At 62.2% G+C, this 54,368-nt stretch carries 62 protein-coding genes (1 of these 62 cut by a window edge); 30 read left to right on the forward strand and 32 right to left on the reverse strand.

Annotation, left to right across the window (positions count from 1 at the left end; all coding sequences use genetic code 11):
* The 3 genes from CHB75_RS14925 to CHB75_RS14935 form a co-directional block, all read right to left on the reverse strand.
* Nucleotides 1-248: the start of a multidrug effflux MFS transporter gene (locus tag CHB75_RS14925; RefSeq protein ID WP_217898795.1), read on the reverse strand. It extends 1,015 nt beyond the left edge of the window; the window shows 248 of its 1,263 coding nt (coding positions 1-248); its start codon is at nucleotides 246-248; its stop codon lies off the left edge, out of view.
* Between the two features lie 283 nt (nucleotides 249-531).
* Nucleotides 532-684 carry a hypothetical protein gene (locus CHB75_RS21715; RefSeq protein WP_176439152.1) on the reverse strand — a complete coding sequence of 51 codons (153 nt, stop codon included), beginning with the start codon at nucleotides 682-684 and terminating at the stop codon, nucleotides 532-534.
* Between the two features lie 188 nt (nucleotides 685-872).
* Nucleotides 873-1,367 carry a DUF1097 domain-containing protein gene (locus CHB75_RS14935; protein WP_089271882.1) on the reverse strand — a complete coding sequence of 165 codons (495 nt, stop codon included), beginning with the start codon at nucleotides 1,365-1,367 and terminating at the stop codon, nucleotides 873-875.
* A gap of 511 nt (nucleotides 1,368-1,878) precedes the next feature.
* On the opposite strand from CHB75_RS14935, the gene CHB75_RS14940 reads away from it, so the two are divergent.
* Together CHB75_RS14940 and CHB75_RS14945 are read left to right on the forward strand one after the other, a co-directional pair.
* A complete protein-coding gene (locus CHB75_RS14940) occupies nucleotides 1,879-2,118 on the forward strand; it encodes an HP1242/YdcH family protein (protein ID WP_089271884.1) in 240 nt (79 codons plus the stop codon).
* Between the two features lie 75 nt (nucleotides 2,119-2,193).
* Nucleotides 2,194-3,021, forward strand: coding sequence for a DUF2189 domain-containing protein (locus CHB75_RS14945; protein WP_089271886.1), 828 nt, complete (start codon nucleotides 2,194-2,196; stop codon nucleotides 3,019-3,021).
* A gap of 176 nt (nucleotides 3,022-3,197) precedes the next feature.
* On the opposite strand, the gene CHB75_RS14950 is transcribed toward CHB75_RS14945, so the two are convergent.
* A complete protein-coding gene (locus CHB75_RS14950) occupies nucleotides 3,198-3,851 on the reverse strand; it encodes a peroxiredoxin (RefSeq protein WP_089271888.1) in 654 nt (217 codons plus the stop codon).
* A 152-nt stretch (nucleotides 3,852-4,003) separates the two neighbouring features.
* Between CHB75_RS14950 and CHB75_RS14955 the strand changes: the two genes are divergently transcribed.
* A complete protein-coding gene (locus CHB75_RS14955; protein ID WP_089271890.1) occupies nucleotides 4,004-5,443 on the forward strand; it encodes an aldehyde dehydrogenase family protein in 1,440 nt (479 codons plus the stop codon).
* Between the two features lie 160 nt (nucleotides 5,444-5,603).
* Here the strand turns inward: CHB75_RS14955 and CHB75_RS14960 are convergent, their stop codons facing one another.
* From CHB75_RS14960 to CHB75_RS15000, 9 genes are all read right to left on the reverse strand, one after another.
* Complete coding sequence (locus CHB75_RS14960; RefSeq protein WP_425439506.1) at nucleotides 5,604-6,251, reverse strand: RluA family pseudouridine synthase; 648 nt, start codon at nucleotides 6,249-6,251, stop codon at nucleotides 5,604-5,606.
* A gap of 68 nt (nucleotides 6,252-6,319) precedes the next feature.
* On the reverse strand, nucleotides 6,320-8,767 hold the full coding sequence (locus CHB75_RS14965) for a GcvT family protein (protein ID WP_089271892.1): 2,448 nt from the start codon (nucleotides 8,765-8,767) through the stop codon (nucleotides 6,320-6,322).
* A 43-nt stretch (nucleotides 8,768-8,810) separates the two neighbouring features.
* Nucleotides 8,811-9,704: a homocysteine S-methyltransferase family protein gene (locus CHB75_RS14970; protein ID WP_089271894.1), complete on the reverse strand. Its 894-nt coding sequence runs from the start codon at nucleotides 9,702-9,704 to the stop codon at nucleotides 8,811-8,813.
* A gap of 124 nt (nucleotides 9,705-9,828) precedes the next feature.
* Nucleotides 9,829-12,285 (reverse strand): GcvT family protein, encoded by a 2,457-nt coding sequence (locus CHB75_RS14975; protein WP_089271896.1) that lies wholly within the window; start codon nucleotides 12,283-12,285, stop codon nucleotides 9,829-9,831.
* An 11-nt stretch (nucleotides 12,286-12,296) separates the two neighbouring features.
* Nucleotides 12,297-12,920, reverse strand: a complete 624-nt coding sequence (locus CHB75_RS14980) for a LysE family translocator (RefSeq protein ID WP_089271898.1) — start codon at nucleotides 12,918-12,920, stop codon at nucleotides 12,297-12,299.
* A gap of 3 nt (nucleotides 12,921-12,923) precedes the next feature.
* Nucleotides 12,924-13,295, reverse strand: a complete 372-nt coding sequence (locus CHB75_RS14985; protein WP_089271900.1) for a GFA family protein — start codon at nucleotides 13,293-13,295, stop codon at nucleotides 12,924-12,926.
* Nucleotide 13,296: 1 nt separating this feature from the next.
* Nucleotides 13,297-13,917: a LysE family translocator gene (locus tag CHB75_RS14990; protein WP_089271902.1), complete on the reverse strand. Its 621-nt coding sequence runs from the start codon at nucleotides 13,915-13,917 to the stop codon at nucleotides 13,297-13,299.
* A gap of 10 nt (nucleotides 13,918-13,927) precedes the next feature.
* Complete coding sequence (locus CHB75_RS14995) at nucleotides 13,928-14,500, reverse strand: helix-turn-helix domain-containing protein (protein ID WP_089272019.1); 573 nt, start codon at nucleotides 14,498-14,500, stop codon at nucleotides 13,928-13,930.
* Between the two features lie 173 nt (nucleotides 14,501-14,673).
* Entirely contained in the window at nucleotides 14,674-15,138 is a 465-nt protein-coding gene (locus CHB75_RS15000; protein ID WP_089271904.1) for a GAF domain-containing protein, read from the reverse strand.
* A gap of 366 nt (nucleotides 15,139-15,504) precedes the next feature.
* On the opposite strand from CHB75_RS15000, the gene CHB75_RS15005 reads away from it, so the two are divergent.
* The 3 genes from CHB75_RS15005 to CHB75_RS15015 all read left to right on the forward strand — a co-directional run bounded on the left by CHB75_RS15005 (nucleotide 15,505) and on the right by CHB75_RS15015 (nucleotide 18,269).
* Entirely contained in the window at nucleotides 15,505-15,843 is a 339-nt protein-coding gene (locus tag CHB75_RS15005) for an STAS domain-containing protein (RefSeq protein ID WP_089271906.1), read from the forward strand.
* 55 nt (nucleotides 15,844-15,898) lie between these two features.
* Entirely contained in the window at nucleotides 15,899-16,339 is a 441-nt protein-coding gene (locus tag CHB75_RS15010) for an ATP-binding protein (RefSeq protein WP_176439153.1), read from the forward strand.
* 352 nt (nucleotides 16,340-16,691) lie between these two features.
* Nucleotides 16,692-18,269, forward strand: a complete 1,578-nt coding sequence (locus tag CHB75_RS15015) for a gamma-glutamyltransferase family protein (RefSeq protein WP_089271910.1) — start codon at nucleotides 16,692-16,694, stop codon at nucleotides 18,267-18,269.
* A gap of 189 nt (nucleotides 18,270-18,458) precedes the next feature.
* Here the strand turns inward: CHB75_RS15015 and CHB75_RS15020 are convergent, their stop codons facing one another.
* From CHB75_RS15020 to CHB75_RS15030, 3 genes are all read right to left on the reverse strand, one after another.
* Nucleotides 18,459-19,829: a glutamate--cysteine ligase gene (locus CHB75_RS15020; RefSeq protein ID WP_089271912.1), complete on the reverse strand. Its 1,371-nt coding sequence runs from the start codon at nucleotides 19,827-19,829 to the stop codon at nucleotides 18,459-18,461.
* Between the two features lie 62 nt (nucleotides 19,830-19,891).
* Nucleotides 19,892-20,416, reverse strand: a complete 525-nt coding sequence (locus CHB75_RS15025) for a hypothetical protein (protein ID WP_089271914.1) — start codon at nucleotides 20,414-20,416, stop codon at nucleotides 19,892-19,894.
* Nucleotides 20,413-21,147, reverse strand: coding sequence for a 16S rRNA (uracil(1498)-N(3))-methyltransferase (locus CHB75_RS15030; RefSeq protein WP_089272021.1), 735 nt, complete (start codon nucleotides 21,145-21,147; stop codon nucleotides 20,413-20,415). Before CHB75_RS15030 ends, CHB75_RS15025 begins: the two co-directional genes overlap by 4 nt.
* A 12-nt stretch (nucleotides 21,148-21,159) precedes the next feature.
* On the opposite strand from CHB75_RS15030, the gene ubiA reads away from it, so the two are divergent.
* From ubiA to CHB75_RS15050, 4 genes are all read left to right on the forward strand, one after another.
* Nucleotides 21,160-22,131: a 4-hydroxybenzoate octaprenyltransferase gene (gene ubiA, locus CHB75_RS15035; RefSeq protein WP_089271916.1), complete on the forward strand. Its 972-nt coding sequence runs from the start codon at nucleotides 21,160-21,162 to the stop codon at nucleotides 22,129-22,131.
* A gap of 59 nt (nucleotides 22,132-22,190) precedes the next feature.
* The gene (locus CHB75_RS15040; protein ID WP_089271918.1) at nucleotides 22,191-24,158 is read left to right on the forward strand and encodes an OmpA family protein; all 1,968 of its coding nucleotides are present in this window, start codon (nucleotides 22,191-22,193) and stop codon (nucleotides 24,156-24,158) included.
* On the forward strand, nucleotides 24,145-24,471 hold the full coding sequence (locus CHB75_RS15045; protein ID WP_089271920.1) for a hypothetical protein: 327 nt from the start codon (nucleotides 24,145-24,147) through the stop codon (nucleotides 24,469-24,471). Before CHB75_RS15040 ends, CHB75_RS15045 begins: the two co-directional genes overlap by 14 nt.
* Before the next feature lie 176 nt (nucleotides 24,472-24,647).
* The gene (locus CHB75_RS15050; RefSeq protein WP_089271922.1) at nucleotides 24,648-25,835 is read left to right on the forward strand and encodes a TIGR03862 family flavoprotein; all 1,188 of its coding nucleotides are present in this window, start codon (nucleotides 24,648-24,650) and stop codon (nucleotides 25,833-25,835) included.
* Here the strand turns inward: CHB75_RS15050 and holA are convergent, their stop codons facing one another.
* The 4 genes from holA to CHB75_RS15070 all read right to left on the reverse strand — a co-directional run bounded on the left by holA (nucleotide 25,836) and on the right by CHB75_RS15070 (nucleotide 30,639).
* Nucleotides 25,836-26,864: a DNA polymerase III subunit delta gene (gene holA, locus CHB75_RS15055; protein WP_089271924.1), complete on the reverse strand. Its 1,029-nt coding sequence runs from the start codon at nucleotides 26,862-26,864 to the stop codon at nucleotides 25,836-25,838.
* Nucleotides 26,861-27,349: an LPS assembly lipoprotein LptE gene (lptE, locus tag CHB75_RS15060; RefSeq protein WP_089271926.1), complete on the reverse strand. Its 489-nt coding sequence runs from the start codon at nucleotides 27,347-27,349 to the stop codon at nucleotides 26,861-26,863. The genes holA and lptE overlap by 4 nt, the downstream gene beginning before the upstream one ends.
* Entirely contained in the window at nucleotides 27,339-29,897 is a 2,559-nt protein-coding gene (gene leuS, locus CHB75_RS15065) for a leucine--tRNA ligase (protein ID WP_089271928.1), read from the reverse strand. Before leuS ends, lptE begins: the two co-directional genes overlap by 11 nt.
* A 229-nt stretch (nucleotides 29,898-30,126) precedes the next feature.
* Nucleotides 30,127-30,639, reverse strand: a complete 513-nt coding sequence (locus tag CHB75_RS15070; RefSeq protein WP_245840995.1) for a DUF3576 domain-containing protein — start codon at nucleotides 30,637-30,639, stop codon at nucleotides 30,127-30,129.
* 283 nt (nucleotides 30,640-30,922) lie between these two features.
* On the opposite strand from CHB75_RS15070, the gene CHB75_RS15075 reads away from it, so the two are divergent.
* From CHB75_RS15075 to CHB75_RS15085, 3 genes are all read left to right on the forward strand, one after another.
* Complete coding sequence (locus tag CHB75_RS15075; protein ID WP_089271930.1) at nucleotides 30,923-31,933, forward strand: porin; 1,011 nt, start codon at nucleotides 30,923-30,925, stop codon at nucleotides 31,931-31,933.
* Between the two features lie 100 nt (nucleotides 31,934-32,033).
* Complete coding sequence (locus tag CHB75_RS15080) at nucleotides 32,034-33,506, forward strand: tetratricopeptide repeat-containing sulfotransferase family protein (RefSeq protein WP_089271932.1); 1,473 nt, start codon at nucleotides 32,034-32,036, stop codon at nucleotides 33,504-33,506.
* A complete protein-coding gene (locus CHB75_RS15085) occupies nucleotides 33,497-34,150 on the forward strand; it encodes a YggS family pyridoxal phosphate-dependent enzyme (protein WP_089271934.1) in 654 nt (217 codons plus the stop codon). The genes CHB75_RS15080 and CHB75_RS15085 overlap by 10 nt, the downstream gene beginning before the upstream one ends.
* Nucleotides 34,151-34,247: 97 nt before the next feature.
* Here the strand turns inward: CHB75_RS15085 and CHB75_RS15090 are convergent, their stop codons facing one another.
* The 5 genes from CHB75_RS15090 to CHB75_RS15110 all read right to left on the reverse strand — a co-directional run bounded on the left by CHB75_RS15090 (nucleotide 34,248) and on the right by CHB75_RS15110 (nucleotide 36,875).
* Entirely contained in the window at nucleotides 34,248-34,814 is a 567-nt protein-coding gene (locus CHB75_RS15090; protein WP_089271936.1) for a F0F1 ATP synthase subunit B, read from the reverse strand.
* A gap of 4 nt (nucleotides 34,815-34,818) precedes the next feature.
* On the reverse strand, nucleotides 34,819-35,391 hold the full coding sequence (locus tag CHB75_RS15095; RefSeq protein WP_089271938.1) for a F0F1 ATP synthase subunit B': 573 nt from the start codon (nucleotides 35,389-35,391) through the stop codon (nucleotides 34,819-34,821).
* 87 nt (nucleotides 35,392-35,478) lie between these two features.
* Nucleotides 35,479-35,703, reverse strand: coding sequence for a F0F1 ATP synthase subunit C (locus tag CHB75_RS15100; RefSeq protein ID WP_089271940.1), 225 nt, complete (start codon nucleotides 35,701-35,703; stop codon nucleotides 35,479-35,481).
* Nucleotides 35,704-35,782: 79 nt separating this feature from the next.
* A complete protein-coding gene (locus tag CHB75_RS15105; protein WP_089271942.1) occupies nucleotides 35,783-36,541 on the reverse strand; it encodes a F0F1 ATP synthase subunit A in 759 nt (252 codons plus the stop codon).
* On the reverse strand, nucleotides 36,531-36,875 hold the full coding sequence (locus CHB75_RS15110) for an AtpZ/AtpI family protein (RefSeq protein WP_089271944.1): 345 nt from the start codon (nucleotides 36,873-36,875) through the stop codon (nucleotides 36,531-36,533). Before CHB75_RS15110 ends, CHB75_RS15105 begins: the two co-directional genes overlap by 11 nt.
* Before the next feature lie 287 nt (nucleotides 36,876-37,162).
* On the opposite strand from CHB75_RS15110, the gene CHB75_RS15115 reads away from it, so the two are divergent.
* Nucleotides 37,163-37,513, forward strand: coding sequence for an ArsR/SmtB family transcription factor (locus tag CHB75_RS15115; protein ID WP_089271946.1), 351 nt, complete (start codon nucleotides 37,163-37,165; stop codon nucleotides 37,511-37,513).
* Nucleotide 37,514: 1 nt separating this feature from the next.
* On the opposite strand, the gene CHB75_RS15120 is transcribed toward CHB75_RS15115, so the two are convergent.
* Nucleotides 37,515-38,408: a DMT family transporter gene (locus CHB75_RS15120; RefSeq protein ID WP_089272025.1), complete on the reverse strand. Its 894-nt coding sequence runs from the start codon at nucleotides 38,406-38,408 to the stop codon at nucleotides 37,515-37,517.
* Nucleotides 38,405-39,301: a LysR family transcriptional regulator gene (locus CHB75_RS15125; RefSeq protein ID WP_089271948.1), complete on the reverse strand. Its 897-nt coding sequence runs from the start codon at nucleotides 39,299-39,301 to the stop codon at nucleotides 38,405-38,407. Before CHB75_RS15125 ends, CHB75_RS15120 begins: the two co-directional genes overlap by 4 nt.
* A gap of 130 nt (nucleotides 39,302-39,431) precedes the next feature.
* On the opposite strand from CHB75_RS15125, the gene CHB75_RS15130 reads away from it, so the two are divergent.
* On the forward strand, nucleotides 39,432-40,013 hold the full coding sequence (locus tag CHB75_RS15130) for an FMN-dependent NADH-azoreductase (RefSeq protein WP_089271950.1): 582 nt from the start codon (nucleotides 39,432-39,434) through the stop codon (nucleotides 40,011-40,013).
* 167 nt (nucleotides 40,014-40,180) lie between these two features.
* Here the strand turns inward: CHB75_RS15130 and CHB75_RS15135 are convergent, their stop codons facing one another.
* On the reverse strand, nucleotides 40,181-40,603 hold the full coding sequence (locus tag CHB75_RS15135) for a hypothetical protein (protein WP_141135123.1): 423 nt from the start codon (nucleotides 40,601-40,603) through the stop codon (nucleotides 40,181-40,183).
* A gap of 88 nt (nucleotides 40,604-40,691) precedes the next feature.
* Nucleotides 40,692-41,045: a hypothetical protein gene (locus CHB75_RS15140; protein WP_141135124.1), complete on the reverse strand. Its 354-nt coding sequence runs from the start codon at nucleotides 41,043-41,045 to the stop codon at nucleotides 40,692-40,694.
* A 387-nt stretch (nucleotides 41,046-41,432) separates the two neighbouring features.
* On the opposite strand from CHB75_RS15140, the gene ffh reads away from it, so the two are divergent.
* Genes ffh through rpsP form a run of 7 tightly spaced genes read left to right on the forward strand, consistent with a single transcriptional unit; the run spans nucleotide 41,433 to nucleotide 45,533 of the window.
* Nucleotides 41,433-42,926: a signal recognition particle protein gene (gene ffh, locus CHB75_RS15145; protein ID WP_089271956.1), complete on the forward strand. Its 1,494-nt coding sequence runs from the start codon at nucleotides 41,433-41,435 to the stop codon at nucleotides 42,924-42,926.
* A complete protein-coding gene (locus tag CHB75_RS15150) occupies nucleotides 42,923-43,141 on the forward strand; it encodes a hypothetical protein (RefSeq protein ID WP_089271958.1) in 219 nt (72 codons plus the stop codon). Before ffh ends, CHB75_RS15150 begins: the two co-directional genes overlap by 4 nt.
* Nucleotides 43,138-43,665 (forward strand): GNAT family N-acetyltransferase, encoded by a 528-nt coding sequence (locus CHB75_RS15155; protein ID WP_089271960.1) that lies wholly within the window; start codon nucleotides 43,138-43,140, stop codon nucleotides 43,663-43,665. Before CHB75_RS15150 ends, CHB75_RS15155 begins: the two co-directional genes overlap by 4 nt.
* On the forward strand, nucleotides 43,662-44,186 hold the full coding sequence (locus CHB75_RS15160; protein WP_089271962.1) for a GNAT family N-acetyltransferase: 525 nt from the start codon (nucleotides 43,662-43,664) through the stop codon (nucleotides 44,184-44,186). Before CHB75_RS15155 ends, CHB75_RS15160 begins: the two co-directional genes overlap by 4 nt.
* Nucleotides 44,183-44,782 (forward strand): GNAT family N-acetyltransferase, encoded by a 600-nt coding sequence (locus CHB75_RS15165; protein ID WP_089271964.1) that lies wholly within the window; start codon nucleotides 44,183-44,185, stop codon nucleotides 44,780-44,782. Before CHB75_RS15160 ends, CHB75_RS15165 begins: the two co-directional genes overlap by 4 nt.
* Nucleotides 44,775-45,086 (forward strand): chorismate mutase, encoded by a 312-nt coding sequence (locus CHB75_RS15170; protein ID WP_176439154.1) that lies wholly within the window; start codon nucleotides 44,775-44,777, stop codon nucleotides 45,084-45,086. Before CHB75_RS15165 ends, CHB75_RS15170 begins: the two co-directional genes overlap by 8 nt.
* Before the next feature lie 48 nt (nucleotides 45,087-45,134).
* Complete coding sequence (rpsP, locus tag CHB75_RS15175; RefSeq protein ID WP_176439155.1) at nucleotides 45,135-45,533, forward strand: 30S ribosomal protein S16; 399 nt, start codon at nucleotides 45,135-45,137, stop codon at nucleotides 45,531-45,533.
* 110 nt (nucleotides 45,534-45,643) lie between these two features.
* Here the strand turns inward: rpsP and CHB75_RS15180 are convergent, their stop codons facing one another.
* The gene (locus CHB75_RS15180; RefSeq protein ID WP_089271966.1) at nucleotides 45,644-46,015 is read right to left on the reverse strand and encodes a DUF1428 domain-containing protein; all 372 of its coding nucleotides are present in this window, start codon (nucleotides 46,013-46,015) and stop codon (nucleotides 45,644-45,646) included.
* A 73-nt stretch (nucleotides 46,016-46,088) separates the two neighbouring features.
* Between CHB75_RS15180 and CHB75_RS15185 the strand changes: the two genes are divergently transcribed.
* From CHB75_RS15185 to rpmE, 8 genes are all read left to right on the forward strand, one after another.
* Nucleotides 46,089-46,529: a MarR family winged helix-turn-helix transcriptional regulator gene (locus CHB75_RS15185; protein WP_217898798.1), complete on the forward strand. Its 441-nt coding sequence runs from the start codon at nucleotides 46,089-46,091 to the stop codon at nucleotides 46,527-46,529.
* Nucleotides 46,530-46,719: 190 nt separating this feature from the next.
* Nucleotides 46,720-48,144, forward strand: coding sequence for an alanine/glycine:cation symporter family protein (locus CHB75_RS15190; protein ID WP_089271970.1), 1,425 nt, complete (start codon nucleotides 46,720-46,722; stop codon nucleotides 48,142-48,144).
* Nucleotides 48,145-48,375: 231 nt separating this feature from the next.
* Nucleotides 48,376-49,200 (forward strand): MipA/OmpV family protein, encoded by an 825-nt coding sequence (locus tag CHB75_RS15195; RefSeq protein ID WP_089271972.1) that lies wholly within the window; start codon nucleotides 48,376-48,378, stop codon nucleotides 49,198-49,200.
* 218 nt (nucleotides 49,201-49,418) lie between these two features.
* The gene (locus tag CHB75_RS15200) at nucleotides 49,419-50,117 is read left to right on the forward strand and encodes a DUF998 domain-containing protein (RefSeq protein ID WP_089271974.1); all 699 of its coding nucleotides are present in this window, start codon (nucleotides 49,419-49,421) and stop codon (nucleotides 50,115-50,117) included.
* Between the two features lie 128 nt (nucleotides 50,118-50,245).
* On the forward strand, nucleotides 50,246-50,752 hold the full coding sequence (rimM, locus tag CHB75_RS15205) for a ribosome maturation factor RimM (protein WP_089271976.1): 507 nt from the start codon (nucleotides 50,246-50,248) through the stop codon (nucleotides 50,750-50,752).
* 85 nt (nucleotides 50,753-50,837) lie between these two features.
* The gene (gene trmD / locus CHB75_RS15210) at nucleotides 50,838-51,641 is read left to right on the forward strand and encodes a tRNA (guanosine(37)-N1)-methyltransferase TrmD (RefSeq protein WP_089272031.1); all 804 of its coding nucleotides are present in this window, start codon (nucleotides 50,838-50,840) and stop codon (nucleotides 51,639-51,641) included.
* 347 nt (nucleotides 51,642-51,988) lie between these two features.
* Nucleotides 51,989-52,372, forward strand: a complete 384-nt coding sequence (gene rplS / locus CHB75_RS15215; RefSeq protein ID WP_089271978.1) for a 50S ribosomal protein L19 — start codon at nucleotides 51,989-51,991, stop codon at nucleotides 52,370-52,372.
* Nucleotides 52,373-52,383: 11 nt separating this feature from the next.
* Nucleotides 52,384-52,605, forward strand: coding sequence for a 50S ribosomal protein L31 (gene rpmE / locus CHB75_RS15220; RefSeq protein ID WP_089271980.1), 222 nt, complete (start codon nucleotides 52,384-52,386; stop codon nucleotides 52,603-52,605).
* Between the two features lie 96 nt (nucleotides 52,606-52,701).
* Here rpmE and CHB75_RS15225 read toward each other — a convergent pair whose 3' ends face one another.
* Nucleotides 52,702-53,382 carry a hypothetical protein gene (locus tag CHB75_RS15225; protein WP_141135125.1) on the reverse strand — a complete coding sequence of 227 codons (681 nt, stop codon included), beginning with the start codon at nucleotides 53,380-53,382 and terminating at the stop codon, nucleotides 52,702-52,704.
* A 129-nt stretch (nucleotides 53,383-53,511) separates the two neighbouring features.
* Nucleotides 53,512-54,315, reverse strand: a complete 804-nt coding sequence (locus CHB75_RS15230) for a glycosyltransferase family 25 protein (protein ID WP_089271984.1) — start codon at nucleotides 54,313-54,315, stop codon at nucleotides 53,512-53,514.
* Nucleotides 54,316-54,368 lie beyond the last annotated feature (53 nt).

The raw sequence follows: 54,368 nt of genomic DNA on the forward strand, positions 1-54,368 counted from the left end.
GACAGCGGGCCATAGATGATTTGCGCGCCGCCAAAACCCAGCACATAGGCGGTAATCACCCATTGGCGCTGGTTATCGCTGGTCACGCCCAGCGCACTGCCAACGTCCGTCAACGCCGGGATATAGACGTCGATGGCCGCCGCATTCAGCGCCATCAGAAGTGCGATGATCGCCACGAATTCCCAATAGGGCAGGCTTTTTGTGTGGCTGGCACGCAATTCGGTGTCGCTCGCTGTAGTCATGGCCATGCGGCTGTCTTTCTATCGGCTGGGCATTCAATGAGAACCTAAATCCGTGGACGCGCCATACTTGTACAACGCCGACTCGCCCCAAGCGGATTGTCTTGGGGTACGGTATCCGCTTTGCTATACCAAACGGTTCACTTTTACAGCCACTTCCGTGTCGCGGTTAACGGAGTTGCATCTGGCGCATGGCTTGGAATTATTTGCGTACAAGCGTTCTGGACCACGCTAACCCGCACTAGGTAGAGCAAAATTTACCCCGCCCCATGGTTCGGGCGCGTTAACGGCCCTAGTTGGCCTTGACCGCGCTGAAGTCGGGATCACACGCACCCATCGACACCGGCATATATATCTCTGTCACTCCGGCGCCCATGCCGACCAGTTCCGACAGGACAGCTTCATAGATCGCAACGGCAACTTGGACGAGCGTGATGCCCGTCATCCTGTAGGTCTCGAAAGAATAGATGCACAACCGAAATGCGCTGATCTCTTGCTAAAATGCAAGTATGTTCAAAGAGAGTCAGAATTTCTCTAAATACTTCGTCTAATGTCTCGCGGGGTCCAATTAGCGACCGCAAACGGTCGCCACGCACAAAAGCGGCCCCGGCAAACGTACCGGGGCCGATTGCCTCAGCTTTCGGCGGCCATCGCTCCGGCGATCTTCTGGGAAACAAAGCCGAACACGTTGCCGATAATCAGGGAAACCAGAACGATAAAGGCGGCTTTGGCCATGGCGCCGGCATCACCGATTGCCACACCTGTCAGCAGTGCGAAAGCAGCGGTGGCGGCATATCCGTAAACACCCGCCGGGATGGTCGACAGGGCTGCAGAATGTGCCCCAAGCACAAGAACAGCCACCGAAACTCCGACAATGCCCGAAGTCACCGCGACAGAGCCGCCAACCGTTCCGACTATGATCAAGGTGACAGCGGCGATAACCACGCCCCAGATATGGTTAGTGGCAGATTTGGTCAGCCCTTCGGTACCGCCTCCGGTATGGAAAAAGCTTCCCCAGCCGATGAACAGCGCCCAGACCTGTAGTCCAAGAGCGGTGCCAAGGCACAGGTAGGTTGCGACCGCGGCAAGCACGCCGATCGAGATCGCAAGCGCATTTATCATATTCATGTTTTGTCCCTCCCAATTTGGTAAGCGGCCGCCACTATTTTGGGCATTCCGCTACGTCAACCTATCGATTCGACAAAACACTCCTAGTTCGACAAAGGTTTATGCAGAATTTTTTGCCAAAAATGGGTATAATTTCCGCCCGCCGGATTTTTACAGAGGTCGCTGTGTCGGCCTACAAACAGTCCGGCGCCGGATAATTGTCACAGGTTGAGCGCGTACGCACAGAGATCGCTGATGCCGACGATGCATATGCGGCAGAATGCAGCCAGACAGTGCGGCCGTCGCCCTAAACATAGCCCCTCAGCATACGAAGACTGCGCATCCTCCCAACTTCGCACCGACTTCAGACGGCCTGCTTCTTCGGGAAGCCGAAGGTTTCCGCCACGACCCCTCTGGCCGGTTGATTCATGTCAACGACAGGCCGTAGCAACAGTGGTCCCACTGACAACCGAGCCCCGAAACGATCTGAGAACAGGGGACCAAGCCTGACCACTCCGAAGAGGAATACCAGATGTCACATACCCCGCATGAACTCGCCGAAGACTTTCCCGAGCACAGCGACAAGATCAGCAGCCTGCAAAAATCCAACACCCATTTCGCGCGCCTCGCCGATGACTATCATGCAGTCAATCGCGAGGTACATCGGGCGGAAACCGACGTCGCCCCGACATCCGACCAGCACCTTGTGGACCTGCGTAAAAACCGCGCGGATCTGAAAGATCAGATATACAAATACCTTGTGGCCTCCTGATCAGGGTTCGGCCTTGCTGATCCGATCATAGAGACCGCACGTTTTCCCAAGATACCGAAAGGAGTCCCGCGCGCCGTGAACGATCCGGACCGACAATCCCAGAATTCCGCGCGGGACCCGCAACCGGGGGCTCCGCGCTTTGCGCCGCCCACACCGGCCTTGATCCGTCAGGCTCTGGCGCTCGGATGGTCTGATCTGCGCCGCGCGCCGCTATTTGGCCTGGCCTTCGCGGCCGTCTATATGCTTGGTGGCTGGCTGATGGCTTTGGTCACGGTAAAGACCGGGACCACCTTCTGGCTAATCTTGGCGATCTTCGGCTTTCCGTTGCTGGGGCCTTTTGCTGCTGTCGGCCTTTACGAGGTGTCGCGCAGGCTTCAGACCGGACAGCCGCTGGACTGGGGCGGTGTTCTGGGCGTGATCCTGCAGCAACGCAAGCGGCAGCTCCCGCTCATCGGGGCGACCATCATCTTCATCTTCCTGTTCTGGTTCTTTCTGGGCCACATGATTTTTGCCCTGTTCATGGGGCTGTCGGTGATGACCAATATATCGAGTTCGCTCGCAGTTTTCCTCACGCCCAACGGACTGGCAATGCTGGCATTCGGCAGTGCCGTCGGGGCGGTCTTTGCGCTTCTGCTCTACATGATCACCGTGATGTCGCTGCCGATGCTGCTCGATCGCGAAGTGGACGTGGTCACGGCGATGGCGTCCAGTTTCAGCCATGTGGCTGCTTATCCCCTGACGATGCTGGGATGGGCCGCGGTCATCGCGGTATCGACGCTGATCTCTCTCTTGCCACTTTTTCTCGGCCTTGTTGTCGTGCTGCCCTTGCTGGGTCACACGACCTGGCATCTCTACAGCCTATCGGTGCTGCCGTCAGACCGGCCCGGGCCAACGATAGGCTGAACACAGGCTGGACCGAACAAATCCATAGCCCATCCTATGGGCCGACGCCGCGGCTGTGTTGTGCCCCAGCGGGCGGTCGTTGCCCCCAGAATGCTGTCCAAGCAGACCTCTGCCGGGCATAAAAAAGCCCCGCCAACCGGCGGGGCTTGTGAAATGCGTCGCGGATGCGGCAGGGGTCAGCCGGGCAGTTTGGCCATCCGCAGGTAGGGCAGCACTGTCTTGAACGTGCCAAACTTGGCTTTTGCATCCTCGGCGTTGACGGATGTCGGGATCACCACGTCCTGACCGACTTCCCAGTTCGCGGGGGTTGCGACAGAGTGCTTGGCCGCCGTCTGCAACCCGTCCAGTGCCCGCAGAACTTCGGCAAAATTACGCCCCACATTCATCGGATAGGTCATCGACAGCTTCAGCTTCTTGTCCGGCCCGACGATGAAAACCGACCGCACCGTGGCGGAATCGTTCGGCGTGCGGCCTTCGGGCAGATAGGCCTCGGCGGGCAGCATATCAAAGGCCTTGGCGACCGCCAGATCCTCATCCGCGATGATCGGAAAGCCCGCCTTGGCGCCGCCTGCCGTCTCGATGTCGGTCTTCCACTTCTTGTGATCCTCGACACCGTCAACCGAAATGCCGATCACCTTGGTGCCGCGCTTGGCCCATTCATCAGCCAGCTGTGCGACCGCGCCGAATTCGGTGGTGCAGACGGGTGTGAAATCCTTGGGGTGGCTGAACAGGATCGCCCAGCTGTCACCGATCCAGTCGTGCAGCTTGATTGTTCCCTGGTCAGTTTCGACCGTCATATCCGGAATCGTGTCGTTAATGCGCAGGCCCATGATTGCCCCTCCATGCTTGGTTGCGGTTAAGGTTAACATAGTCCCTGCAAGTCGCATTTGCATCCCTTGAAGTGCAGCAAGGGCAGTGACAATATATGATCAAATCCCCGCGGCATCCGCCCGGGAGGAAACACTCAGACGGGAGAATCAGGATGATCGAGAAACGCCAGTTCTACATCAACGGGGCTTGGGTCGATGCGATCGACGGGACCGATTATCAGGTCATCAACCCCTCGACCGAAGAACCCTGCGCCGTGATCGCCCTGGGCGGTCAGGCTGACACCGACGCCGCTGTCGCCGCCGCAAAGGCCGCCCTCCCGGGCTGGATGGCAGCGCCCCCGGCAGAACGCATCGCCTATGTCGAAAAACTGCTCGAAGTATACAATCGCCGGGCCGAGGAAATGTCCCAGGCGATGAGCCTTGAGATGGGCGCGCCCATCGACATGGCGCGATCTGACCAGACCGGCGCCGGATCGTGGCACCTGCAGAACTTCATCGACGCCGCCAAGGCCTTTGATTTCGAGGCACCGCTGAATGACCACACCCCCGAAGACCGCATCATCCACGAAGCCGTCGGCGTCACCGCGCTGATCACTCCGTGGAACTGGCCGATGAACCAGGTCACGCTCAAGGTCGGCGCGGCGGCTGTTGCAGGCTGCACGATGGTGCTGAAACCGTCCGAGGAATCGCCCCTAAACGCCATGCTCTTCGCCGAGATGATGGACGAGGCCGGTTTCCCTGCGGGCGTCTTCAACCTTGTGAACGGTGATGGCGTCGGCGTCGGTTCACAGCTTTCGTCGCACCCGGACGTGGATATGGTGAGCTTCACCGGCTCGACCCGTGCGGGCAAACTGATATCTAAGGCCGCCGCCGACACGCTCAAGCGTGTGCATCTGGAACTGGGCGGCAAGGGTGCGAACCTCATCTTTGCCGATGCCGATGACAAGGCCGTTAAACGCGGCGTCCGTCATATGATGGAAAACACAGGCCAGTCCTGTAACGCACCTTCCCGCATGATGGTCGAGGCCCCGATCTACGACCGCGTCGTGACCGAGGCCGCCGAGGTCGCCAAATCCATCAAGGTCGGCCCCGCCTCCGAAGCGGGCCGCCACATCGGACCGGTCGTCAATGCCGTGCAATGGGGCAAGATTCAGGACCTGATCCAGAAAGGCATCGACGAAGGCGCCCGCCTTGTCGCCGGTGGCCCGGGCCGCCCCGAGGGCCTGAACCGCGGTTTCTACGTCCGCCCCACGGTCTTTGCCGACGTGACCCCGGACATGACCATCGCGCGCGAGGAAATCTTTGGCCCCGTGCTGTCGATCATGAAGTTCGATACCGAGGAAGAAGGCCTGCGGATCGCCAACGACACGCCCTATGGTCTGACAAACTATGTCCAGACCCAGGATGGTGCCCGCCGCAATCGGCTCGCCCGTAAACTGCGCTCTGGCATGGTTCAGATGAACGGCAAGTCCCGCTCGGCAGGCTCGCCCTTTGGCGGGATGAAGCAATCCGGCAACGGTCGCGAAGGTGGCCATTTTGGCATCGTCGACTTCCTCGAAGTCAAGGCCGTCTCTGGCTGGGCTCCCGAATAAGCGCTCCGCTTATTCCAAAAGGCGGCACGCACCCGTTGCGTGTCGCCCCACAACGACCACAAAGCCACTCACATAGATCGACGCAGGGGGCGCTTCACTGGCCCCGGCTTCTTCTCTTTCCAAATATGCAAGCAAACACGCCCGCCAGAGGCGCTCTGGCTCAGAACGGCGCGGGCAGGCGAAATTTGACGCCTTCGCCACCCTCGGGGTGGCGCAACCGCAACTCCTGCGCATGTAACATCATCCGGGGAAATTCAGCCGCACGTTCCGGCATGTAAAGCGGATCGCCCAGGATCGGATGCCCCAGCGACAGCATGTGGACGCGCAGTTGATGACTGCGCCCCGTATGCGGCATCAACTGCACGCGGCTTTCATCGTCACCGGCTTTCATCACCCGCCAGTCGGTCTGGGCAGAACGTCCCTCGGCATGATCGACCTTCTGCAAAGGCCGGTTCGGCCAGTCCACCTTCAGCGGCAAATCCACGGTCCCGGTCTTCGGTTCCAGCCGCCCGGCCACACGGGCCAGATACGTTTTCTTGACCATCCGCTTTTCGAACTGCAGCCCCAGATGCCGCTGCGCATAGGGCGTCAGCGCAAAGATCATGACCCCAGATGTGTCCCGGTCCAGCCGATGCACCAGCAGCACCTGCGGAAAGGCAAGCTCAAGCCGCGCGATCAGGCAGTCGGTCAGCCCTTCGCCCTTGCCCGGTACCGACAGCAGACCGGCGGGCTTGTTCACCACAAGCAGTTCCTGATCTTCGTGCAGGATCTCGATCGGGTCGCTGGGGGGCGCATACTCTGTCATCATTCCCCCCCATGACAAAAGCGCCGCTAACCCGCAAGGGCCAGCGGCGCGCCTCTTTGCCCCGGTCGACGTCAGGCCTTGGGCCGCGCGCCTTCGGGATCGTACATCGGCCGGGCGGACACGTCGGCGCGCACACGGCGCCCCGCTACGTCAATCTCGTAGAGTGATCCCAGCACCGTGGCCAGATCCTCACCCGCACAAGGCACATAGCCCAGACCCACAGCCCCGCCCAAGGAATGCCCATAAGCCCCTGAGCTCACATGGCCGACGATGACCCCATCACGCAGGATCGGCTCGTTGTGATAAAGCAGCGGTTCGGGATCCGTCAGGCGGAATTGCAGCAACCGACGTTGCAGGCCCTCTTGGCGTTTTTGCAGCACCGCATCCCGGCCGATGAAATCGCAGCCCTTGCCGGTCTTGACCGCAAAGCCCAACCCCGCCTCCAGCACATGATCTTCGCAGGTGATATCATGCCCGAAATGCCGGAACGCCTTTTCCGCACGGGCGCAATCCATCGCATGCAGGCCACACAGGGTCACGCCATGCGCCGCCCCGGCCTCCATCATCGTCTCGAACACATGCGCGGCCATATCGGCGCTAACGTAAACCTCCCAGCCCAGCTCGCCCACATAAGACACCCGATGCACCCGGGCGAGGCCCATGCCGATCTCGATTTCTTGCGCAGTGCCAAAGGGGTTCACCGCGTTTGAGAAATCCGCCGGTGACACCGCCTGCAGGACGTCCCGCGCCTTGGGCCCCATCACCGCCAGAACGCCTTCGCCGGCGGTCACGTCAGTGATCACCACCGCCGCATCGCCCAGATGACGCCGCAGCCATGCTTCATCCGCCAGGCGCGTCGCCGCCGGGGTCACCACCAGATAGGCCCTCTCGGACAATCGGGTGACGGTCACATCCGCCTCGATCCCGCCGCGCGCATTCAGGAACTGGGTGTAGACGATCCGCCCCACCGGGACGGCGACGTCATTGCCGCAGATCCGGTTCAGAAAGGCTTCTGCATCGCGCCCCTCGACTCGCAATTTGCCAAAGGACGACATGTCGTACACCCCGACCCCGGTGCGCAGGGCACGGTGTTCGGCGGCGATGTTGTCAAAAAAGCTCTGCCGTTTCCAGCTGTAGTCATACTCAGCCGCCTGCCCCGGTGCCGCATACCAGTTGGCGCGCTCCCATCCCGACAGCTCGCCGAAAACCGCGCCACGGGCGGCAAGCTGCGCATGGAAGGGCGAGCAGCGCACACCCCGGGCCGAGGCCTTTTGGCGATAAGGGAAATGATCGGCATAGAGCAGGCCAAGCGTTTCGGTCGCGCGTGCGGCAAGGTAACGGCGGTTGCCCTGAAACGGCTCCATCCGGGAAATGTCCACATCACCCAGATCAAACGGCTTTTCACCCGACTCCATCCACTGCGCCAGCGCCATACCCGCACCGCCCGCCGACTGGATGCCGATCGAGTTAAAGCCTGCCGCGACCCAGACATTGTCCATCTCGGGCGCGCGGCCAAGGTGGTAGGCGTCGTCGGGGGTAAAGCTTTCGGGGCCGTTGAAAAAGGTGTGGATGCCCGCACTGGCAAGCATCGGCATACGGGCGACGGCCTGTTCCAGGATCGGCTCGAAATGATCGAAATCCTCGGGCAACTGATCAAACTCGAAACTCTCGGGGATGCCATCCAGCGCCCAGGGCTTTGAAACCGGCTCGAATGCGCCAAGCAGGATCTTTCCCGCGTCTTCCTTGTAGTAGGCACATTCATCCGGCACCCGCAGCACCGGAAGCTGGGTCAGCCCGGCGATGGGCTCCGAGACGATGTAGAAATGTTCGCAGGCCTGCAGCGGCACGTTGACGCCCAGCATCCGGCCGACTTCCCGACCCCACATTCCGGCACAGTTGACCACATGATCGCAGGTGATCTGGCCGGATTCTCGACCTTCGGCCTGATACTCGACGGCCGTAACCCTTTGGCCATTGCGGGTGATGCCCATGGCCTTTGTACGCTCAGAAATGACCGCGCCGCGCATGCGGGCACCTTTGGCAAGCGCATGGGCGATATTGCCCGGATCACCCTGTCCATCTTTGGGCAGGTAGACCCCGCCAAGAATGCCATCGGTGTTGAGATGGGGATATTTTGCCTTGATCTCTGCCGTGCCGATCTCGTCTATCTCAACCCCGAAGGCGCGGGCCATGGCGGCAGATCGGCGCAGTTCTTCGTGGCGTTCAGCCGTCAGGGCGACAGTGATCGAGCCGACCCGCTTGAACCCAGTGGCAACGCCTGTTTCGGCTTCGAGCGCGCCGTAGAGTTCCTGCGAATATTTTGCCAGACGCGTCATGTTGGCCGTGGCGCGCAGCTGCGCAATCAATCCCGCTGCGTGCCAGGTAGTGCCGGAGGTCAGCTGCTTGCGTTCCAGTAGCACAACATCGGCCCAGCCCAGTTTCGTGAGGTGATAAGCGACGGAACAGCCGATGATGCCGCCGCCGATGATAACGACGCGGGCGTGGCTTGGAAGGGTCATGTTGTGCCTTTCATCGGGGGGCTTTGAAGGATTCGGCTACGGATCATTCCAACTTGTATCCGGCGGCCGTGAGAGACTGCGCCACCGCAGCAATATGCGCCGGGCCGACTTCGCAGCATCCGCCGATCAGCGTCGCGCCTATGTCGGCCCAACGCAGAACATGGTCTGCATAGATTTCGGGCGTAAGATCGCGCCGCGCTGAAAGGCTCTCCACGGTGGGCTTGTCCAGCAAGAATTCGGGGGTGATCCGTTCGAACCCATTGGCATAGGCGCCAAAGGGAAGGCTTGCGTGCGAAAGGATTTGCAGGGCGGCGGGGATCGCCTCCGGGGCGGAGCAGTTCACGAGGATGGCCTGCGCGCCGCCCTGTGCAATTTCCTGCACGGCGGCAAGCGGTTCACCCGAACGCAGGCGGGTGCCGTCGGTGTCCATCACGGTGAGGGATAGCCAGACAGGTAAGCCCGCCGAAGACGCACCTTTCAGCACGCTGCGCGCGTGATCAAGCGAAGCAACAGTTTCGCAGATCAGCAGATCGCAACCCGGGGTCAAAATTTGGGCGACCTCGGCATAGAGGGGAATGGCCTCTTCTGCCGGGGGGTGCAGATCGGGGCGATAACTGGCCCGCAGAGGCCCGAGACAGCCCGCGGCAAGGCCGCCGCCAGCGCGGTCACGGGAGGCGACGGCCTGATCCACAGAAGTGCGCAGGAGAGCTGCGAAACGGTCCTCATACCCTGTTCCGACAAGGCGGTCGCGGTGGACTGCATAGCTGTTCGTCTTGGCCATGCGCGCGCCTGCGGCGAAAAAGTCGTCATGGACAGCACCGACCAGATCGGGCGTATCGATCATCACCTGAGTGGCCCAAAGCGGTGTCGGTGCACCGCCCGCGCGGTGGATCAGCTCCTGCCCCATGCCGCCGTCCATCAGAGTAATCACGCTCATGGCCGGGCTCCTGCGCAAAGCGATCTGTTATGGTTGTTCAAGCAGGGCCTGACCGCCGAGTTACCACGGGGTGGGATGCAAGGGCGGAACGAACGCAAAATTGTCCCATTGAAGGAGGTAAGCATCAACTGCGTATCCTTTTGTTTTCGGGGTCCCAGAGCGGTTGGTCGGCCTGCACGGTGGCCGTGTGCCGTTTGCCGAAAATCTCGACCTCGACCTTTGTGCCGGGGGTGGCAAGATCGGGGCGCAGCATGCCCAGCGCGATGGATGCGTTGACGCGGTAGCCCCATGCGCCGCTGGTGCTTTCGCCGACAACTGCGCCATCGTGCCAGAGGGTGGACATTGAGGGCGCATCGCAGTCCCCGCCGTCGATGACCAAAGTGACAAAGCGTTTCCCCGGGCCGCGCGCCTGTTCCGAGGCAAGCGCGGCCTTGCCGGGGAAATCCTGCGGCTTGTCGAGTTTGACAAAGCGGTCGAGACCGGCCTCGAACATCGTATAGTCGGTGGACAGGTCACCCTTCCACGCGCGGTAGCCTTTTTCGATCCGCAGCGCGTTCAGCGCGAACATCCCGAAGGGTTTAATGCCGAAAGGTGCGCCTGCCTGCATCAGCATATCGTAGATAATGGCGGTATCGGCCGTCTTTGAATGCACCTCCCACCCCAGTTCACCGGCGAAACTGACACGGACAAGCTGAACCCATATACCGTTCAGCTGGGCCGATTGGTGCGTGAGCCAGGGCAGCGTCAGGTCGGCGTCGGTCAGGGTGGCGAGGATGTCGCGGGATTTCGGGCCGGTGAGGATCTGGCAAGAGAATTCCGTGGTCACGTCGGTCAGGGCAAAGGCCGCGTCCTTGGGGATATGCGATTGCAGCCATTCCAGATCATGCCACTGGGCCACCGCTGCGGTGATGAGAAAGAAAAAGTCATCCGCCAGCCGCATTGCCGACATTTCGGTCACGATCCGGCCCCGGTCGTCGGCGAAATAAAGCAGGCCGATGCGCCCGACCTTGGGAATACCACCCGTACAAAGGCCGCGCAGGTATTCGGCGGCGCCATCCCCCTGCAGGCGGAAGCGTGAAAACCCCGGCAGGTCGAGCAGGCCTGCGGCGTCGCGCACGGCCTCACATTCTTCGCGGATACGTTGCTGCCATGGGCCGTCGCGGTGCCAGGTCTGGGTGGATTCCTCAGAGGTATCGTCGCCGGGCTGTGCATACCAGTTGGCGCGTTCCCAGCCGTTGTAGGCCCCCATCACGCCACCCAATGCGACCACCCGCCCGTGCGCGGGTGACAGTTTGCGATTCCGTCCAGCGGGCCAAGTATGGTGCGGAAAGTGCATGGCGTATTCGTGGCCGTAGGTCTCGACCGCCTTGTCATCGCAATACGCGGGGTCGGTGTAGTCGGTGAACCGCCGGGGATCGACGGCCCACATATCCCATTCGGTCCGCCCCTCGGTGACCCATTCAGCCAGCACCTTGCCCGCCCCGCCCGCCTGGGTGATGCCGAAGGTGAAGACGCAGGCCTCGAACGCGTCCGGCACGCCGGGCATGGGCCCAATCAGCGGCAGCCCGTCGGGCGCATAGGGAATGGGACCGTTGATCACCCGCCCCACGCCGCTGGCCCCCAGGATCGGAACCCGCGCCATCGCATCCTCGATATACCATTCCAGCCGGTCCAGATCGTCGGGATAAAGCTGAAAGCTGAAATCCTCGGGCATCGGGTCTTCGGGGGTGGTCCAGTGCGCGCGGCAATTCCGTTCGTATGGGCCAAGGTTGAGGCCGTTTTTCTCTTGCCGCAGGTAGTAGGAGGAATCGACGTCCCGCAGCAGCGGCAGTTTTCCGTTCTCGCGTGACCATGCCTCAAGCTCGGGAACCGGCTCGGTCAGGAAATACTGATGCGACATGACGGTCATCGGAACTGTGCGCCCGCCGTAAGGCTTGAACCACTCCCCGACTTTTTGCGCGTAGTATCCAGCTGCATTGACCACCTTTTCGCAGGTGATTTCGCCCTTTTCAGTCTCGACAACCCAGTGATCGCCTTCGCGCCGCACGCCAGTGGCGGGGGTGAACCGGTGGATCTGTGCGCCTGCCATCCGCGCGCCCTTGGCCAGCGCCTGCGTTAGCTGCGCCGGATCGATATCGCCGTCGTCGGGATCGTACAGGGCACCGGCCAGATCGTGGGTTTCAAGAAACGGATAGCGATCCTTCAGGTCCGAGACCTGCAACATTTCAAGGTCGAGCCCCTGATAGCGCCCCATGCCCCGGGCACGTTCGAACTCCATCATCCTCTCGGCGCTATGGCCAAGGCGGATCGACCCGGTGACGTGATAATTCATCGGATAGTCGACCTCCTCCGCCAGACGCCGGTAAAGCTGCAGCGAATAGCGCTGCATGTTCATCACCGCCCAGGAGGTAGAGAACGACGGACAGTTGCCCGCCGCGTGCCAGGTGCTGCCGGCCGTCAGTTCGTTCTTTTCCAGCAGGACGACCTCCCAGCCCGCCTTGGCTATGTGATAGGCGCAAGAGGCGCCAACGGCCCCGCCGCCAATGATGACCACGCGCGCCTGTGTCGGGAAATCGGCCATTTGTTTTCTCCTCAGTCCAGAACCAGACGGGCGGCAAGCCCGCCAAACACCACTGCGCTGATCCGGTTCATCAGCCGCGCCTTGCTGCGCAACGCCGCGCCAAAGGCCCCGGCAAGCACGCCGTAGGTACTGGTGATGACAAAGCCGGTGGTCACGAAGATCGCCCCAAGGATCAGAAGCTGCGGCCAGACCGGACCAAGGCCCGGGTCGGCGAACTGTGGCAGGAAAGCCAGGATGAAAAGTCCCACCTTGGGGTTCAGCACATTGGTCAGCAGACCACGGGCAAAGGCGCGCCGAAGGGTTTGCGCGCCTTGGACACGGTCTGTGTCTGCGGGCGCGGTCCAGGCGCTGTAGGCGAGCCAGGCCAGATAGGCCGCGCCGCCCCAGCGGATGATGTCCAGCGCATGCGGCACTGCCTGCAGCGCCGCCGCCACGCCCAGCACCGTCAGCAGGATGTGAAAGACCGATCCCATGCCGATGCCCGCCGCCGCCGCGATACCGGCGCGCGCCCCGCCCTGCGCACCGCAGGCCATGGTGAACATCACATCCGCGCCCGGGGTCAGGTTCAGCAACATTCCCGCCCCGGCAAAGGCCAGCAGGTTCAATGGATCCATCGCAAGCAAGGTATCGATCATGGTTCAGTCCTTTTGTGGCAGACCGTCGGCAATGGCGTAATAGTCGCCCTTTTCCGCCGTAAAGATGTGTTTTTCGAGTTTCAGCCCCGTCGCCGCGTCGACCGCGCCAAGGGCAAAGCTGATCTCGGTTTCGCCCGCCCCCTGCCAGAACAGGAAGGCTCCGCAGGTGGGGCAGATCCCGCGCCGGGCGCGCTGTGAGCTCTGAAACCACGTAACGGGCCCGGCGATCGTCAGGTCGGCTTCGGCCACCTGCGCCGAGGACCAGCAATATCCCGACATCTTCCGGCATTGCTGGCAGTGACAGACCGACATGCCAAAGGGAGTGGCATCGGTGGTGAATGTGATCGCGCCACATGCGCAGCTGCCGTGCATGATGTTACCTTCCAGGGCTCAGCGCGCTGCCACCCAACAGCACGCCGTACAAGATGAAACAGCCCGCCATGACGCGGCGGACGATGGTATTCCCCACGGCCCCCAGGGCAGCCCGCCCAAGGCCCGCGCCCAAAGCGGTATATATGCAGTAACTTGCAGCGGTGATGGTCAGGGCGGTGGGCACAATCAGGCCCATCTGTGCGGCGATCGGAACATCCGGCTGCACAAACTGTGAAAAGGCGGCCAAGTAGCCCGCGACGGACTTCGGGTTGATTGTCGCAATCACAAAGGCGCGCCTGTAGATATGGCCGGTGGGCAGCGCACCCGCCCTCACTGGCGTCCTTGCCGCGCGCCAGTTGCGGATACCCGTCCATATCAGGAACGCCGCCCCAATCAGCTTGGCGATAAAGAACCCTGTGGGCGAGGTGGTCAGCAACGCCGTGATCCCCGCCGCCGACAAGCACAGGAAAAGCAGCGCCTGCGTAAGGATCCCCAGCACGCCCCACAGTGACCGGACAAAGCCAAAGGTCATGCCGTTCTGGATGCAGTTCACCGCATTGGGCCCGGGCGAGGTCACGAAAACGACCCAGAAAAGGGCAAAGACAGTCCAGGCGTGGAACGACATTCCCGTCTCCTCAGTAAACCGGTGGGGCGATCACCCAGATCGCCACAGCAGGTGCATCATAGGGATTGATCCAGCGAAACGGTTCGCCACGAATGCGAAAGCTGTCACCGGGGTTCAGGGTAAATCTCGCCTTCCCGATTTCCAGATCAAGCTGTCCGGACACCAGATATCCCACCTCCTGCGTCGGTCGGATAACCATCTCGCGGATCTGCGAATGCGGCTGAAACGTCGAATGTACCACCTCGAAATCGTCGGTAAGATCTGGCGACAGCAGTTCTTCGACCAGACCGGCAGTGCCCGATCCGATGGTCCGCCGCGCGCCACACCGCACGATGTGACCGGCCTCTTCGGCGGGCCCACCTGCCTGTCCGAAAAGCGTCGACAAGGACACGTCCAGCGCTGCAGAGATGTGGCGCAGATCACTGACAGAGGGTTCCGATAGATCCCGCTCCACCTGGCTCAGCCAGCCCACAGACCGGCCCAGCCGCGACGCGAGTTCGGCCAGCGTCAGGTGCCGCGCCTTGCGCAGGGCGCGCAAATCTGCGCCCAGGGTCGGAATGTGAGAGGGCACGGCGTGTTGCATCGGCGACTCGGTGGCTCGTGAAATAAATGTCTCAAATTTCATGCTGCCACAGCGCTATGAAATTTCATAGGCATTTTTCATCACGTGATGACGGCCCGACTGGGCGGCCCGAGGCACCGGCCAAAGGCCGGGAACGAGATATCGGCGCGCGCCCGCAGGCACGCACTTTGGGATCAGGCCTCGGTCACGTCGCGAAAGGTCGCGGTCAGGATCATGGCCAGCGCCTCGGCATCAGCCTCAGTAAATGCGTCCGGCTGATCGCTGTCGATATCAAAGACGCCCAGCAACTGCCCTGCCCCGGTCATCACTGGCAGCACCAGTTCCGAACGGGTCGAACTGGCGCAGGCGATGTGCCCCTCAAAGGCCTCGACGTCCGGCACCAACTGCACCTCACGCGTGCGCGCCGCCGCACCGCAGACGCCGCGCGAAAACGGGATGACCAGACAGCCATGCCCCCCTTGATATGGCCCGATCTTCAGTTGTTCCGGCCCGGTGACGCGGTAAAACCCGGTCCAGTCGAACCGGTCATCCGCCTGATGTACCTCGCAAGCGACCGTCGCCATCAACGCCACGGCATCCGTCTCACCCTCGGTCAGGGCAGCAAGGGTTCGGGTCAGGGTGTCATAATCAACGCGCATGTCAGCTCCTTTGGTCAGCGGATCCAAGGTGAGGGGCCAGCCCCGCACGTCCCCCGGAGTATTTTGGGGCAGATAAAACATCAGGCCCTTTCGATGACGACAGCCATGGCAATACCGCCATGGGTACACTTTGTCAGCACGTCGGATTTTAGCATGCAATAACCACGGGACGCCCTCCGCATTGTCCTGCGTCGCCGCCACAATCGCAAGCGCCGCGAAACCTGTTTGGGGCTTTTTAGTGGTACCCTAGACGCCGGTCATCCACACACCCATGCTCTCTGCTCGATAATGCCGAAGAGCCTGATCACCGAATGGTAATCTTTGGCTCCTAAATGTTGCACGCAGGTTAGAAACGGAATGATGCAAATGAATTTTATCAGCCGCGCTGAAGGGGATACTCAGGTGATCCTGGTCGACGCTGCGCGCATCGATGCCTCGGTCGCCATACGGTTCAAGGATCAGATGCGCGAGATGACAGCCACGGCCCCCGGGCGCGTGGTTCTGGACATGCACAAGGTGGATTTTGTCGATTCCAGCGGGTTGGGGGCCATCGTCGCCGCAGTAAAGCAACTGGACAGCCATCAGAAGCTCGACCTTTCCGGTCTCACCCCGGGCGTCGACAAGGTTTTTCGCCTGACGCGCATGGATTCGATCTTTGCAATCCACAGCGATCTTGATGCCGCGCTCGCTCCCTCGGAACTCTGAAGCACCAGCCGTTGGCGGTGACGATCCGGCGGGCTGCTGCTCTCCGGACCCAGGATTGTCTGACGTTCCGGTGTTCTCTCACAGCCTCCACGCGACACAGGATGCTGTGCGGGCTACTTTGGTGCAGGCTGTCGCGGCCCTCTCCGATACCGACATCAGCCGCGAACAGACTGGTCTAACCGAACTGGTACTTGCAGAAGTGCTCAACAACATCGTCGAACATGCCTACGCCGGACGGCAGGATGGACAGATTTCGCTGCAAGTCACACGTACCGGGCGTATGCTCAGGCTGGACATCCGCGATCAGGGCACTGCCCTGCTCGGCGAACGCCTCCCCCCGGCGCGCGCTGTCAACCTTGACGTGCCGCGCGACGAACTCCCCGAAGGCGGTTTCGGCTGGTACCTGATTCACCGGCTTGCCCATCAAGTGGAGTACCGGCGCTCGGGCGCAGACAATCATCTGGCCATCAGGCTTGACCTGGACACCCTGCAATAGCGCCGCTACCACTCTCACTGCGTTCGGTCATTCCGACAATCTCTAATTGCCACCATTGGGTCCCAATTCGGACCGAATAGACGATTATAGGTAAACTATAGCTGGGAATGGCTTGCCTCGGCGCCAAGCTCTAACAGCCCTCACTGTGTGTGGCGCCGAGGATCCTGCGCCCTCCGTCAAAGACTTCTATCAACCGATTACATCCCTCCATGACTTGTAGTGCGGCTCCTGTGCCCACGCATGGGGATACGTATCCCTGACCATAGAGGGCAGCCAGTTTGCCTGTTCAGCGATTGTGCCCGATCAACCGCTCTCCTATGGTCCCGTCAAAGTGATAGGGAGCCTCGGACAAATGCGCGATTTCCAAACCCCCGGCCGGTCGCCAGTCATGGTGACAAACGGCCTGTGCGCCACATCGCATCCCCTTGCCGCGCAGGCAGCGGTGGCGATCCTGCAACAGGGCGGCAATGCTGTGGATGCCGCGATCGCAGGTGCCGCGATCCTGGGACTGGCCGAACCGGCAATGACGGGACTCGGCGGCGACTGCTTTGCGTTGATTTCGCCCGCCGGGGGCGATGACATTATCGCCGTGAACGGATCGGGCCGCGCGCCTGCCGCTGCCAGCGCCGCCGCGATGCGCGCTGCGGGCCACACCACCGTGCCGGTAAACAGCGCGGATGCAGTGACAATTCCTGGTGCCATCGACGCCTTCTGCACCATGTCGGAAACATGGGGCAAGCTTGGGCTCGCCGACAGTCTGGCCCCCGCGATCGGCTATATGGACAACGGCATTCCCGTAGCACCCCGGGTCGGCTTTGACTGGGCAGCGAGCGAACCGGTGTTGCAGGGACATGCCCGCAAGCATTACCTCGCTGGTGGTGCGCCACTGAAAAAGGGCGACATCTTTGCCCTGCCCGGCAATGCCGAAGTGCTGCGCCGCGTCGCCGCTAAAGGCCGCAGCGCCTTTTACGAGGGTGAAGTGGCCGAGGACATGCTGGCCGTCCTGAACGCGATGGGCGGGGTGCACACACCAGCAGATTTCGCCGCCACGGCCAACAGCATCGGCGATCCGATCAGCGGGACCTACAAGGGCCGCGAGCTGTGCGAGCATCCGCCAAACGGTCAGGGCGCAACAGCGATCCTCCTTCTGAACATCCTTGCGCAGTTCGACATCGCAGCGATGGACCCCTTCGGAACCCAGCGCGCCCATATCGAAGCCGAGGCGACCAAGCTGGCATATGACACGCGCAACCGGTTCATGAGCGATCCTGCGTCGATGACCCGTCTGGACCACATGCTGTCGATGGACACCGCAGTGCAACTTGCCGCACTTATCGACCCAAAGCGCGCAATGACCGCCGCCACCAGCATTTCAGAGGCGGTGCACAAGGACACGATCTACATCACCGTGGTGGACCGTGACCGCATGGCTGTGTCGCTGATCTATTCCATTTTCCACGGCTTCGGGTCGGGCATCGCCTCCGAAAAATTCGGCATCCTGCTGCAAAATCGCGGGGCGGGTTTCTCGCTGACCGAAGGCCACCCGAATGAGCTGGCGGGCGGCAAGCGCCCCATGCACACGATCATACCGGGCATGATCCGCGACGGTGGGCGCGTGACCATGCCGTTCGGCGTGATGGGCGGGCAATATCAGTCCTGCGGCCATGCCCGGATGGTGAGCAACTGGACAGACTTCGGTCTGGACCCCCAGACCGCGCTGGATTCACCGCGCAGTTTCGCCGAGGGCAACACCCTGCAGGTCGAACGCGGCTATTCGGAGAAGGTCCGCGCCGAACTGGCCGAAATGGGGCATGACGTGGTCATTCCCGACGGCCCCATCGGCGGTGCCCAGGCGATTCTTATCCACGAAAACGGTGTGCTTGAGGGCGCATCGGACCCCCGCAAGGATGGCTGCGCAATCGGATACTGAGCCGAAGCGGAACGGCAGGGATCTGACCGAAAGACGTTCGCGAAATGAAGGCGGCGCCGCCCTGTGGGGTGGCGCCGTCAATCGTTGTGCAACCGCTGATTTCTCTGAAACTGACCTGCCGTTTGCCAACGCACGCCCCGCGCCCAACGCACGAAGATTGGGCCGACGCGCCTGCGCGCATCGCAATGTTCAGTAGCTGTATTCCGAATAGATCCGGTTCAGATCGCCATTCCAGTCGCCGTGGTAATGTTCCAGCAACTCGTCCGCCGGGGTCTTGCCGCTGTCGACGCTTTCACGCAGGGCGCTCAGGAAATGCGTCTCGTCCGGGATTAGACCACCGGCACCTTTGCGGGCACGGGCCTTCAGGCCCGCCTCGGACAGGTCCAGCACTTCGCGCGCCAGCTCCAGCATGTCGATCTTGCCAACCTTGGCCTGCAACGCATCGACCGATGCGGCCACCCGCAGCGCTTCGCGTGTTTCGGCGTCCCAGCCTTTGACCAGATCCCAGGCTGCATCCAGCGCGCCCTGATTGTACATCAGCCCAACCCAGAAGGCCGGCAGCGCACAAAGCCTGCGCCACGGGCCGCCATCGGCACCGCGCATCTCGATATATTTCTTTACACGCGCCTCGGGGAAGGCCGTGGTCAGGTGATCGGCCCAGTCGCTGAGCGTCGGCATTTCGCCGGGCAGCGCGGGCAGTTCACCCTTCAGGAAATCGCGGAAGGACATGCCCAGCGCATCGATGTATTTCCCATCGCGGTAGACAAAATACATCGGCACATCGAGGGCGTACTGCACCCAGCGTTCAAACCCGAAGCCCTCTTCGAAGACGAAGGGAATCATTCCGGTACGCGCCGGGTCAAGATCGCGCCAGACGCGGCTGCGCCAGGATTTGTGGCCATTGACCTTGCCTTCAAAGAAGGGCGAATTGGCGAACAGCGCGACGGCGACAGGCTGCAGCGCGATCGCCACGCGCATTTTCTGCACCATATCCGCCTCTGATCCGAAATCGAGGTTCACCTGAACTGTGCATGTGCGCCGCATCATGACGCGCCCCATGGTGCCCACGCGGCCCATGTAGGCATCCATCAGCTTGTAACGGCCCTTAGGCATCAGATCCATCTGCTCGTGCAGCCAGACCGGTGCCGCGCCAAGACCAATGAAACCGGCGCCGATACGGTCCGCGACCTCTTTCACTTCGCGCAGGTGCTGGTTCACTTCATCGCACGTCTCGTGGATGGTCTCCAACGGAGCACCCGAAAGTTCCAGCGCGCCGCCGGGCTCCAGACTGACATTCGCGAGCCCCTTGGTCAGGCCGGTCAGCTTGCCCCCCTCAACCACCGGATCCCAGCCATGCCCGTCGCGCAGCCCTTCGAGCATGGCGCGAATCGAGCGTTCGCCCTCATACGGCAGCGGCAGAAGGGTGTCCTTGCAATAGCCGAACTTTTCATGCTCGGTGCCAATGCGCCAGTCCTCGACCGGTTTACAGCCCGAGGCCATGTATTCAGCCAGCTGGTCGTGGTGTTCGATCAGACCGCCGCCGGATTGGGGAATGGACATGGGTCAGGCTCCGATATGTCGCTTTTTGTTCCGCTCAGGGATGGGCGGAAACGGGCGGGGTGTCAATGCAGCCGCCTGACCGAGTTGACACGGGCGGCACTGCGCCAGATCACAACCACGTCACGGCCGGTTTCGCTCATCCGGCGCAGCATCTGTTCGGTACGGATTCCGGGCAGCGTGGCGAAGGCGTCAAACAGTGCCTCGGCCCCAGTGGCAGTCAGCGGGATGTGCAGCGGCGGCTGGCCGGACTGAACAAGCACCCAATGCGGCGGTTTTTCACCCTGGTCGAGGCTGAGTGCATCAAGATCATCCAGATCCACGACGCCCCCCGTCAGCGGGCCGAAATAGCTGATGCGGCGTTCGTTGATTTCGACCACGCCGGGGCCGCCCTCACCCTGCCGGAAACGGGCGCGTTGGATGCCTGCGAAAGCCACCGCCAGTCCACCCAGCGCCACGGCGTAGCCCATCCAGTGCAGCAGGCCGCCGCCCGTGAAGAAACCCCAATAAAGACCCACCAGAAGCACGGCAGCCCCGGCAAGCGCATCCCGCCAGCGCCGCAATTCCCTTTTTGCACCGGGACGGATCATCGCCAGTCCCCGTAAGTGATTTGCCAAAGCGTCAGCGCCGCCACCGCCGCCGTATCCGCGCGCAGGATCCGCGGGCCCAGCCCAACGATCTGCGCCTGCGGCATGGCGCGCAGGCGGGCACGTTCGGTTTCGGAAAAACCGCCTTCGGGACCGATGAGAATCGCCCAGGGGCCGGGGGGCTGATCAGCACTCGGCAAGGGCGCAGTCCCGCCTTCCCCCACCTGCCCCTCATCGCAGAACATCAACCGCCGGTCGGCTGGCCAGTCGGCCAGCAGGCGGTCGAGTTTCTGCAGATCGGCTACTTCGGGCACAAAGGTGCCGCCGCATTGTTCCGCCGCCTCGACCGCATGGGCCTGCAGGCGGTCCTGCCGGATGCGTTCCGAATTGGTAAAGGCGGTCTGCACCGGCAAAATCCGCCGCGCGCCCATCTCGACCGCCTTTTCGACGATGAAATCCGTGCGCGCCTTCTTGATCAGGGCAAAGATCAGCCACAGGTCCGGCGGCGTCAGCACTGGCCGCACGAATTCTTCGCAGATCAGGATGCCGCCGCGCTTGTTCGCCTGACCGACCCGGGCGATCCATTCGCCATCCTTGCCGTTGAACAGCGCAATCCGTGCGTCATCGCCCAGCCGCATCACCGCAAAAAGGTAATTCGCCTGATCCCGTGACAGGGGAACCGGTTGTGCCTCCCCCAGCGGGTGCTCTACAAAAAGTCTGACCTTCGCACTCATGAGGCGCACCATATGACCGACACCCGGACAACGCCAGAGGGCGAAAACGGAACCGTGGCAGATGCCGTGAAAGGCAACTGGGTTGACCGACTGGCCCCAGCGCGCACGCGACCCTATCTGCGGCTGTCGCGGCTGGACCGACCCATCGGCACCTGGCTGCTGCTGCTGCCCTGCTGGTGGGGGCTCATGCTCGCCATGCTGCACGATGGCGCGACGCGGTGGGAGGATCTGTGGATCTTTGTCGGCTGCGGGTTCGGTGCGATCCTCATGCGCGGCGCGGGCTGCACCTGGAACGACATCACCGACCGGGACATCGACGGATCGGTCGCACGTACCGCATCGCGCCCCATTCCGTCGGGACAAGTCAGTACGAAACAGGCGCTGGCTTGGACCCTGGCGCAGGCGCTGATCGCTTTTGCCATCCTGCTCACCTTCAATCTGCCCGCCATCATTCTGGGGATCCTCGCGCTGCTGCCTGTCGCGATCTACCCCTTTGCCAAGCGGTTCACATGGTGGCCGCAGGTCTTTCTGGGCATCGCCTTCAACTGGGGTGCGCTGCTGGCCTGGACCGCGCATACCGGCCAACTACAAATGCCCGCCGTGCTGCTCTACCTTTCGGGCATGGCCTGGACGCTGTTCTATGACACGATCTATGCCCATCAGGACAAAGAGGACGACGCCCTGATCGGCGTGAAATCCACGGCACGCCTTTTCGGCGACGCCGCAACGCCACGCTGGCTGACAGGGTTCCTGATCTTCACTCTGGCGCTCATGGCCTGGGCCATCACCATGGCCGTGCCACAAGGCCGGAACCTGATGCTTGTGATCGCCCTAACGGGCACGCTGGCCATGGGCTGTCACCTCATCTGGCAGCTGCGGCGGCTGAAACTGGATGACAGCGACAGGCTGCTGTCCCTGTTCCGGTCCAACCGTGACGCCGGCCTGATCCCTGTGCTGTTTTTCGCCGTGGCGCTTTTCGCCTGATTGCGTAGCCCCCCCGGGCGGCGTATCAGGGACCATCGTTGACAGAACCCGGAGCGCCGATGCGCCTTTCCTCCATCGCCATCACATTGGGAACATTCGCTCTTGCAGCCGGACTGTGCCTTGTGGCGGCGTTCTTCTCCGTACGGTTGATCGAAGACAGTTCGGTCACGGGAGTACGCGCCGAACTCGACCGAGAGGCGCTGACATGGGCCAGTGTGGATGCCAACGGGTTGCAACTCTTCGTGATCGGCACCGCTCCAAACGAGGCGTCGCGCTTTCAGGCGCTCAGCGTTGCCGGGCGCATCGTCGACACCACCCGCATCATCGATGAAATACTGGTCAACGACACCTCGCTTGCCCCCCCGCCGCGCTTTTCGGTGGAAATCCTGCGCAACGACGCCGGGGTACAGATCATCGGACTTATCCCCACGGGAACCAACCGGGAACGCCTGATCACCGACATCACAAAACTGGCAGGCAAGGATGCGCAGGTATCGGACCTGCTGGAAGTTGCCGATTTCGAAAATCCCGATGGCTGGGACGATGCGATGCGCTTTGCCGTCGCTGCACTGCGTTCACTTCCGCGGTCAAAGATTTCGGTCGAAGCAGGGAGCGTGGCAATCAAGGCGATGACCGACAGCGACGATGCAAAACGTCGGCTTGAGGCCGATCTGGCCCGCCGTGTGCCAGAGGGAATGCGCCTCGCGCTGGACCTCTCTGCGCCGCGCCCTGTCATCACGCCCTTTACCACCCGTTTACTGATCACCGATAGTGGCGCGCGGTTTGACGCCTGTTCTGCCGATACCGAAGAAGCGCGCACCCAGATCCTGCAGGCGGCCACTGCTGCCGGGCTACAAGGCAAGGCAAGCTGCACCATCGGTCTGGGTGTTCCCACCCGCGACTGGGGCAATGCGATCCAGATGGGGATCAAGGCCGTCAGCGAATTGGGCGGCGATTCCATCACTTTCTCAAACGCAGACGTAACGCTGATTGCCAAGATGGGCACAACGCAGGCCGATTTCGACCGCGTCGTGGGAGAACTGGAAAACGACCTGCCGGATGTCTTCGACCTGCATGCAGTCCTGCCAAAAGCGCCTGAAGAAACCCCCGAAGGCCCCCCGGAATTCACCGCCACACTTAGCAAGCAAGGCGCGATCCAGCTGCGTGGGCGCCTGTCATCGGACATTTCGCGCACCACGATCGAAAGCTATGCCAGGGCGCGCTTCGGCTCGGACGCTGTTTACACCGGGGCGCGGGTCGACGACACGCTGCCAGGCTCCTGGCCCGTCCGGGTACTGGCTGCGCTGGAAGCGCTATCCAAGCTGGCCAACGGCGCCGTGACCGTGACGCCAGACAGCGTGTCGATCTCGGGCAACACCGGCAACCAGAATGCAAGTTCCGAAATCGCCGGACTTCTGTCGGAAAAGCTGGGCGAGGCCGAAGATTTCAACATCGCCGTGGTCTATCAGGAAAAGCTCGATGCTTCGTTAGGGATTCCCACCCCGGAACAATGCGAGGCCCAGATCGTCGAGATCGTCGGCGACCGCAAGATTACCTTCCAACCCGGTGCCGCGGCACTGGACGCATCGGCCAAGGATATTCTGGACGATCTGGCCGAACTGCTGCAACTCTGTGGCGACATCCCGCTTGAAATTCAGGGACACACCGACAGTCAGGGCCGTGAAATCATGAACCAGCAACTGAGCCAGCAACGCGCCCAGTCGGTTCTGGATGCCCTGCGCATGCGCCGCGTGCTGACCGCATCGTACCGGGCGCGTGGCTATGGCGAAGAAAATCCCGTGGCCGACAACGGCACCGAAGAGGGCCGCGAAGCCAACCGCCGCATCGAGTTCCACCTGATCCAATCAGAACCCGAGGCCGAAGCAGAGACCGAGACACCAGCCGAACCTGCCGCCGAGGCGGAAATCGAAGACGGCTCGGAGCCGCCCTTGGACGCCGTTGACGACGCCACCGGATCAGGGGATGAACCCGCCGACGCAGAAGGACCCTCCGATGAACAGAACTGAGTTTGTCGTCGCTACCGCGATCATCCTGTTTGTGGCCTTCAGCCTCGGCTGGTTCGCAAATTGGCTGATCCACCGCTTTACCCGGGTAAGCCAGGCCGATGTCGATCAGCTTGAGCGGATGAGCCAGGAGTTGCACGAAGCCGAGGAAACCCGCGATCAGGCGATCACCTATCTCCAGCAGCGCGAGGCCGAGCTGACCAACCAACTGGCGCAGACAGAGGCCGAACTTACCGCTGCCATGGAAGGCCTGCGTGATGCCCGCCATGAGGCGGAAGAGATGCGCGCATACGTAGAGCGGATGAACTCAAACTGAGGGGCGTTTCAGGTGCGAATTGAATGCGCCACAGGTGCCCTGCTCCAACACCGTTCCGTGGGTTGGCGCGCGTGGCGTTGCAGCCCGCAAACCGGATCCGCCATGCTCCTTCTCTCTCTGTACGGGCGCAGCGCCATAGATGAAGAACCTACAACGCTTTGCATGATGGCCGCCGCATGACCTGTGACGCGCTGGTGATCGGCGGGGGTCCTGCCGGCCTCGCGGCAGCCGAGGCATTGCTCGCCGCAGGGCGCAACGTGACGCTGGCCGAGGCCAAGCCGTCCCTGGCCCGCAAGCTCCTCATGGCCGGAAAATCCGGGCTGAACCTGACCAAATCCGAAGCTGCGGAAACCTTCCTTGCCGCCTATGGCGACGCCGCGCCGAACCTTGCCCCGATGCTGACCGCTTTCGGCCCGCAAGAGGTGCAGAGCTGGGCCACCGACCTTGGCCAGCCGCTTTTCACTGGCTCCACGGGCCGCGTGTTCCCGACCGCCATGAAGGCCTCCCCGTTGCTCAGGGCATGGCTGGCGCGGCTCACCGCTCAGGGTCTGGAACTGCGAACCCGCTGGCGCTGGACCGACTGGCGCCACCCGGAATTCATTTTCGACACGCCGGACGGTCCACGCACCATCACGCCAAAATTCACCGTTCTCGCCCTTGGCGGGGCCAGCTGGGCGCGGCTTGGCTCGGATGGTCAATGGGCCGGGATGCTGCAAAACGCAGGCATCCCCCTTGCCCCGTTCCGCCCCTCGAATGCAGGACTACAGATCCCGTGGTCGGCGCATATGGCCCGCCATTTCGGCGCCCCGCTCAAAAACGTAACCTTCCGGGCCGGTCCCTACACGTCGCGGGGCGAGGCTGTGATATCGGCACGCGGGCTCGAAGGGGGCGGGCTCTATCCGCTCACGCCCACCCTGCGCGACGGCGCACCGCTGCGGCTGGACCTAGCCCCGGACCTCACCACGGCGCAGGTCACCGATCGTCTGAACCGCGCCGGACCGCGCCAAAGCCTGTCCAACACCCTGCGCAAGGCGCTGTCACTGACACCAGCGGCGCAGGCCGTGCTGCAAGAATGCGCGCGCCCACTGCCGCGCGATGCCGCTGCCCTTGCCGCCGTGATCAAGGATCTGACCGTACCACATGACGGCGTGCGCCCTCTGGACGAGGCGATCTCGACCGCAGGCGGCGTGCCGTTTGCGGCACTCGATAAATCCCTGATGCTGCGTAGCCACCCCGGCGTGTTCTGCGCCGGTGAAATGCTGGACTGGGAGGCTCCCACCGGGGGCTACCTGCTTACCGCTTGCATGGCCACAGGGTTCTGGGCCGGTCGGCACGCAGCCACCTTTGCCACCGCCGAAGCCTGATCAGCCCCGCGACGACAGCATCGCCAGCCGGATAAAGCAACGTTCCACCAGCGCCAGCGCCGGGGCGTGCTGTCCGGCTGATCGCAGCTGCAAATCGGTATCCGTCAGAATCCCCAACGCCGATTCGAGCCGAAAGGCACCCCACCCCTGCGCCTGACGCAGCATCCGCTCACGACGCGCCCCAAAGATCGGTGGCCGCGCCCGCGCGACTCCCTGCGCCGGACCGCCAGGATCCGATGCGACGGAATAAAGCGCCCGAAAGTGCCGCGTCGCCATGATGATCAGCGTGACCGCCGCCATGCCCTGCGCCTCAAGCCGGGACATCATCGGCCCGATTTCGGCGCTGCGGCCTTCGGCGACGACGTGCAGAACCTCGTCCAGCTCTGCCTCGGTCGAAATCGGCGCACATAGCGCCACCTCTTCGGGGGTAAGGGGGCTACTGTCACCCAGCTTATACAGCGCGACCTTTTCCACCGTCTGACGAAAATCGCCCGGGTCCAGTTCCCGCGCCAGCGCGCTCAGCGCCTCCATCGCGGACTGATCGATGTCTTTCAGCCCGGAACGCGCCAGATCGGCTTCAATCTCGGCCCGGCTGGGCGGGTCGTTATAGATACCCACCGCACGCGCAGATTTATGCGCCTCGAACAACTTGCGCAGCGCGGATGTCGCCTTCAGGCTCCCTGCGGTGACGATCAACTGCGCATCGCCCTTTTGCCAATCCTGCAGGGCGGCGATGACGGGTTTGGCCAGCGTATCCGTCGCCTCTTCCAGAAAGGCAACGCGCGGCCCGGGGAAAAAGCTTTGCGCCTTGATCGCGTCCAGCAGCATGGCCGGATCCTTGCGCAGCTCTGATCCGGGGATCCGCGTCAGCCGCATTTCCGATTCGCCATCGGGGCCGATCAGGGCGGCAATGACCTGCTGACGCTTCAGTGCCACGCGCATGGCATCTTCGCCGTAGATCAGCAGCCCGGCGCTCTCCGGGTCGGGGCGGGCGAAATAGCCCGCCGCATCGCGCGGGCCCAGCTTCATCGTGCCGACGCCCAGAGGATAAGCTGATCAACCATCTGGTCGCCCAGAATCACCATCAGCCGCCGCGTTGCGTCACTTTCCGCGGCAAGCGTGGCCACATTCGATCCGGTGGCGGAATACCCCGAAAAGGCCGAGGTATCGCGGCTGTTCAGGACTGCCCCCGTGGCCGCATCACGCAGCGTATATGTCACCTTGCCCAGCAGTTGATACCGTGTGGTCGACCCCTCCGAAGTCGTCCCGAGCCCCTCGGTATCGACATTGATCTCGTAGCTGAGCGCATACGCCCCGCCGATGCCACGCCCCAACCGCTCTTCGAGCCGCTGAGTCAGAAGATACCCTTCGCGGGTGTCGGGCGCATCCAGCTCAATCTGCCCCAGCAGCACATCCGCGCCGCCCCCCGGCCCATAGACCGGGGTGAACCCGCAGGCCGCCAGCAGGCCGAACGCCGCCGCGCCCAGCACAAAGGTGCGGCGATTACAGGACAACGTTCACGATCCTGCCGGGCACGACGATGACCTTTTTCGGTGTCGCGCCCTCAAGCGCCTTGATCACGTTGTGATGCGCCAGGGCTAGCGCCTCGACCTCGGCCTTGGGCATGTCCTTGGGCACGGTGACCTCGCCGCGCCGCTTGCCGTTGACCTGAATGGGCAGGGTCACCGTGTCTTCGACCATCATCGCCGCGTCCGCCACGGGCCAGGGCGCGTTGGCGATCAGGCCTTCGCCGCCCAGCAACTGCCAGATCTCTTCGGCCAGATGCGGTGTCATCGGCGACATCAGTTGCGCCAGGGTGCGCGTCGCCTGCCGCTTCGCATCTCCGCCCGCATCGGATTTCGCCAGCGTGTTGGTAAACGCGTAAAGCCGCGCGATCGAGGCGTTGAAGCCAAAGGATTCCACGCCCTGCGTCACATCGTGGATCGTCTTGTGCATTTCACGCAGCAGCGCCTCATCCCCCGCCTGCGGCCCGGCGTCAGAGGTGCTGACATCCTGCGCAATACGGTAGACGCGGGCCAGATGTTTGGCCGTCGCCTCGGCACCGGATGCGGTCCATTCCACGTCCCGCTCGGGCGGTGAATCGGACAGCACGAACCAGCGCGCGGTATCGGCGCCGAACTGGCTGATGATCTCGACCGGATCGACCACGTTGCGCTTGGATTTCGACATCTTGGCCGAGGGGATCACCTCGACCTCGCGACCATCGGCAAGCTTGCCGTCCGTTACCTCTTCGGGGAAGTGGTAGACCGGACGGCCATCGGCGTCCCGTGTCTGATAGATCGCGTGGGTCACCATGCCCTGGGTGAACAGCGCGTTGAAGGGTTCGCGCGCCGCGTCGGGCAGATGGCCGGTCACGTTCATCGCGCGGGCAAAGAAACGAGCATACAGCAGGTGCAGGATCGCGTGTTCGATGCCGCCGATATACTGATCGACGTTCATCCAATAGGCGGCCTCGACGGGATCGGTGGGCGTCGCGGCATGGGGCGCGGTGAAGCGTGCGAAATACCAGGACGAATCGACAAAGGTGTCCATCGTGTCGGTTTCGCGCTGCGCCGGGGCGCCGCAGGTCGGGCAGGTGCAGTCGCGCCATGTCGGATGCCAGCCCAGCGGGTTGCCGGGCTTGTCGAACGACACATCGTCGGGCAGGCGGACCGGCAGGTTCTCTTTCTTCTCGGGCACCACACCGCAAGTGTCGCAGTGGATCACCGGGATCGGCGCGCCCCAGAACCGCTGACGTGACAGCCCCCAGTCGCGCAGGCGGAACTTGGTCACGCCCTGCCCCACGCCGTTGCTTTCGCAGAATGTCACAGCAGCATCGATGGCTTCGTTGCCGGTCTGCGCCTCACCCCCGGCAAAGCCGTTGATATAACGCACGGCTTCGGGCTTGGGCGGAACATAGGCCGCGCCGCCGTCCTCGGGCAGGACAAAGCCATCCTCGGCCACCGGCGGTACATAGACCGATTTCACCGGCAGATCATACTTGCGCGCAAATTCAAGGTCGCGCTGGTCATGCGCCGGACAGCCGAATATCGCGCCGGTGCCGTAATCCATCAGGATGAAGTTCGCCACATAGACCGGCAGCTCCCAGGCCGTATCAAACGGATGACGCACCCGCAGCCCGGTATCAAAGCCCTTCTTCTCGGCCTTCTCCATCTCTTCTTCCGAGGTGCCCATGCGGCGGCACTCGGCATTGAAGGCGGCAAGGTCGGCGTTGTCCTTCTCCATCTGCTTTGCCAGCGGATGATCGGGCGAAATGCCGACAAAGGACGCACCCATCAGGGTATCCGGGCGTGTGGTATAAACCTCGATCCGGTCATGGCTATCCGGCGCGTCTATGGTGGAAAAGGCAAACTGAAGCCCGCGCGACTTGCCGATCCAGTTGGCCTGCATCAGCTTCACCTTGGCGGGCCAGTCATCCAGCCCGTCCAGCGCCGACAAAAGATCGTCCGCCATGTCCGAAATCTTGAAGAACCACTGCGTCAGCTCGCGCCGTTCGACAACGGCGCCAGAGCGCCAGCCACGGCCGTTCTCGACCTGCTCGTTCGCCAGAACGGTCATGTCGACCGGATCCCAGTTCACAACGGCATTCTTGCGATAGACCAGCCCGGCCTCAAGCATGTCGAGGAACAGCGCCTGCTGCTGACCGTAGTATTCCGGGTCACAGGTGGCAAATTCGCGGGACCAGTCGATCGACAGGCCCAGCGGTTTCATCTGCGCGCGCATGTCGGCGATGTTCTGATAGGTCCAGTCTTTCGGATGCCCACCCGACGCCATAGCCGCGTTTTCGGCCGGCAGACCAAAGGCGTCCCAGCCCATCGGATGCAGCACCGCATGACCGGTCGCCAGCTTGTACCGCGCGATCACGTCGCCCATCGTGTAGTTGCGCACATGGCCGATGTGGATACGCCCCGACGGATAGGGGAACATCTCAAGCACATAGTACTTGGGCTTGTCGTCGGACCGGACGGCCTTGAAGGTCAGGGCCTCGTCCCAGGCCTGTTGCCATTTCGGTTCGATAGCGGCGGGGTCATAGCGCGACATCTGGAATCCTCTTCAGCGCGGCCCCTGCGTTCAGGTTCGGCAGCGCGTACATCTCTTTTGCAAAGGGTGATAGGGCCACAGGGATAAGTCGTCCAGTGCCATGGCCCACCAAGTGCCCCCCGCAGCGCGGCCTGCGATCACCTATACCGCAGGCCGGTGACGATTTCAGGCCTATAAGGCAGCCGAGCCGCAGACCGGGCCGCGACTTGACTGCAACATCGTCAAAGGCTCAGAAGCGGGCGTCCTGCTGACGCAGCTGACGCGCGCGGGTCAAAATCGCATCCTCGACCGCACGTAATGTACCTGCATCGACCGGCCCCGACCGGGTGGCCATCGCCAGATTCAGCGAACGGGCATCCAGCGCCGGATCGGAAACATAGATCGTCGCGCGGTATTCGCGCCCGCCGCCCGGAGGCTTGCCGTAACCCGTGGTGATCACCCCGGTAAAGGGATCGACCGATTGCACAGGCAGGAAATTGAGAACTTCGAGCGATGCGTTCCACAGATACTTGTTCACCGAACCAACCGTGGCCGAGTCGCCCCTGTCGCGGAAGATGTCCCAGATGGTCGATGTCGGGGCACCGCGTTCCTTGTAGATCTCATCGTCAAGGATCTCACTGGCCGGGCGTGTCTCGACGACCGGTGCGTTGGGATCCCGGGGGCCGCATCCGGCCAGGGCAACCAGCGTCACAGCCAGGATGGCAAGCAGCCCTTGGCGCGTTGTATTCCGCATTTTGTCCATAATATCCCGCTCCTGCCGGTCTTTTCGGTCTGTGCAAATCCTTACCTGCCCCGCGCGCACACGACAAGCCGAAGTTCAAGTCGTCCCTGCACCAGCACGACACCGCTATATGGGCAGGTTTTCAGGCGGCAAAGTCTTTGTGGCAAATGCGCATCACTGAAAAGCTTGTTGCCGCTAGGAAATCCGGATGGGTTGCACGAACCCGGTCTGGAGGAGCATAGATCGTGCATCAAGTCCGGGCATTCGGATTGGTAAGTGCCTTTCGAACACATGAGGGAAAACAATGAAAAACATTCTTCTTGCAACCACAGCTCTGGTCGCATTCGCTGGTGTAGCATCCGCTCAGGATCTCGGCGTTACACTTTCGGGTTCCGCCGAAATGGGTATTGCTGGCGGCAGCCGTTATGACACAGCAGCCGACGCGACAGCAACTCCGCCCGTCGAAGCAGTTGACGCTGAAACTCAGTTCGTAACCGATCTGGACGTTACCTTCACCATGTCCGGTGTTGCAGACAACGGCCTGACCTTCGGCGCGACTGTCGACCTGGACGAAGCCGCTGACACGAACAATGTCGGTGTCTTCGAAGACGCTTCCAAGCAGGGCGGCGAAAACATGTTCGTGTCCTTCGGTGGCGCAACTGTGACCATGGGCGACACCGACGGCGCATACGACAAGCGCATGAAAGAGGTTGCGCTGGTTGGCGGCTCCCTGATGGACGACGAAACCGAGCACCAGGGCTACTCCGGCAACTCCGGCCTTGACGGCAAGGGCGGCGACGGCCAGATCGCTCGCTTCGATTACTCCTTCAACACCTTCGGTGTTTCGCTCTCGCTCGAGCAGGACGACGATGGCAATGGCGACAACCCCGTCATCGGCTTCGGCGCTTCGTACGATGCTGAAATGGCTGGCCTGAACATCGGTCTCGGCCTCGGCTACCAGTCGCAGGAAGAGCTTGCCAACATCCTCGGCCTCAGCGTCTACACCAAGTTCGCGAACGGCCTGTCGGCAGCTGTGAACTTCTCGCGCACTGATTTCGACGCTTCCGGCGCGGAAAACCAGACTCACGCAGCCATCGGCTTTGGCTACGAGATGAACCAGATGTCCTTCGGCATCAACTACGGCAAGTTCAGCAACGTTGGCGGCGTCGATGGCGCTGAGCAGAGCGGCTACGGCCTGGTTGCCAACTACGACCTCGGTGGCGGTCTGGTTGCTCAACTCGGTTACGGCAGCGGTGTATCCGATGTTGCAACTGACAAAGACTCGTTCTCGGCTGGCCTGAGCATGAGCTTCTGATTTCAGAAGAACCAAGTTTTGAGGGAAGAGCGGGCCTTGGCCCGCTCTTTTCTTTTGTGCGGTGGCGTAATACCCATCGGGGAACCAACAGGATGTCCCGATGCTGCCGCCGCTCTCTAATGATCAGATCAAGGCCCGCTACAACGCTGCCCTGCATCTGCTGAACACCGGCAAGACGGATCAGGCGCGGATCGCGCTTGAACAGCTGAACGCGCTGCGGCCCGGCACGGCCGAGGTTCTGTTCCAACTGTCCCGTATTGCACATATGGACGGTGACCACGCCGCACGGGCCGGTTATCTGGCGCAGGCCCTGCAGGTCAAACCGGATGAACCAACTCTGATCGAGGCACAGATCGCGGCACAGACCGCCCTGTCGGATCACGAGGCCGTCCTCGCTCTTTATGACCATTTGATCGCGCTTGATCCCAAAAGCATCGCACACAAGGCGGACAAGGGCAGCTATCTCCAGCGTATTGGCCACTTTGATCAGGCCGAAGCCCTGTTTCGCAAGCTGATCAAAAAGCACCCTGATCAAGGCTCGCTTTACCGTGTGTTCCTGGGGGGCATCAAACTGCCCGCCAAGGACCCGATGATGCGGTCAATGATCAGGGCCCTTGCCGATCCCCGGCTGACAGATCACAACCGCATGCACCTGAGCTTTGCCCTGGCCAAGGCGGCCGAGGATCAGGGGGAAACCGCCAAGGTTTTCGGACATCTGAACCGGGCCAACAGAATTCAGCGCAAGCTCGCCCCCTTTGACCGCGCTGCCCGCAGCGCAGAAACGGATGCCTTTCTTCACGCACAGGAAGCCGCAGATTACACGCCTGTGGACGCCGAAATGCCGCTGCGTCCGGTCTTTGTCACCGGCATGCCCCGTTCCGGCACCACCCTTGTGGAACAGATCATTGCCGCCCACAGCGGCGTCACCGGCGGCGGAGAGCTGGCGCATGCGCTCTCACTGATCGTAAGGGGCTTTGCCACCACGACCGGTATCACCGCGCTGTCAGCCATCCCGGACACACGGCTGGCGCAGCTGGCACAGGACTACGCAGCGCTTGCGCGGCGCGACACCGGGGCAGCAACCGGCGTGATCACCGACAAGTCGATCCAGAACTATCTGATCTACGGCTACCTGCACCGGGCCATGCCCGGCGCGCGTTTCATCGTCGTGCACCGCGATCCGCGTGACATCGCCCTGTCGATCTACAAAAATTATTTTGCGCTCGGCCGCCACACCTATGCCAACGACCTTTCCGACATCGCCTTCATGATCAAGGAATTCCGCCGGGTGATCGCCCATTGGAAGACCCGCCTGCCCGGCGTGATCCACGAAATCCACTATGACCATCTGGTCGCCGACCCCGAACCCCAGGCCCGCGCCTTGATTGCTGCGGCGGGGCTTGAATGGGAAGATGGCTGCCTTGACTTTCACAAGGCCAAGGGCACCGTCAAGACGCTTAGCCTGCATCAGGTACGCCAGCCGATCTATCGCGGCTCGGCGCAGGCCTGGCGCAAATATGAAACCGAACTGGCCCCGTTCATCGCGGCCTGGGGAGACGAGCCATGGGACTGACCGACATCAAGCAACGCATCGCCAAAGCTGAAGCAGCGGCAGGGCGCGATCCCGGCTCAGTGCAGCTGATTGCCGTGTCCAAGGTACAGCCGAACGAACGGGTCGCGGCGGTGCTGGAACAGGGCCACCGGCTTTTTGGCGAAAACAAGGTTCAGGAAGCCGCCGGAAAATGGCCCCAGTTCCGCGAAGAATACCCCGACGCCCGGGTCCATCTGATCGGGCCGCTGCAAACCAACAAGGCCCGTCAGGCGATGGAGCTGTTCGAGGCGATCCATTCTCTGGACCGCCCCAAGCTCGCGAACACGCTCGCGCGACTGGCGCAGGAAATCGGCACCTGCCCGGATCTGTTCATCCAGGTGAACACCGGCGAAGAGGGACAGAAAGCCGGCGTTCTGCCCGCCGATACGGATGCCTTCGTTGCGGAATGCAGGGCGCTCGAACTGCCGGTACGCGGGCTTATGTGCATCCCGCCGGTGGATGAAACGCCGTCGCTGCATTTCGCCCTGCTGGCCAAGATGGCCAAGCGCAATGGGCTTGATGGCCTGTCGATGGGGATGAGCAGCGATTTCGAAGAGGCCATAGCCTTTGGCGCGACCCATGTGCGTGTCGGTTCGGCGATCTTTGGCGAGCGGACATACGATTGAGCCGACGGCGGGATGAACCCCGGTACCTCACCGTAAAAACAAAAAGACCCGGTGCGCAAGGCACCGGGTCTTTTCATATTCTACGTCCGACCACGGATCAGTGCAGTTTGGCACCCACATCCGCGATGGCAGCGTCGATCAGCTTTGACGACTGATCTTCTGTCATCTGCTGGGCAATCACGTCGCGGGCAGCTGCAACCGCCACGGTGATGGCGCTGTCACGGACTTCCTTGACAGCAGCCGCTTCGGCAGAAGCGATCTGGTCAACGGCAGCCGCCATACGGCGTTCCAGCGAACGTGCAAGGTCCGCCTTTGCCTGATCGGCAGCATCCTGCGCTTCCGAGCGGGCCTGAGCCACGATCCGGTCAGCCTGTTCCTGCACTTCGCGCTGTTTACGCTCGTACGAGGCAAGAAGCGTCTGAGCTTCTTCACGCAGGGCGCGGGCTTCGTCCAGTTCGCTCTGGATACCGTCAGCGCGCTTGTCCAGCATGCCAGCCAGCAGCTTGGGCACGTTGAAATATATCAGGACCACGACGAACAGGATAAAGGCCAGCAGCACGACAAAATCGGTGTTGTGCAGCGAAAAGAACGGCCCGGTTGCAGCAAAGGCCGGCGATGCGGCCAGAGCGGAGAGGGCAGCGGCAAGTGTCAGCATATGGCGCATGGCGTTACCCTTTCATCCGGTTGTCGACGGCTTTGGAAATCGCTGCCGTGTCGGCGGAACCGCCCAGGGCAGATACCAGCGCCTCGGCTGTGTCCTTGGCGACGGCTTCGACGTTGCCCATGGCAGAGGCGCGGATTTCCGCGACAGCCTTGTCCGCTTCGGCCGATTTCTCGGCGATGCGTGCGTCGGCCTCTTTGGTCGCCTCGGCAACCTGCGCCTTGATGTCGTCGCGGGTGCGCTGCGAGATGGCCTGCGCTTCTGCGCGGGCATCTTTCAGCGCCTGTTCGTAGGCGGCTTCAGCCTCGGATGCCTGACGCTTGAGGTCTTCGGCCCGGGCGATGTCGTTGGTGATCGTGCCCTGACGTTCGGCCAGAACGGCTGCGATACGCGGCAGGGCCACGCGCGACAGCACAAAATAGATCACGACAAGCGCGACCAGCAGCCAGAAGATCTGGTTGCCCCAGGTCGAAAAGTCGAGCTGCGGCATGCCGGGCCCGGCTGTGGCCATATCGTGGCCCTCGACACCTACGGCGTCGGCCAGACCATTGCCTGTGGCACTATGTGTTTCGGTTGCCATGTGGCCGTCCTCCAAGGGTGCTTTTCTTCACAACGGGCGGGGCTGCATAACGCAGCGCCGCCCGAGCGTAAGGATCAGAACCGTTGCTTAGACAGCGAACATCAGCAGCAGGGCGACGAGGAACGAGAAGATCCCCAGCGCTTCTGCGAACGCGATGCCGATGAACAGCGTTGCGGTCTGACCGGCAGCTGCCGAAGGGTTGCGCAGCGCGCCGGCAAGGAAGTTGCCTGCAACGTTGCCCACACCGATTGCGGCTGCGCCGGAACCGATTGCTGCCAGACCTGCGCCGATATGTGCGAGTTCGCCTTCCATGAGATATCTCCTTACGATTGGAAGTTTGAGTAGTTTGATGACTGTAGTGCCGTAGGGCGGGGGTCACCCCGCCGTGACGTTAGTGACCTGGGTGCAGCGCGTCCTTGAGGTACACGCATGTCAGGATGGTAAAGACGTAGGCCTGGATAAAGGCCACCATGACCTCGAGCCCGTACATCGCAGAGATCGCGACGATCGACAGCGGCGAGATCGCGGCAAGGGCTGCAAAGCCTGCAAAAACCTTGATCACCGCGTGACCGGCCATGACGTTGCCCGCCAGACGAATGGAGTGGCTGACCGGACGTACGAAGTACGAAATCAATTCGATCACCGCCAGGACGGGTCGCAGTGCCAGAGGCGCGCTGCTGACCCAGAACAGACCCAGAAACGCGGTGCCGTTCTTGATGAATCCAAGGATCGTGACGGTCAGGAAGACCGCCATCGCCAGAATGACCGTCACCGCAAAGTGCGACGTCGTGGCAAAGGACATCGGCAGCAGGCCAAGGAAGTTGGCCAGCACGACAAACATGAACAGCGTCATGATATAGGGGAAATACTTTACCCCGTCCTTGCCGGTCACATCTTCGACCATCTTGTAAACGAAACCATAGGCCAGCTCGCCAACCGACTGGCTGCGCGTCGGCACGATGGCCCGGCGTGACGTGCCCAGTACCATGATCGCGGCCACTGCCAGCACGGTCAGTGCCAGCCACAATGTGGCGTTGGTCAGGGTGAACATGCCGACGGGACCGTCACCAAACAGCGGTTTCACAATGAACTGGTCCATCGGGTGGAACACCAGACCGCCGGATTCTGCGCCGTGCGCTTCAGTCGCCATGCTTTGCCCTCTCGTTCTCTTGGGCCATGTCGGCCATTTGTTTCGACTGTATCTCTGCCGCAGAACGCATCATCGTCTTGATGCCCGCGACCAGACCCAGCAATGTAAATAGCATCATCATCCACGGTAACGTGCCCAACAGCACATCAAGTCCGTATCCGATGCCAAAGCCGATCCCAAGACCGGCCACCATCTCGATCACCATTCGCCAGGCCAGTTGAGCCTGAGAATGATGGTGCTCCTGGTGCGACTTGCCCGGTGCCCGCGCTGCTTTCGCAGCGGCTATCCGCGCTTCCAGGTCGGCCATTTGCCGGGTTGGATCGGGATCACTCACGCCATCGCTCCTCTTGGAACACTGGGCAAGTGCTATGCGGCTGGGCGACCTGAGTCAAGCACGCCTCGCCCGCCAACGCATTCGGCTTATCTAACTGATATATCTATAATATATTTCCGAGAGACATGCCGGTGCATCCACCCACTCCCGGGCCTATGCCCCATTTCACACGCCTGGGCATATTCAACTTGCAAGTTGAACATTGATTTCACCCCCTTTGCCGGGCGCAGCTCCACGGAAAAGCGCACCTTGACGCGCCCCGCCGTTTGACACCCTTATGTCACGCCATGACCCCAACGCTCGATACCGTCTTTGCCGCGCTCGCGGACCCCACCCGCCGCCGCATCCTGTCGATGCTGCTCGAAGATGACATGGCAGTGACCGACGTGGCCGAACCCTTCGAGATGAGCCTTGCCGCCATCTCCAAACATCTCAGCATCCTCGCGACCTCCGGGCTGATCAGTCAGGAAAAGCGCGGCCGGGTAAAGTGGTGCAAGCTGGAACCGGACGCCCTGCGCGCGGCGTCGGTCTGGATGCAGGGCTTCGGGCAGTTCGAACCGGTGAACCTCGATGACTTTGAACGTTTTCTGGCCCAGGAACTGCCCCCGCGCGAACCAGAAGATGCCCCGAAGGACTAAGCTACCCCGCGACCGGATCTTCGTCCTTGAGCAGCAGCACCAAGGCAACCAGCGTCAGCGCCACCCCCGCCAGCACCCGCCCCGGGGGCGTGCCATGCCCCAGCGAGATTTCCCAGATCAGAACCCAGCAGGGCGTGAGGTACGTATAGGCCATGACCTTGGCCGACGGCAGCCGCATCGTGCTGTAACGGATCAGGGCAAAGGTCAGCGACGTGGCCGCCAGTGCGGTATAGACGATTGTGATCCAGACGATCCCCGGCAGCGCCAGCCAGTCGGTGGCCATGATCTCGGGCGCGGCATAGATCCCCATCAGACACGCCCCCGCCACCAGCATCCCGGCGTTGAAGACCAGCGCCGGTTCGCCCCGGTTCAGCAGGCGCACCATTGGCACATATAACGCATGGGCCACGCAGCCCCAGAAATAGATCACCTCTCCGCTACCGATGCGAAATGCTGACAGCGCGGTCAGATCGCCGCGAAACACCACCCACAGGGCGCCGGCCCCGCCGATGGACAGCGCCAGTGCCATGCGTGGCGTGGTGATCTGGCGCATCAGCAGCCAGCCGAACCCACCGGCAAGGATCGGGCTCAGCGTGAACACCGCCGCAAGGCTGACAGGTTCCGCCGTCTCGAGACCGGTGAACATGGTGACAAAGTAAAAGGCGAATAGCCCCGCCAGCACCACATAGCGCCAGGGTGCCTTCCAGGCAGCCCGCGACGCCCCGCCCCGCGCAAGCATAACGGCCATCACGACAACGGCAGCCACCAGAAACCGAACGGCATTGAACGCCTCGGGCGCGATAAAGGGCACGGCCATCCGGCCCAGCGAAAATGACCCCGCCACCACGGCCGAGAAACACAGCATCGCCAGATGCCCGCGCAGTGCCTCGGTCATGCGGTCTTGCATCCCGCAGGCGAGCAGGTGGCGGCAAATTCCTTGAGATGTGTCAGAAAGGCCTGCACCTTGGCCGTGCGGTGCAGATCCACATGGGTCACCAGCCACAGCGGCACGGACCATTCTTCGCGTGGGGGGAAAATCTCGACCAGCTCGGGATGTGTCGCCGCGTCATAGGCGCCAAAAAAGCCCATGCCGGTTCCGGACAGAACCGCGCGTTCAAGAACCCGCGCGTCAGTGCTGCGAAACACCACCCGGTCATAACCGACCGTCGCCTTCAGCCAGCGCTGGAACGGCGCACGGCTGTCGGGATTGTCCTGCGCCACAAACCTGTGCTCTGCCAGACCGGCTTCGTCCTCTGGACGCCCGTAGCGGTCGACGTAGTCCTGCGTCGCATAAAGCCCGATCTGCAGCGCGGTGAAGGGCTGCACCACATTGTCCGGCTCTTCCGGCATCGACCCGGCGCGCAGGGCAATATGCGCCTCGCCATATTCCAGCCGAAACACCCGGTCGTCGGTCAGATAACGCACCACCACATCAGGATACTTTTCGCGAAACGACACCAGCGCAGGCACCATGAGCGGCGCAAAGCTGATCAGTGAAGTCACGACCAACTCGCCCGACACATCCGCACCGCGCCCCCGGACCCGCCCGACAAGCTGTTGAAACTGGTCGTCCGTGGTCTGCCCGACCCGCGCCAGATCCTGCCCCGCCTCGGTCGCGGTATAACCGCGGGCGTGCCGCTGAAACAGCTTCACCCCCAGACGCCCTTCAAGTGAATCGATATGCCGGATCACCGTCGCATGATGCACTCCCAGCACCTCGGCAGCACCGCTGACCGTGCCCAACCGCGCCACCTGAAAGGCCGTTCTGATCTCGTCCCAATTGTCCATCTGGCCCTCTGTGCGCTGGATAACATACCGTGTGTATTTGGTGGGATTGAGTGCGGATTTGCAAGCATCATATTGGGACAAGACAACACAACGCCTTCAACCGGATATGACATCCCGAAAGGACCCGACCATGACAAACCACGTTCTGCGCATTGACGCCTCTGCCCGCCACGACGGCTCTGTTTCACGCGACCTCACCGACAAGGTACTGGCCAAACTCTCGCCCGCCGAGGTCACGACCCGCGACCTGTCCACGCCTCTCCCACTCATCGATTCCACATGGATCGGCGCGAACTTCACCCCCTCCGACAACCGCTCCGACGATCAGAAATCCACCCTCGCCCTTTCGGACACACTCATCGCAGAGGTCATGGCCGCCGATACACTGGTGATTGGCCTGCCGATCTACAACTTCGGCGTGCCCTCGGGGTTCAAGGCATGGATTGATCTGGTCGCCCGCGCCGGTGTCACCTTCCGCTATACTGAAAACGGCCCCGAAGGCCTGCTGACCGGCAAACGCGCCATCCTCGCCGTCGCGTCGGGTGGGACCGAAGTCGGATCCGACTATGACTTTGCCACCAGCTATGCGCGCCATGTGCTTGGCTTCATCGGTATCACGGACGTTTCCGTCGTCGCCGCCGACCGGCTGATGGTAGACCCCGAAGCCTCGAAAAAAGCCGCGAACGATCAGATCGCCGCTCTGGCCGCGTGATCTGCGGCGCTGGCGGGCCCGACCTGCTCCCACCGGCCTGCCTCCACCGACCTGCACCACTCAAGTGGCCCCGCATCGGGGCCGCTTCGTCGGCAAATTCACGCTGCCCCCGGCAAAACCGTCTCCTCGGGTGAACACGCCACGGCCTGATCCCGGCCGCCCCGAACTCAGACCCGGCGCAACAGGTCCGCCGCGCCCGGCGCTTGCGGATCGACCCTGACAAAGCGCAGCGCCTCTTCGGCAGTGCGAAAAACTTCCATGGTATAGCTCGCCCTGTCCGCGGCGATGGTCTGGTACATCCGTGATATGCCAAAGCCGACGTCCTCGGGCGCAAAGAACGCGGTGCGCGAATTGGGATCCCGCACCTCGAAATGCGACCTCAGGCGATAGGCCAGTTGCACGTAGTCGTCGAAATTTCCCTCGGGGAAACTGCAATCGGCCAGATCCGCTAGGACACAATATCGGCCATCAAAACCCGGGTCCTTCTGGTAGTCCAACAAGGCGTCTCTGATCTCATCCACGACCACATCGCCATAAAATGTCGCGACCATAACGCTAAAGTCCGCCCTGATCTTATAGCCGACTGGCATAACTCCCCCCCACGTAACGAATATCCAGCGTCAACGCTCTCATGCCACAAAGCAAGCTTTGTTTGCAGACTGACCTCGCGGCACCGACTCAGACCCGTCGCAGCAGATCCGCGGCACCCGGCGCTTGCGGATCGACCTTCGCAAAACGCAGCGCGTCTTCGGCAGTCCGAAAGACGTCGATGGCAAACCCCGCGCCGTCCTCGGCGATGGTCTTGTACATCCGCGACATGCCATAGGCGACATCGCCGGGCGCAAAGAATGACGTGCGTGAATTCGGGTCCCGCGCCGCGTAATGTGGCCGCAGCCGATAGGCAAGCTGCATATAGTCGTCGAAACTTTCGTCAGGAAAGCTGCAATCCGCCAGATCCATCAGGACACAATATCGACCATCAAAAGCCGGATCCTTCTGGTATGCCACAAACGTATCTCTGATGTGATCCACGGACACCGTTCCGTAAAACATGGCCACCATGACATTAAAGTCTGGCCTGACAACATACCCGACGGGCAAAACACCTACCCCTTGACTCACTAGGACACCCAACTTCTGCCTGAACGCACCACAACGCAAGTACTCTTTCCCCGTACTTGACTCCGCGTACCTCCTCGGATAGCCCACCCGGAACCCCGGAAGCCTGCTTTGCGTCTTCCGGTCCCATGGGCACAGCCCGGGATCGCCCTCCGTCAGCGCGTTGCGCCCACGGGGGCGCACCCGCTTTGCGATTTGCCCGCCGGGACAACGCCGATTGTGTTCCGGGGTTTGTAGATCGCACCGCTGGCCCCTAAATTCAGGGTCAGTCCCTGTTCACCGGCAAAAGGAGCCGAAGGCATGTTTGAAAATCTATCCGAACGCCTTTCCGGCGTCTTTGACCGCCTGACCAAACAGGGCGCCCTGTCCGAGGATGACGTCAAGACCGCCCTGCGCGAAGTGCGCGTTGCCCTGCTTGAGGCTGACGTATCGCTCCCCGTGGCGCGCGATTTCGTCAAATCCGTTCAGGACAAAGCCACCGGCCAGTCGGTCACCAAATCCGTCACGCCCGGCCAGCAGGTCGTCAAGATCGTCCACGACACGCTGATCGATGTCCTGCGCGGCGAAGGCGAACCCGGCGCGCTGAAAATCGACAACGCCCCCGCACCAATCCTGATGGTCGGCCTGCAGGGGGGCGGCAAGACGACAACCACCGCCAAGCTGGCCAAACGGCTCAAGGAACGTGACGGCAAAAAGGTCCTGATGGCCTCGCTGGACGTCAACCGTCCCGCCGCCATGGAACAGCTTCAGATCCTTGGCCGCCAGATCGGCGTCGACACCCTGCCCATCGTCAAGGGCGAAAACCCGGTTCAGATCGCCAAGCGCGCCAAGACTCAGGCCGCGCTGGGTGGCTATGACGTCTACATGCTCGACACCGCCGGCCGTTTGTCGATCGACGAAGAGCTGATGGAACAGGTCAAGGCCGTCCGCGACGTCGCCAACCCGCGCGAAACCCTGCTGGTGGTTGACGGCCTCACCGGTCAGGACGCCGTGCACACCGCCCAGAATTTCGACGACCGCATCGGCATCACCGGCGTCGTCCTGACCCGGATGGACGGCGACGGTCGCGGCGGCGCTGCCCTGTCCATGCGCGCCGTCACCGGCAAACCGATCAAGTTCGTCGGTCTTGGCGAAAAGATGGACGCGCTTGAGACGTTCGAACCCGAACGCATCGCAGGCCGCATCCTTGGCATGGGCGACATCGTAGCCCTCGTCGAAAAGGCACAGCAGACGATCGAGGCCGAACAGGCCGAACGCATGATGCGCCGCTTCCAGAAGGGTCAGTTCAACATGAACGACCTGAAGATGCAGCTTGAACAGATGGTCAAGATGGGCGGCATGGAAGGCATGATGTCCATGATGCCCGGCATGGGCAAGATGTCCAAGCAGATGAACGATGCCGGCATGGACGACAAGGTGCTCAGCCGCCAGATCGCCCTGATCAACTCGATGACCAAAAAGGAACGCGCCAATCCCGCGATCCTGCAGGCCAGCCGGAAAAAGCGTATCGCCAAGGGCTCCGGCCTCGAAGTCAGCGAATTGAACAAACTGCTCAAGATGCAGCGTCAGATGGCCGACATGATGAAGAAAATGGGCAAGATGGGCAAAGGCGGCATGCTCAAACAGGCCATGAAAGGCATGTTGGGCGGCAAATCCGGCGGCTCCCCCGAAGAAATGCTGCAAGGCATGGACCCCAAGGCAATGGAAGCCGCCGCACGCCAGATGGGCGGCAAGCTGCCCGGCCTTGGCGGCGGACTGCCCTCCGGCCTCAGCGGTTTCGGCAAAAAGAAATGATCCAGACGCGCGCCTTCCTCTCCAATCCGACCCCGTCCGCCGTCCCGGCGGTGGGATCAAAGGCGCGCGCCTCTGCTGCCTCACTTTCCGAACACGCGAATTCCACCCCGACAATCCGCACCGCCGCCGGGCAGATCCAATGCGCCGCAGCCGCCGCCAAGAAACCAGCCGCGCGCCAGCGCGTCCGCGGGATCACCGGGGGCATTGCCCAATGACCCTGACCAGCGCGCCCCGTCTCGAATCCGACCGTTTGGCCTTGCGCGGCCCGGAAATGCGCGATTTTGACGCCTTTGCGGACTTCCACGCCGATCCCGTGCGCGCCCCCGGCTTTGGCCCGGTCTACCGGCGCGATGAATCCTGGCGCTGGTTCGCGACCAACATCGGTCACTGGCATATCCACGGCTACGGCTACTTCATCATCGCCGACAAAGCGACCGACGTGGCCATGGGCCTTTCCGGCATCTGGAACCCCGATGGCTGGCCCGAACCCGAACTTGGCTGGGTCGTCTTTGCCGGACACGAGGGCAAGGGCATCGCCTTTGAGGCCGCCACCCGTGCCCGCAAATGGGCCTATGAGGATCTCGACCTCAAGACCCTCACCTCGAACATCTACGGCTCCAACACCCGCTCCATCGCCCTCGCCCAGCGCCTTGGCGCCACCTACGAGCGGACGTATGACAACGTCTACATGGGCGAAGACCAGCTTTGGCGGCATCCGGCACCGGAGGCGCTGACATGATCGACCTCAACATCCAGCCCATCAAGACCGACCGCCTGATCCTGCGCACCCCGCAGGAAAGCGACTTTGACGCCGCCGCCGCCTTCAACACCTCTGACCGCACGACCTATGTCGGCGGAAAGATCACGCAGGAATGGGATCAGTGGCGCGGCTTCATGGGCAGCATCGGCCACTGGGTTCTGCGCGGCTACGGCTTTTTCACCGTCACCCTGCATGACGGCACGCGCGTCGGCCGCGTCGGCGTGATCAATCACCGCATGTGGCCTGAACCCGAACTCGGCTGGCACCTCTATGACGGGTTCGAGGGCTGCGGCTACGCCACCGAAGCCGCCCGCGCCGCCCGCACATGGGCCCACACGGAACACGGCCTCGGGCCGCTGATCTCGCAGATCCACCCGGACAATCATGCCTCGGCCGCCGTCGCCAAACGCCTTGGCGCGACGCTCGAAGCCGAAAGCACACTGCTGGGCGATCCCTGCCACATCTACCGCCACCCGGCCCCTGCACAGGTGACGACATGACCGATATCCCCGTTCTGCACACCAAACGCCTTGAACTGCGCGCGCCCGAAGCCTCGGATTACCCCGACTTCAAGGCCACGTTCAGCTCGTACCGCTCGCGCTTCATGGGCGGACCGCTGAACGCCTACGAGGCATGGATGCTCTACGCCGCCGAAATCGGTCACTGGCAGATCCGCGGTTTCGGCATGTGGATGGTCCACCTGCGCGACACCGGCGAAACCGTCGGCATGGCGGGCGGCTGGTTCCCCGCCAAATGGCCCGAAAAAGAAATCGCCTGGATCATCTGGCCCGACAAGGCCGGCAACGGCTTCGCGCTCGAGGCGACCTCCCGCGTCCGCCGTCACCTCTATGACGACAGGGGCTGGGAAACGGCGGTCAGCTACATCGACCCCAAGAACCTCGATTCCATCCGCCTGGCCGAACGGCTGGGCGCGAAAAAGGACAACGATGCCGCCACCGTCGACGGCTCTGACGCCTGCTATCGCCATCCCTCGCCTGCTGCGCTGAAAAACAGCCAGATCGGCCACGGGATCGAGATGGAGATCCAGAACTACATCAATCCGCTGTTCAAACCGAAAGGCTGGGCCCTTGACTGACGCACCGATCCAAGACCCCGTCGCCCGCGCGGCCCAGATCCTCAAGGGCCACCGCGAAAGCATCGACCGGCTGGACGCGATCCTCGTGTTCACGCTCGCCGAGCGGTTCAAACACACTCAGGCCGTTGGCGTGCTCAAGGCACAGAACGACCTGCCCCCCTCTGATCCGGCGCGCGAGGAAAAGCAGATCGCGCGCCTGCAGGACTTGGCGACCCAGGCCGACCTTGACCCGGAATTCGCCGCGAAATTCCTGAATTTCATCATTCAGGAAGTCATCCACCACCACGAACAACACCAATCGTAAGGCCGCGCAAAGCGCAGCCACACCCACGCCATCAAAGGAGATTACACCATGGCTATCAAACTTCGTCTCGCCCGCGGCGGTTCCAAAAAGCGCCCCCACTACCGTATCGTTGTCGCGGACAGCCGCATGCCGCGTGACGGCCGCTTCATCGAAAAGATCGGTACCTACAACCCGCTGCTGCCGAAAGACAGCGAAGTCCGCGTGATCATGGATCTCGAGCGTGTGAAGTACTGGATGGACCAGGGCGCGCAGGCGACTGATCGTGTGTCGCGCATGCTCGAAGCAGCTGGCGTTGTCCCCAAGAAGGACCGTGCCAACCTGAAAAAGGGCACCCCGGGCAAAGCCGCTCAGGAGCGCGCTGAATCCAAAGCAGCCAAGGCCGCCGCAGCAGCAGAGGCCGCAGCGGCCCCCGCAGAAGCACCGGCAGAAGAAGCCGCAGCAGAATAATCCGCGCCATTTGGTACGGACAGACGGCGCGCGGGGGCAACCCTGCGCGCCGTTTTCGTCTCAGACCGCCTTGCCGCCCGGCGCAACTGGCCCGGATCGGGGACGCGGCCCTAGGCTGCGGTCGGCTGCGACAGCGACACCAGCTCCTCGAACCCGCCCCACATCATCCGCTTACCGTCAAAAGGCATCTTTTGCATGTCCTTCATGCGGGGGTCTTTCATCATGCTTTCAAAGCCCGCAGTGGCGGTTTTCTGGTCCGGCCAGACCAGCCAGGAAAATACCACCGTTTCGTCCTCCTTCTTTTGCACGGCCATGGGAAAGGACGTCACCTTGCCGTCCGGCACGTCCACTCCCCAGTTTTCGTGGATCGCCAGACAGCCGTAATCCTTGAAGATCTCCCAGCCCTTGCGCGCCATATCGGCATAGGCGTCCTTGTTGGCGGTCGGCACCGCCAGCAGAAAACCCGAATAGAAAAGTGCCATTTCCAAACTCCTCTGAACGATTCGCCCTATCAGCTTGACACCGATATAGGTTGATACCAACATAAATCGCATGATGGACCCCGACCTCCCGATTGCCACCACCCTTGAGGTGCGCGACCGTTGCCTTTGCCTGCATGTCCAAAGGGCGGCGCGCGTGCTGGCGCGGCGCTTCGACACGGCGTTTCGCCCGCTGGGCATCACAAACGGACAGTTTTCCCTGCTGATGTCGCTCAACCGCCCCGACGGCCCCCGGATCAGCGATCTTGTACCGCTGCTGGGGATGGACCGCACCACGCTGACGGCCGCGCTCAAACCGCTGGAACGGCGCGGGCTGATCCTGTCGCTGCCCGACAGCTCGGATGCCCGCGTGCGGCGCCTTGCCCTGACGGATACCGGGCGCGATCTGCTCAGGGCCGCCCTGCCGATCTGGCGGTCCGAACATGACGCCCTGGACAGGGACCTGACCACCATTGCACCGCAGGACCTGCGTGAGGGGCTCAAGGCTCTGGGCTAGATCGCCGCAATTGCGCCGCGCGTGGGAAAAAGTGATGCAGGGACGCCATCCGCACCATCGAAAAGATCGAATCCAGCCGCCCAAAGCGCTTTGATCGCTATCCAAAGGACATTTTAGCTGCAAGACTGAGATTGCGACCGCAGGACCGCAGCACAAAGATGCGGCATTTAATAAGGGTAGGGACGGCCAAATGAGTTTTTTCGACTCGATCTTCAACCTCATCAACGATCTGACCTGGGGATGGGCGCTTGTGCCTTTCCTCGTCGTGCTGGGCGTCTTCTTCACCGCCGCCAGCGGCTTTGTGCAGTTCCGTTTCTTCAAGCGGATGTTTTCGGTCCTGACCGGCAATGACGAAACCTCTGATCCGTCCAAGATCAGCGCCCGCGAGGCGCTGTTCGTCTCGGTCGGCGGCCGCGTCGGCGGCGGCAACATCGCGGGTGTCGCCGTGGCGATCACCGCAGGCGGCCCCGGCGCCGTGTTCTGGATGTGGGCCATTGCCCTGATCGGCATGTGCTCGGCCCTGGTCGAGGCGACGCTGGCACAGCTTTACAAACGCACCACACCCGAAGGCGACTATCGCGGCGGACCCGCCCGCGCCATCATCCACGGTTTGGGCGAAAATTACCGCTGGCTTGCCGTCATCTACGCCGTTTGCCTGATCGCGTCCTTTTCCATCGGGTTCAATGCGTTTCAGGGCAACACAGTCGCCGGCGCCGCGCTGGACAGCCTGTCGATCCCGCGGATCTACACCGGGGCCGCACTGGCGATTGCCACCGGCCTGATCGTCTATGGCGGTATCCACCGCATTGCCAAGGCGGCCGACGTGATCATCCCCGTCATGGCCATTGGCTATATCGGCATGGCGCTGCTGATCATCCTGCTGAACATTACCGGCCTGCCCGGCGTGATCTGGGACATCGTCGCCAACGCATTTGGTTTCCGCGAAGCGGTGGCCGGCGGCATGGGTGCCGCCATCGCGCAGGGTCTGCGCCGTGGGCTGTTCTCGAACGAGGCGGGCCTTGGCTCTGCCCCGAACGTCGCCGCGACGGCCTATGTGAAACACCCGGTCAGCCAGGGCATCACCCAAAGCTTTTCGGTCTTTATCGACACGATCATCATCTGTTCCTGCACCGCCTTCGTGATCCTGCTGGGCGATGTCTATGTCCCCGGTGCCGAAGGTATCGACGGTGTCGCCCTGACCCAGCAAAGCATGGTGAACCACGTCGGATCATGGGCGCAGTACTTCCTGACGGTGGCGATCTTCCTCTTCTCGTTCTCGTCGATCATGTACAACTACTACCTTGGCGAAAACGCGCTCAGCTTCCTCACGGAAAACCCGATGGCGATCCAGATCCTGCGCATCGCGATCATCGGCATCGTCTTCCTCGGGGCGGTGGCACCGGGCGCGACCTCGGTGTTCAACTTCTCGGATCCGATGATGGGCATCTTGGCGGTGGTCAACCTACTGGCGCTGATGATGCTGTTCCCGATTGCCCTGCGGCTTATCAACGATTTCCGCGCGCAACTGGCGGCGGGGATCGCCAAACCGGTGTTCGATCCAAAGAATTTCCCGGATCTCGACACCGATCCGACAGCATGGCCCGACGCCAAATAGGCGCAATCGGTCCAACGGGTAAAACGCAGGGGCGCCTTCGGGCGCCCCTGTTGCATTGCGGGGCGGGCGTGGGGATTTGCCTCACAGCGCAACACGCGCTATTTTGATCACGCATGACGGCATTCGAAACAGGCTCACTTGCCCGAATCCGCAACATCGTTATGAGGTGGAAAACTCAAATCCGCCCGGGATGCTGTGTCTTCGGGTCCCTTATTTACAAAGGTTACTGCCATGACCCTGCGTCGCGTCACCATTGCTCTTTTCTGCCTCGCAGCCACGCCCACGTTGGCTGCGGGCCCCACACCCGCCGAAACCGATCCGTTGATGATGACACCGGCCCCGGTCGTCGAACCCCGCCCGACGCTGCTGTTTTCGCTGCGCGGCGGCGTTAAATCGACTCCGGAATATTTCGGTGCCGACAAGGGCGCAGTCTCCCCGGATCTCGGGTTCAAATTCCACTTCCTGCGCATTCCGGGCGGCCGTGAAATCGGCAATATCGACCCTTGGGCAGACTCCACCGGGTTCAACATGCACGGCTCGGTCGGCTACATCGGTGCCCGCGATCCTGACGATTACAAGGATCTTTCCGGCATGGATGACGTCGACGCCACTGTCGAACTGGGCGGCGGCATTGGTTACAACATGCAGAACTTTGGCGTTTTCGCCAATCTGCGCCGCGGCTTTGGCGGTCACGAAGGCTGGGTCGCCGAGGCGGGCGCAGACTATATCCTCCACCCGACCGACCGCCTGCGCCTGAACATGGGTCCGCGCCTTCTCTGGGGCGATGACACCTATACCGACACCTATTTCGGCGTTGATACGTCCGAGGTTGCCGTCGGTCGCCCGGCGTATCAGGCGGATGGCGGTCTTGTCACCGCCGGTGTCGAATTTGGTGCCCGCTACCGGATCAGCGATCTCTGGGGCCTCGAAGGCGCTGTCAGCTATGACGTGCTGCAGAACGATGCCGCCGCAAGCCCGCTGGTCGATGGCTCGGGCGACGACAATCAGTGGGGCGTGCGCCTCGGCGTGACCCGCGTGTTCCAGCTCGGCTTCTGATCTATCCCACTCAACACGACCGGACGGCGGCATAATCGGTGCCGCCGTTTTGCGTCGCCCATGGTCCGCTCTTTATCGACCCACCAGAATGCGACAGCCATTTTCGAATAGCTTGTCATTCTGTGTCCCGGGGATGGCCGAACCACCAGAAGAATGCTTCAGGTCGGGGTCTTGCTGTGTGATCATGCTTTTGCATAGAACGACAGAGGTGCGCATAATTGCGACTGAATTCCTGGCATGAACTGAACACACTGGCCCTTGCTGGCTTACCAATCCTCAGTGGGCTTTGGCTCGCGACAGGTGTTGGTGTGATAGGGGCCCTTACGCCTGGCTATTCGCATATCGGCCAATTTATGAGCGTCCTCGGGGCGTCTGGGGGCCCGTTGGCTGCCTGGGTGAATTATCTCGTCTTCATTCCGGCCGAAATCTGGTTGCTGGCGTTCCTCGCGGTATTGAATGCACAGCCGCCGCGAAGCAGATCCAGACGGTTCTCCATAGTGATCCTGGCTACATATGCGGTTCTTCTGATGGCCGCAGCTCTTCTGCCGTGCGATACCGGGTGTCAGGCAAAAGACAGCGGTGGCAACCTGTCTGCCAGTTCCGTTCATGTCGCACATATGGCCATTTCAGCCATTGCCTATCCGCTTGCGCTCATCGGTTTGCTGCCCCTTGGACTGGCGGCGCACGGCACATCGCTTCCCCGCCGTCTTGCACTGCCGGTCACGGCCCTCGGAACATGTCTGTTTCTGGCGATCATTCTCATTCCGGATGCCCAAGGTTTATTCCAGCGCTTGCTTGAGGCGTTGATCTACCTTCAGATCATTTTACTTGGGCGTTACGAAGCTTCGATTGCGGGCTTGGACCTACATGGGTCAGCAAAATGCGCGCCACCTGCGCCACGGCGCTTGCCGTCGTAGTCGAGGCGAAGCGGTCATCCCAGCCCCCAAAGCCCCCAGACCTGACCATCACCCCCTCCATTGCCATTCCCGCCCGCCCCGGGCTATGCCTGAACCAACAGCAACCAACCCGGATGGGATAGGGTGACATGAGCGATAAAATCTGTGTCGGTGCCGTCGCAGGTGCCTTTGGCGTGCAGGGCGAAGTGCGGCTGAAAAGCTTTACCGCCGATCCCGAGGCCATTGCCGACTACGCCCCCCTCACCACCGAAGATGGCGAACAGAGCTTTGATCTCCAGATCACCCGCGCCATTCCGCAGGGTTTTGCCGTGCGCCTGACCGGCGTGCGCAGCAAGGAAGAGGCCGATGCCCTGAAAGGCACCCGCCTGTTTGCGCCGCGCGACCGGCTGCCCTCCCTGCCCGATGATGAATATTACCACGCCGACCTGATCGGCCTTGCCGTCTACGACACCGGCGGGGTGGAACTCGGCCATGTAAAGGCCGTGCTGAACCACGGTGCCTCGGACCTTCTCGAAGTGGCGACAGCGGGTCAAAGCGCCACGATCCTGCTGCCCTTCACCCTGGCCGTCGTTCCCACGGTCGACCTTGCCGCCGGGCGCATCGTGACGGACCCACCCGAAGGGCTGTTCGACTGACGCGCCGCGCCCAAGCCGCCCCTTTACCCCCTGCCGCCACCCGCCTATGCACGGGCCGGACACCTTTCAGCAGCAGGCCACCGCCATGACCGATCAGCCCCCCGAACGCCACACCCGCTCGCACGGGCGCAAATCCATCTCGGCGACGCTGAAACCGACCGAGCTGATCACCGCCACGCCCGACCTCGCCCGCGCCTGGAAGGCACAGGTCATCACCCTGTTCCCTGAGGCGTTTCCCGGCGTGCTCGACCTCTCGCTCACGGGCAAGGCATTGCAGGACGGGCTCTGGCAGCTTGACGCCATCGATCTGCGCCCCTTTGGCGAAGGCCGCCACCGCAACGTCGATGACACGCCGTCGGGTGGCGGCGCCGGCATGGTGCTGCGCCCCGACATCATGGGCCGCGCGATCGACCATGCCCGCGCCCGCATCGCCCCCGACGCGCCGCTGATCTACCTCTCGCCCCGGGGTCGCCCCTTTACCCAAGCCATGGCGCAGGACCTGTCCACCAAACCCGGCGTCACCCTGATCTGCGGCCGCTTTGAGGGCATGGACCAGCGGGTGATCGACCACTACGGCATCACCGAAGTCTCAATGGGCGACTTTGTCCTGACCGGGGGCGAAATTCCCGCCATGGCGCTGCTTGATGCGACCCTGCGGCTGATCCCCGGCGTGCTGGGCAACGCGGCCTCGACGGTCGAGGAATCCTTCTCCGACGGCCTGCTGGAGCACCCGCAATACACCAAGCCCGCCTCCTGGCTGGGCCATGACATCCCGCCGGTGCTGCTGTCGGGAAATCACGGCGAAATCGCCCGCTGGCGGCACGCGCAATCCGAGGCGCTGACACAGGAACGCCGCCCGGACCTCTGGGCAAAGCGGAAAGAGACGTAGCCGCGCAAGCCGGCCCTGCGGGCCTTGATTCCGGGTGGGCACCATGGCTGATCCAGCTGATCCTTCACGGGTTCCCATTCTGCCAAAGCACTCGCCTCAAACGCCTTGATCTTACCCCCCACATCTGCTTTACCCCGCCTATTCCGGCCCGCGCCCGACTCACCTCTGCCTCGTCTCCTTCGGACGGATCTGCGGCGTGCGTCACAAGAGGGCCAAAGGACCGGAATACGGAATAACGACGACCTGAACTCTGGCGGGCGCATCTGCGGACCCGGGCGAAGACCAAGAGCTCTCAGGACGCGCACACCTTTGCGGGACAAACCGCAAGCAGAATAGGAGATGATCAGATGAACCTGATCGAACAGATCGAGGCGGAGCAAATCGCCGCCCTCGGGAAGACCATTCCCGATTTCAAGGCCGGCGACACCATCCGCGTCGGCTACAAGGTGACCGAAGGCACCCGTACCCGTGTCCAGAATTACGAAGGCGTCTGCATCGCCCGTAACAACGGCCACGGCATCGCAGCCTCTTTCACCGTCCGCAAGATTTCGTTCGGCGAAGGCGTGGAACGTGTATTCCCGCTGTTCTCGACCAACATCGACATGATCGAAGTGGTCCGCCGCGGTAAGGTCCGTCGTGCCAAGCTGTATTATCTGCGCGAGCGTCGCGGTAAATCTGCCCGTATCGCCGAGGTCACAAACTACAAGGCGCCCAAGGGCGCCAAGGCATAAGGATCGGACCGATGAGAAAAGACATTCACCCCGATTACCACGTCATCGACGTCAAGATGACCGACGGTACTGTGCTTCAGATGCGCACCACCTGGGGCAAGGAAGGCGACACCATGACGCTGGACATTGACCCGACCGTGCACCCGGCCTGGACCGGTGGCTCCTCGCGTCTGATGGATGCCGGCGGCCGCGTCAGCAAGTTCAAGAAAAAGTACGAAGGCCTGGGCTTCTAATAACCACGCCCTTCTGCGAACCAACAAACGCCGCCCTCCGGGGCGGCGTTCTGCATTTCCGGGCACACTTTGCCGGGGCAGCGCCCAGCGCCGCCCTCAGCTGTCGTGAAAGCGCACCTTCGCAAATCGCTCCCGGATCGAGGCGTCATAGATATCGGCGATCTTGGAATAATTACCGCCATACAGATCCACCTCCCGGCCCAGCAATGCCGCAGCGATCCCGATGTGCAGACGGTTGGTCACGATCCGGCGATACTGCCCGATCCGCCAGAAAAATGGCCAAACTGCCGACTTATGCGTTCCACGCACCGAAAGATCGAAATTCCCGGGCGGCAATTGCGAATTTTCGGGGCGCTCCAGATCGGTACGCATCATCACTCCTTTTGCCCTCAGCGCAGGCACCCGGGGCGCGACAAGAAAGAACGCCATATCATGACAAAAAGCAGCGCCCGGAGCGTTGACCTGACTGATCCGATGATCCCGGATCCACAGGTCGGTCTGGGGGTGCAAATTCATATCACCCAGCGGAATCGCGCAGGTCGAGGGCAAGACAATACCGCCGCCATAGAGCTGGGTCAGCGCCGCCACCTTCTCCGACTTTCTATAGGCCGGGGTCAAAGCGCCGCCGCCGCCATAAATCAAAAACGGACGGTCATCCGCAACTTTGCGGCAAACCGCTCTCTGATCGATTGCGCCTTTCAGCATCTTTCTCGCATCGAATTCCGTGAACGCAATTTTATAGTGCCGCAGAAAGGATAGCGTCCCGGCCCGGATCAACCCGTCCCCCCAGTTCCCCGAGTTGGCCACGTAAAGGATAGCACGGCCCTCGGCCCGCTCGGTGATCCGCGCCGCCAGCGCGTCAAAGCGCGCCATCATTTCTGCGTCCCGATAATCCATATGTCCCACTCAGCCTTTCCCGTCCGGCAGGCTCTGCCCTGCGCGGCGGTGCGCCCACCCGTGTTTGCGGCCCTGCACCTTGCGCATCCTCGCCCTCATCTCGTACCAGAGGCTGCGCCGACCAACCTGACGCACCTCCTGCGCGCCCGCCATCGCGTTGATATCGCTTTCGATCATGAGATACGGAATCAAAACCGGCCGCAGGCTCAGGCCCCTGCCCCGCTTGCTCTGCGCAGAATGCAGGAACTGATCGACCGGCGCCCGCATCTGCGCGCCTTCCTCCACGAACCAGGCCGCCCCATCGCGCGACCAAAGCAGCGCCGTCGTACGTTTGGGAAAGACATGCGCCGCTTCGATCACATGGCCCTTGGCCGCCCCATCACACTGGAACAGCGCGGTGCGATCCTGCTCATGCTTGGGCGCGTTGCACAGGTTCACCACATCCCACCGCAGGGATTTGGCCGCCCCCAGCTGTGCGATTACAGCCTCCAGCCGCGCCACAAGGTCCGGCGCAATCTCGGCATCATCCTCCAGAACCAGCCCGAACTCCTGCCCGCTCTGCAAAAACCGCCGTGCCGCGTTCAGATGCGACATGTAACAGCCCAACTCCCCGGCGCTCAGGACACGCCCATAGTAAAGCCTTGCCTGCCACGCCCGGTAGCCCTCCAGCCGCGTCAAATCCAGCTGACTGCCGTCCACCGCCGACAGGCGCTCATGCGCAAGGCCCGCACGCTCGCAGGCTGCGCTGATATGTTCGTACCGCGCGACGCTGCGGTCCAAATTGATGATCTGTACGAAAAGGCTGGAAGGCATGAAATTCTTTCACGGGCGACAGTCGCCGGGTTACAGCGGTGATACTGACGGCG

The organism is Puniceibacterium sediminis (assembly GCF_900188035.1).
Lineage (GTDB): Bacteria > Pseudomonadota > Alphaproteobacteria > Rhodobacterales > Rhodobacteraceae > Puniceibacterium > Puniceibacterium sediminis.

What these genes read in the sequence shown, in the direction of transcription:
- CHB75_RS21715 (WP_176439152.1), bottom strand. Translation starts at nt 684, where the DNA reads ATGACGGGCATCACGCTCGTCCAAGTTGCCGTTGCGATCTATGAAGCT.
- CHB75_RS14935 (WP_089271882.1), bottom strand. Translation starts at nt 1,367, where the DNA reads ATGAATATGATAAATGCGCTTGCGATCTCGATCGGCGTGCTTGCCGCG.
- CHB75_RS14940 (WP_089271884.1), top strand. Translation starts at nt 1,879, where the DNA reads ATGTCACATACCCCGCATGAACTCGCCGAAGACTTTCCCGAGCACAGC.
- CHB75_RS14950 (WP_089271888.1), bottom strand. Translation starts at nt 3,851, where the DNA reads ATGGGCCTGCGCATTAACGACACGATTCCGGATATGACGGTCGAAACT.
- CHB75_RS14955 (WP_089271890.1), top strand. Translation starts at nt 4,004, where the DNA reads ATGATCGAGAAACGCCAGTTCTACATCAACGGGGCTTGGGTCGATGCG.
- CHB75_RS14960 (WP_425439506.1), bottom strand. Translation starts at nt 6,251, where the DNA reads ATGATGACAGAGTATGCGCCCCCCAGCGACCCGATCGAGATCCTGCAC.
- CHB75_RS14965 (WP_089271892.1), bottom strand. Translation starts at nt 8,767, where the DNA reads ATGACCCTTCCAAGCCACGCCCGCGTCGTTATCATCGGCGGCGGCATC.
- CHB75_RS14970 (WP_089271894.1), bottom strand. Translation starts at nt 9,704, where the DNA reads ATGAGCGTGATTACTCTGATGGACGGCGGCATGGGGCAGGAGCTGATC.
- CHB75_RS14975 (WP_089271896.1), bottom strand. Translation starts at nt 12,285, where the DNA reads ATGGCCGATTTCCCGACACAGGCGCGCGTGGTCATCATTGGCGGCGGG.
- CHB75_RS14980 (WP_089271898.1), bottom strand. Translation starts at nt 12,920, where the DNA reads ATGATCGATACCTTGCTTGCGATGGATCCATTGAACCTGCTGGCCTTT.
- CHB75_RS14990 (WP_089271902.1), bottom strand. Translation starts at nt 13,917, where the DNA reads ATGTCGTTCCACGCCTGGACTGTCTTTGCCCTTTTCTGGGTCGTTTTC.
- CHB75_RS14995 (WP_089272019.1), bottom strand. Translation starts at nt 14,500, where the DNA reads ATGCAACACGCCGTGCCCTCTCACATTCCGACCCTGGGCGCAGATTTG.
- CHB75_RS15000 (WP_089271904.1), bottom strand. Translation starts at nt 15,138, where the DNA reads ATGCGCGTTGATTATGACACCCTGACCCGAACCCTTGCTGCCCTGACC.
- CHB75_RS15005 (WP_089271906.1), top strand. Translation starts at nt 15,505, where the DNA reads ATGAATTTTATCAGCCGCGCTGAAGGGGATACTCAGGTGATCCTGGTC.
- CHB75_RS15015 (WP_089271910.1), top strand. Translation starts at nt 16,692, where the DNA reads ATGCGCGATTTCCAAACCCCCGGCCGGTCGCCAGTCATGGTGACAAAC.
- CHB75_RS15020 (WP_089271912.1), bottom strand. Translation starts at nt 19,829, where the DNA reads ATGTCCATTCCCCAATCCGGCGGCGGTCTGATCGAACACCACGACCAG.
- CHB75_RS15025 (WP_089271914.1), bottom strand. Translation starts at nt 20,416, where the DNA reads ATGATCCGTCCCGGTGCAAAAAGGGAATTGCGGCGCTGGCGGGATGCG.
- CHB75_RS15030 (WP_089272021.1), bottom strand. Translation starts at nt 21,147, where the DNA reads ATGAGTGCGAAGGTCAGACTTTTTGTAGAGCACCCGCTGGGGGAGGCA.
- ubiA (WP_089271916.1), top strand. Translation starts at nt 21,160, where the DNA reads ATGACCGACACCCGGACAACGCCAGAGGGCGAAAACGGAACCGTGGCA.
- CHB75_RS15040 (WP_089271918.1), top strand. Translation starts at nt 22,191, where the DNA reads ATGCGCCTTTCCTCCATCGCCATCACATTGGGAACATTCGCTCTTGCA.
- CHB75_RS15045 (WP_089271920.1), top strand. Translation starts at nt 24,145, where the DNA reads ATGAACAGAACTGAGTTTGTCGTCGCTACCGCGATCATCCTGTTTGTG.
- CHB75_RS15050 (WP_089271922.1), top strand. Translation starts at nt 24,648, where the DNA reads ATGACCTGTGACGCGCTGGTGATCGGCGGGGGTCCTGCCGGCCTCGCG.
- holA (WP_089271924.1), bottom strand. Translation starts at nt 26,864, where the DNA reads ATGAAGCTGGGCCCGCGCGATGCGGCGGGCTATTTCGCCCGCCCCGAC.
- leuS (WP_089271928.1), bottom strand. Translation starts at nt 29,897, where the DNA reads ATGTCGCGCTATGACCCCGCCGCTATCGAACCGAAATGGCAACAGGCC.
- CHB75_RS15070 (WP_245840995.1), bottom strand. Translation starts at nt 30,639, where the DNA reads ATGGACAAAATGCGGAATACAACGCGCCAAGGGCTGCTTGCCATCCTG.
- CHB75_RS15075 (WP_089271930.1), top strand. Translation starts at nt 30,923, where the DNA reads ATGAAAAACATTCTTCTTGCAACCACAGCTCTGGTCGCATTCGCTGGT.
- CHB75_RS15080 (WP_089271932.1), top strand. Translation starts at nt 32,034, where the DNA reads ATGCTGCCGCCGCTCTCTAATGATCAGATCAAGGCCCGCTACAACGCT.
- CHB75_RS15085 (WP_089271934.1), top strand. Translation starts at nt 33,497, where the DNA reads ATGGGACTGACCGACATCAAGCAACGCATCGCCAAAGCTGAAGCAGCG.
- CHB75_RS15090 (WP_089271936.1), bottom strand. Translation starts at nt 34,814, where the DNA reads ATGCGCCATATGCTGACACTTGCCGCTGCCCTCTCCGCTCTGGCCGCA.
- CHB75_RS15095 (WP_089271938.1), bottom strand. Translation starts at nt 35,391, where the DNA reads ATGGCAACCGAAACACATAGTGCCACAGGCAATGGTCTGGCCGACGCC.
- CHB75_RS15100 (WP_089271940.1), bottom strand. Translation starts at nt 35,703, where the DNA reads ATGGAAGGCGAACTCGCACATATCGGCGCAGGTCTGGCAGCAATCGGT.
- CHB75_RS15105 (WP_089271942.1), bottom strand. Translation starts at nt 36,541, where the DNA reads ATGGCGACTGAAGCGCACGGCGCAGAATCCGGCGGTCTGGTGTTCCAC.
- CHB75_RS15115 (WP_089271946.1), top strand. Translation starts at nt 37,163, where the DNA reads ATGACCCCAACGCTCGATACCGTCTTTGCCGCGCTCGCGGACCCCACC.
- CHB75_RS15120 (WP_089272025.1), bottom strand. Translation starts at nt 38,408, where the DNA reads ATGACCGAGGCACTGCGCGGGCATCTGGCGATGCTGTGTTTCTCGGCC.
- CHB75_RS15125 (WP_089271948.1), bottom strand. Translation starts at nt 39,301, where the DNA reads ATGGACAATTGGGACGAGATCAGAACGGCCTTTCAGGTGGCGCGGTTG.
- CHB75_RS15130 (WP_089271950.1), top strand. Translation starts at nt 39,432, where the DNA reads ATGACAAACCACGTTCTGCGCATTGACGCCTCTGCCCGCCACGACGGC.
- CHB75_RS15135 (WP_141135123.1), bottom strand. Translation starts at nt 40,603, where the DNA reads ATGCCAGTCGGCTATAAGATCAGGGCGGACTTTAGCGTTATGGTCGCG.
- ffh (WP_089271956.1), top strand. Translation starts at nt 41,433, where the DNA reads ATGTTTGAAAATCTATCCGAACGCCTTTCCGGCGTCTTTGACCGCCTG.
- CHB75_RS15150 (WP_089271958.1), top strand. Translation starts at nt 42,923, where the DNA reads ATGATCCAGACGCGCGCCTTCCTCTCCAATCCGACCCCGTCCGCCGTC.
- CHB75_RS15155 (WP_089271960.1), top strand. Translation starts at nt 43,138, where the DNA reads ATGACCCTGACCAGCGCGCCCCGTCTCGAATCCGACCGTTTGGCCTTG.
- CHB75_RS15160 (WP_089271962.1), top strand. Translation starts at nt 43,662, where the DNA reads ATGATCGACCTCAACATCCAGCCCATCAAGACCGACCGCCTGATCCTG.
- CHB75_RS15165 (WP_089271964.1), top strand. Translation starts at nt 44,183, where the DNA reads ATGACCGATATCCCCGTTCTGCACACCAAACGCCTTGAACTGCGCGCG.
- rpsP (WP_176439155.1), top strand. Translation starts at nt 45,135, where the DNA reads ATGGCTATCAAACTTCGTCTCGCCCGCGGCGGTTCCAAAAAGCGCCCC.
- CHB75_RS15180 (WP_089271966.1), bottom strand. Translation starts at nt 46,015, where the DNA reads ATGGCACTTTTCTATTCGGGTTTTCTGCTGGCGGTGCCGACCGCCAAC.
- CHB75_RS15185 (WP_217898798.1), top strand. Translation starts at nt 46,089, where the DNA reads ATGGACCCCGACCTCCCGATTGCCACCACCCTTGAGGTGCGCGACCGT.
- CHB75_RS15190 (WP_089271970.1), top strand. Translation starts at nt 46,720, where the DNA reads ATGAGTTTTTTCGACTCGATCTTCAACCTCATCAACGATCTGACCTGG.
- CHB75_RS15195 (WP_089271972.1), top strand. Translation starts at nt 48,376, where the DNA reads ATGACCCTGCGTCGCGTCACCATTGCTCTTTTCTGCCTCGCAGCCACG.
- rimM (WP_089271976.1), top strand. Translation starts at nt 50,246, where the DNA reads ATGAGCGATAAAATCTGTGTCGGTGCCGTCGCAGGTGCCTTTGGCGTG.
- trmD (WP_089272031.1), top strand. Translation starts at nt 50,838, where the DNA reads ATGACCGATCAGCCCCCCGAACGCCACACCCGCTCGCACGGGCGCAAA.
- rplS (WP_089271978.1), top strand. Translation starts at nt 51,989, where the DNA reads ATGAACCTGATCGAACAGATCGAGGCGGAGCAAATCGCCGCCCTCGGG.
- rpmE (WP_089271980.1), top strand. Translation starts at nt 52,384, where the DNA reads ATGAGAAAAGACATTCACCCCGATTACCACGTCATCGACGTCAAGATG.
- CHB75_RS15230 (WP_089271984.1), bottom strand. Translation starts at nt 54,315, where the DNA reads ATGCCTTCCAGCCTTTTCGTACAGATCATCAATTTGGACCGCAGCGTC.